Annotated in this window: 45 protein-coding genes and 1 pseudogene (2 of these 46 cut by a window edge); 28 read left to right on the top strand and 18 right to left on the bottom strand. The window is 52.5% G+C overall.

Annotated elements, in window-relative coordinates; genetic code table 11:
- A protein-coding gene (locus DUE52_RS08790; protein WP_114405623.1) for a cation-translocating P-type ATPase crosses the window boundary here: on the bottom strand, positions 1 to 1,248 show its 5' end (the start). Its footprint begins 1,416 nt before the window's first position; the window shows 1,248 of its 2,664 coding nt (coding positions 1-1,248); its start codon is at positions 1,246 to 1,248; its stop codon lies beyond the left edge, outside the window.
- 219 nt (positions 1,249 to 1,467) lie between these two features.
- Here DUE52_RS08790 and DUE52_RS08785 point away from each other — a divergent pair, with 219 nt between their 5' ends.
- The gene (locus DUE52_RS08785; protein ID WP_114405622.1) at positions 1,468 to 3,369 is read left to right on the top strand and encodes a glycoside hydrolase family 88/105 protein; all 1,902 of its coding nucleotides are present in this window, start codon (positions 1,468 to 1,470) and stop codon (positions 3,367 to 3,369) included.
- A 196-nt stretch (positions 3,370 to 3,565) separates the two neighbouring features.
- Here the strand turns inward: DUE52_RS08785 and DUE52_RS08780 are convergent, their stop codons facing one another.
- Positions 3,566 to 7,627 carry a hybrid sensor histidine kinase/response regulator transcription factor gene (locus DUE52_RS08780; RefSeq protein WP_114405621.1) on the bottom strand — a complete coding sequence of 1,354 codons (4,062 nt, stop codon included), beginning with the start codon at positions 7,625 to 7,627 and terminating at the stop codon, positions 3,566 to 3,568.
- Positions 7,628 to 7,884: 257 nt separating this feature from the next.
- Between DUE52_RS08780 and DUE52_RS08775 the strand changes: the two genes are divergently transcribed.
- The 11 genes and pseudogenes from DUE52_RS08775 to DUE52_RS08725 all read left to right on the top strand — a co-directional run bounded on the left by DUE52_RS08775 (position 7,885) and on the right by DUE52_RS08725 (position 21,811).
- A complete protein-coding gene (locus DUE52_RS08775) occupies positions 7,885 to 8,502 on the top strand; it encodes a TetR/AcrR family transcriptional regulator (RefSeq protein ID WP_114405620.1) in 618 nt (205 codons plus the stop codon).
- A gap of 69 nt (positions 8,503 to 8,571) precedes the next feature.
- Complete coding sequence (locus DUE52_RS08770) at positions 8,572 to 9,837, top strand: TolC family protein (RefSeq protein WP_114405619.1); 1,266 nt, start codon at positions 8,572 to 8,574, stop codon at positions 9,835 to 9,837.
- Between the two features lie 20 nt (positions 9,838 to 9,857).
- Complete coding sequence (locus DUE52_RS08765; protein ID WP_114405618.1) at positions 9,858 to 10,787, top strand: HlyD family secretion protein; 930 nt, start codon at positions 9,858 to 9,860, stop codon at positions 10,785 to 10,787.
- 12 nt (positions 10,788 to 10,799) lie between these two features.
- A complete protein-coding gene (locus DUE52_RS08760) occupies positions 10,800 to 11,723 on the top strand; it encodes an ABC transporter ATP-binding protein (RefSeq protein ID WP_114405617.1) in 924 nt (307 codons plus the stop codon).
- Between the two features lie 5 nt (positions 11,724 to 11,728).
- Positions 11,729 to 12,463 (top strand): ABC transporter ATP-binding protein, encoded by a 735-nt coding sequence (locus tag DUE52_RS08755; protein WP_114405616.1) that lies wholly within the window; start codon positions 11,729 to 11,731, stop codon positions 12,461 to 12,463.
- A gap of 135 nt (positions 12,464 to 12,598) precedes the next feature.
- Entirely contained in the window at positions 12,599 to 13,705 is a 1,107-nt protein-coding gene (locus DUE52_RS08750) for an ABC transporter permease (RefSeq protein WP_114405615.1), read from the top strand.
- Positions 13,702 to 14,817, top strand: coding sequence for an ABC transporter permease (locus DUE52_RS08745; RefSeq protein ID WP_114405614.1), 1,116 nt, complete (start codon positions 13,702 to 13,704; stop codon positions 14,815 to 14,817). The genes DUE52_RS08750 and DUE52_RS08745 overlap by 4 nt, the downstream gene beginning before the upstream one ends.
- Positions 14,818 to 14,993: 176 nt before the next feature.
- On the top strand, positions 14,994 to 16,325 hold the full coding sequence (locus DUE52_RS08740) for an MFS transporter (protein ID WP_114405613.1): 1,332 nt from the start codon (positions 14,994 to 14,996) through the stop codon (positions 16,323 to 16,325).
- 132 nt (positions 16,326 to 16,457) lie between these two features.
- Positions 16,458 to 16,910 (top strand): annotated as a pseudogene (locus DUE52_RS32765) (polysaccharide deacetylase family protein); the annotation flags it as partial.
- Positions 16,911 to 17,219: 309 nt separating this feature from the next.
- On the top strand, positions 17,220 to 18,866 hold the full coding sequence (locus DUE52_RS08730; RefSeq protein WP_229312122.1) for a GH39 family glycosyl hydrolase: 1,647 nt from the start codon (positions 17,220 to 17,222) through the stop codon (positions 18,864 to 18,866).
- A gap of 125 nt (positions 18,867 to 18,991) precedes the next feature.
- Positions 18,992 to 21,811 carry a glycosyl hydrolase gene (locus DUE52_RS08725; protein WP_114405612.1) on the top strand — a complete coding sequence of 940 codons (2,820 nt, stop codon included), beginning with the start codon at positions 18,992 to 18,994 and terminating at the stop codon, positions 21,809 to 21,811.
- Between the two features lie 67 nt (positions 21,812 to 21,878).
- On the opposite strand, the gene DUE52_RS08720 is transcribed toward DUE52_RS08725, so the two are convergent.
- The gene (locus DUE52_RS08720; protein ID WP_114405611.1) at positions 21,879 to 23,519 is read right to left on the bottom strand and encodes a glycerol-3-phosphate dehydrogenase/oxidase; all 1,641 of its coding nucleotides are present in this window, start codon (positions 23,517 to 23,519) and stop codon (positions 21,879 to 21,881) included.
- A gap of 192 nt (positions 23,520 to 23,711) precedes the next feature.
- On the opposite strand from DUE52_RS08720, the gene DUE52_RS08715 reads away from it, so the two are divergent.
- The 3 genes from DUE52_RS08715 to DUE52_RS08705 all read left to right on the top strand — a co-directional run bounded on the left by DUE52_RS08715 (position 23,712) and on the right by DUE52_RS08705 (position 26,511).
- A complete protein-coding gene (locus tag DUE52_RS08715) occupies positions 23,712 to 24,605 on the top strand; it encodes a LysR substrate-binding domain-containing protein (RefSeq protein ID WP_114405610.1) in 894 nt (297 codons plus the stop codon).
- Between the two features lie 220 nt (positions 24,606 to 24,825).
- The gene (locus DUE52_RS08710) at positions 24,826 to 25,989 is read left to right on the top strand and encodes an acyltransferase family protein (protein WP_114405609.1); all 1,164 of its coding nucleotides are present in this window, start codon (positions 24,826 to 24,828) and stop codon (positions 25,987 to 25,989) included.
- 99 nt (positions 25,990 to 26,088) lie between these two features.
- On the top strand, positions 26,089 to 26,511 hold the full coding sequence (locus DUE52_RS08705) for a hypothetical protein (RefSeq protein ID WP_114405608.1): 423 nt from the start codon (positions 26,089 to 26,091) through the stop codon (positions 26,509 to 26,511).
- Positions 26,512 to 26,554: 43 nt separating this feature from the next.
- Here the strand turns inward: DUE52_RS08705 and DUE52_RS08700 are convergent, their stop codons facing one another.
- Positions 26,555 to 27,622: a DUF3500 domain-containing protein gene (locus DUE52_RS08700; protein WP_114405607.1), complete on the bottom strand. Its 1,068-nt coding sequence runs from the start codon at positions 27,620 to 27,622 to the stop codon at positions 26,555 to 26,557.
- 346 nt (positions 27,623 to 27,968) lie between these two features.
- Between DUE52_RS08700 and DUE52_RS08695 the strand changes: the two genes are divergently transcribed.
- A complete protein-coding gene (locus DUE52_RS08695) occupies positions 27,969 to 29,255 on the top strand; it encodes a citrate synthase (RefSeq protein WP_114405606.1) in 1,287 nt (428 codons plus the stop codon).
- A 187-nt stretch (positions 29,256 to 29,442) separates the two neighbouring features.
- Here DUE52_RS08695 and recA read toward each other — a convergent pair whose 3' ends face one another.
- Positions 29,443 to 30,513, bottom strand: coding sequence for a recombinase RecA (gene recA / locus DUE52_RS08690; protein ID WP_114405605.1), 1,071 nt, complete (start codon positions 30,511 to 30,513; stop codon positions 29,443 to 29,445).
- A gap of 246 nt (positions 30,514 to 30,759) precedes the next feature.
- Here recA and DUE52_RS08685 point away from each other — a divergent pair, with 246 nt between their 5' ends.
- The 3 genes from DUE52_RS08685 to DUE52_RS08675 all read left to right on the top strand — a co-directional run bounded on the left by DUE52_RS08685 (position 30,760) and on the right by DUE52_RS08675 (position 33,758).
- On the top strand, positions 30,760 to 31,779 hold the full coding sequence (locus DUE52_RS08685; RefSeq protein WP_114405604.1) for a lipid A deacylase: 1,020 nt from the start codon (positions 30,760 to 30,762) through the stop codon (positions 31,777 to 31,779).
- Between the two features lie 29 nt (positions 31,780 to 31,808).
- Positions 31,809 to 32,852, top strand: a complete 1,044-nt coding sequence (locus tag DUE52_RS08680; RefSeq protein WP_114405603.1) for an aminopeptidase — start codon at positions 31,809 to 31,811, stop codon at positions 32,850 to 32,852.
- Between the two features lie 102 nt (positions 32,853 to 32,954).
- Positions 32,955 to 33,758 carry a DUF3108 domain-containing protein gene (locus tag DUE52_RS08675; RefSeq protein ID WP_114405602.1) on the top strand — a complete coding sequence of 268 codons (804 nt, stop codon included), beginning with the start codon at positions 32,955 to 32,957 and terminating at the stop codon, positions 33,756 to 33,758.
- Positions 33,759 to 33,778: 20 nt separating this feature from the next.
- On the opposite strand, the gene DUE52_RS08670 is transcribed toward DUE52_RS08675, so the two are convergent.
- The 3 genes from DUE52_RS08670 to dnaA all read right to left on the bottom strand — a co-directional run bounded on the left by DUE52_RS08670 (position 33,779) and on the right by dnaA (position 37,240).
- Entirely contained in the window at positions 33,779 to 34,816 is a 1,038-nt protein-coding gene (locus DUE52_RS08670; RefSeq protein WP_114405601.1) for a GNAT family N-acetyltransferase, read from the bottom strand.
- Positions 34,786 to 35,745 (bottom strand): GNAT family N-acetyltransferase, encoded by a 960-nt coding sequence (locus DUE52_RS08665; RefSeq protein WP_114405600.1) that lies wholly within the window; start codon positions 35,743 to 35,745, stop codon positions 34,786 to 34,788. The genes DUE52_RS08670 and DUE52_RS08665 overlap by 31 nt, the downstream gene beginning before the upstream one ends.
- Positions 35,746 to 35,830: 85 nt before the next feature.
- Positions 35,831 to 37,240: a chromosomal replication initiator protein DnaA gene (dnaA, locus tag DUE52_RS08660; RefSeq protein WP_114405765.1), complete on the bottom strand. Its 1,410-nt coding sequence runs from the start codon at positions 37,238 to 37,240 to the stop codon at positions 35,831 to 35,833.
- A 415-nt stretch (positions 37,241 to 37,655) separates the two neighbouring features.
- Here dnaA and DUE52_RS08655 point away from each other — a divergent pair, with 415 nt between their 5' ends.
- The 3 genes from DUE52_RS08655 to DUE52_RS08645 are packed head-to-tail and all read left to right on the top strand — an operon-like array spanning position 37,656 to position 41,948.
- The gene (locus tag DUE52_RS08655; protein WP_114405599.1) at positions 37,656 to 39,014 is read left to right on the top strand and encodes a methylmalonyl-CoA mutase family protein; all 1,359 of its coding nucleotides are present in this window, start codon (positions 37,656 to 37,658) and stop codon (positions 39,012 to 39,014) included.
- A 21-nt stretch (positions 39,015 to 39,035) separates the two neighbouring features.
- Positions 39,036 to 41,222: a methylmalonyl-CoA mutase gene (gene scpA / locus DUE52_RS08650; RefSeq protein WP_114405598.1), complete on the top strand. Its 2,187-nt coding sequence runs from the start codon at positions 39,036 to 39,038 to the stop codon at positions 41,220 to 41,222.
- A gap of 45 nt (positions 41,223 to 41,267) precedes the next feature.
- A complete protein-coding gene (locus DUE52_RS08645; RefSeq protein WP_114405597.1) occupies positions 41,268 to 41,948 on the top strand; it encodes a Uma2 family endonuclease in 681 nt (226 codons plus the stop codon).
- 7 nt (positions 41,949 to 41,955) lie between these two features.
- On the opposite strand, the gene DUE52_RS08640 is transcribed toward DUE52_RS08645, so the two are convergent.
- On the bottom strand, positions 41,956 to 42,396 hold the full coding sequence (locus DUE52_RS08640; RefSeq protein ID WP_114405596.1) for a WapI family immunity protein: 441 nt from the start codon (positions 42,394 to 42,396) through the stop codon (positions 41,956 to 41,958).
- Positions 42,397 to 42,788: 392 nt separating this feature from the next.
- Between DUE52_RS08640 and DUE52_RS08635 the strand changes: the two genes are divergently transcribed.
- Positions 42,789 to 43,166 carry a response regulator gene (locus tag DUE52_RS08635; RefSeq protein WP_114405595.1) on the top strand — a complete coding sequence of 126 codons (378 nt, stop codon included), beginning with the start codon at positions 42,789 to 42,791 and terminating at the stop codon, positions 43,164 to 43,166.
- Positions 43,167 to 43,229: 63 nt separating this feature from the next.
- Positions 43,230 to 43,991, top strand: coding sequence for an MBL fold metallo-hydrolase (locus DUE52_RS08630; protein ID WP_114405594.1), 762 nt, complete (start codon positions 43,230 to 43,232; stop codon positions 43,989 to 43,991).
- 91 nt (positions 43,992 to 44,082) lie between these two features.
- On the opposite strand, the gene DUE52_RS08625 is transcribed toward DUE52_RS08630, so the two are convergent.
- Entirely contained in the window at positions 44,083 to 45,267 is a 1,185-nt protein-coding gene (locus DUE52_RS08625) for an AGE family epimerase/isomerase (RefSeq protein WP_114405593.1), read from the bottom strand.
- 131 nt (positions 45,268 to 45,398) lie between these two features.
- A complete protein-coding gene (locus DUE52_RS08620; protein ID WP_114405592.1) occupies positions 45,399 to 45,659 on the bottom strand; it encodes a hypothetical protein in 261 nt (86 codons plus the stop codon).
- A gap of 74 nt (positions 45,660 to 45,733) precedes the next feature.
- Between DUE52_RS08620 and DUE52_RS08615 the strand changes: the two genes are divergently transcribed.
- Together DUE52_RS08615 and DUE52_RS08610 are read left to right on the top strand one after the other, a co-directional pair.
- A complete protein-coding gene (locus DUE52_RS08615) occupies positions 45,734 to 47,338 on the top strand; it encodes an NFACT RNA binding domain-containing protein (protein ID WP_114405591.1) in 1,605 nt (534 codons plus the stop codon).
- Between the two features lie 4 nt (positions 47,339 to 47,342).
- Positions 47,343 to 48,803 carry a BNR-4 repeat-containing protein gene (locus DUE52_RS08610; RefSeq protein WP_222930263.1) on the top strand — a complete coding sequence of 487 codons (1,461 nt, stop codon included), beginning with the start codon at positions 47,343 to 47,345 and terminating at the stop codon, positions 48,801 to 48,803.
- 95 nt (positions 48,804 to 48,898) lie between these two features.
- Here the strand turns inward: DUE52_RS08610 and DUE52_RS08605 are convergent, their stop codons facing one another.
- Complete coding sequence (locus DUE52_RS08605) at positions 48,899 to 50,917, bottom strand: M1 family metallopeptidase (protein WP_229312111.1); 2,019 nt, start codon at positions 50,915 to 50,917, stop codon at positions 48,899 to 48,901.
- A gap of 136 nt (positions 50,918 to 51,053) precedes the next feature.
- Positions 51,054 to 51,737 carry a DUF4230 domain-containing protein gene (locus tag DUE52_RS08600; RefSeq protein WP_114405589.1) on the bottom strand — a complete coding sequence of 228 codons (684 nt, stop codon included), beginning with the start codon at positions 51,735 to 51,737 and terminating at the stop codon, positions 51,054 to 51,056.
- Positions 51,738 to 51,839: 102 nt separating this feature from the next.
- Between DUE52_RS08600 and miaA the strand changes: the two genes are divergently transcribed.
- The gene (miaA, locus tag DUE52_RS08595) at positions 51,840 to 52,772 is read left to right on the top strand and encodes a tRNA (adenosine(37)-N6)-dimethylallyltransferase MiaA (protein WP_114405588.1); all 933 of its coding nucleotides are present in this window, start codon (positions 51,840 to 51,842) and stop codon (positions 52,770 to 52,772) included.
- Positions 52,773 to 52,847: 75 nt separating this feature from the next.
- On the opposite strand, the gene DUE52_RS08590 is transcribed toward miaA, so the two are convergent.
- The 5 genes from DUE52_RS08590 to DUE52_RS08570 all read right to left on the bottom strand — a co-directional run bounded on the left by DUE52_RS08590 (position 52,848) and on the right by DUE52_RS08570 (position 56,981).
- Positions 52,848 to 53,156, bottom strand: a complete 309-nt coding sequence (locus DUE52_RS08590; RefSeq protein WP_114405587.1) for a rhodanese-like domain-containing protein — start codon at positions 53,154 to 53,156, stop codon at positions 52,848 to 52,850.
- A 42-nt stretch (positions 53,157 to 53,198) separates the two neighbouring features.
- The gene (locus tag DUE52_RS08585; RefSeq protein WP_114405586.1) at positions 53,199 to 55,109 is read right to left on the bottom strand and encodes a T9SS type A sorting domain-containing protein; all 1,911 of its coding nucleotides are present in this window, start codon (positions 55,107 to 55,109) and stop codon (positions 53,199 to 53,201) included.
- Complete coding sequence (locus DUE52_RS08580; RefSeq protein WP_114405585.1) at positions 55,106 to 55,894, bottom strand: PASTA domain-containing protein; 789 nt, start codon at positions 55,892 to 55,894, stop codon at positions 55,106 to 55,108. Before DUE52_RS08580 ends, DUE52_RS08585 begins: the two co-directional genes overlap by 4 nt.
- A gap of 55 nt (positions 55,895 to 55,949) precedes the next feature.
- Complete coding sequence (locus DUE52_RS08575; RefSeq protein ID WP_114405584.1) at positions 55,950 to 56,555, bottom strand: riboflavin synthase; 606 nt, start codon at positions 56,553 to 56,555, stop codon at positions 55,950 to 55,952.
- Positions 56,556 to 56,621: 66 nt separating this feature from the next.
- Positions 56,622 to 56,981: a sugar 3,4-ketoisomerase gene (locus DUE52_RS08570; protein ID WP_114405583.1), complete on the bottom strand. Its 360-nt coding sequence runs from the start codon at positions 56,979 to 56,981 to the stop codon at positions 56,622 to 56,624.
- A 100-nt stretch (positions 56,982 to 57,081) separates the two neighbouring features.
- Between DUE52_RS08570 and DUE52_RS08565 the strand changes: the two genes are divergently transcribed.
- A protein-coding gene (locus tag DUE52_RS08565; RefSeq protein WP_114405582.1) for a DUF1684 domain-containing protein crosses the window boundary here: on the top strand, positions 57,082 to 57,671 show its 5' portion. It continues 40 nt past the right edge of the window; only the first 590 of its 630 coding nucleotides appear in the window; the start codon lies at positions 57,082 to 57,084; the stop codon falls past the right edge of the window.

Genomic DNA, 57,671 nt, shown 5'->3' with positions numbered 1-57,671 from the left:
AAATTTCAGCAACGAAACTTCCACCGGATCACCCACTTCCTTGGGCTTTCCCTTCACGATGTCATAATCCGCATTGTTGCACAAAACGCCCACGCGGATGAGTTGCTGGTAGGCATCGGATTCTGTAACGGCCTGATTGCCTTCCACCACTTCCAGTTTTTTGGCTTCGGCATCGGCCCGGATCTCGGCGTGAAAATCCGGCAGTTCGAGCGTGTTGACCTCGATGCGGTTTTGGGTCAGCGTGCCGGTTTTGTCCGTAAAAATAACGTTGGTTCCGCCCAGCGTCTCGACTGCCGACAGCCGCTTGACGATTACTTTCTTCTCCGCCAGCCGCAACATACCGTAGGCCAGCGCAATGGTAGCCACCACCGACATGCCTTCCGGAATGGCCGCAATGGCCAGCGCCAGCGCGGTTTCGATCAGCCGCAGCGGTTCTTCTTTCCGGATCAATCCGACGACCAGAAACAGAGCCGCCAGTCCGACGGTCACCCAGATCAGCACTTTCGCCAGCGAATCCAGCTTCGCTTCCAGCGGTGTGGCCGAGCGTTTGGCATCCTTCACCATCGTGGCAATTTTGCCCAACTCCGTTTGCTGCCCGATGCCTGTCACAATGGCCCGGCCGTTGCCCGCCGTCACGGGTGTTCCTTTGAACAGGCGGTTGTGCTGATCGCCCAGGGGAGATTCGTCCGGCGGGATTTCCGTGTTTTTGTCAACAGGCAGCGATTCGCCCGTGAGAGCCGATTCGTCAATCTGCAACTGACTGACCTCGAATAAGTTGCCGTCAGCAGCGACCAGATCACCAGCTTCAACGACCAGGATGTCGCCGAGCGTAACTTCTTCCGACGAAATTTCCCGGATGCGGCCGTCGCGCAGTACCCGCGCGGGCGTGGTGTCCATTTTTCGCAGCGCATCCATCGACTGCCGGGCGTTCCATTCCAGCAAAAAACCGGTTACGGCGTTGACGAGCAAAACCGCAATGATGGCAAAGCCTTCGACGGTTTCGCCCAGAAAAAACGAAATGCCGGCCGCTGCCGCCAGAATGTAGACGATGACGCCGGTAAACTGCCGCAGCAGAATCGTTATGGCACTTTCGCGTTTGACTTCCTGCAAGGCATTTGGTCCCAATTCATCATAGCGGTTTTTGGCTTCTTCGGCGGTCAGCCCGGTTTTGGGATCGACGTTCAGATCCTTCAGCAACTGGTCGATGGGAAGTTGATGCGGATGTTCGGGGGTTGAAATCGTTGGCATACCGTGGATAGGGAAATGAGGCTTGAGTAATTACTGACTTTCCGGCGAAACCGCCAAATTAACACCGCTTTGAATTGGTAGAAAGTCGTAGAATTTACTTTAAGTTGTATCGCGGAGTTAAGCGGAGAAAGTTAGAGTTAAGCAGAGTTTTATAATTTTCTCCGCTTAACTCTAATTTTCTCCGCTCAACTCTGCGATACAACTCATTTTAAACATGCCATGAAATATCTATTTCTGATCCTGTTCACTACCTGCGCGCTCGCCCAGCAAAAACCGTATTCCCAGCGCATGGCCGATTCGTTCATGACGTGGCACAAAGATTCGATTCTGATTGGAAACCACAAAACCGCCCGTTGGGATTATGAACAGGGACTGGTTTTGAAAGCCTTCGAACGGGTTTGGTACCGCACCGGTGACAGCAAATACTTTATCTATACGTTGAATGACATCAACCAGTTTGTGCGCGAAGATGGCAGCATCCGCACCTACAAAATGGACGAGTTCAACATCGACAACGTCACGACCGGGCGGGTGCTCCTGATGCTGGCTCAGCAGTCGCTGCCGGGGAAGGAGAAATTTCAGAAAGCCGCATTTTTATTACGCGATCAACTGGCGAAACAGCCGCGTACGAAGGAAGGTGGTTTCTGGCATAAAAACCGGTATCCGAACCAGATGTGGCTCGACGGGTTGTTCATGGCCGAGCCATTTTACGCCGAATTCAGCCGGGTTTTTAACCAGCCGGAAAACTTCGACGACATCGCCAAACAGTTTGCGCTGATTGAAAAACATCTGGTGGATTCTAAAACCGGATTGCTTTATCACGGCTACGACGAAAGCCGCGAGCAGAAATGGGCGAATCCAAAAACCGGACAGTCGCCCCATTTCTGGGGCCGGTCGATTGGGTGGTACGGCATGGCGCTGGTCGATGTGCTGGATTATTTCCCGACTAACCACCCCCAACGCGCCAATCTGGTGAAATACCTGCAACGGCTGGCAACCCCGATGGTAAAATATCAGGACTCGAAAACCGGCTGCTGGTACCAGATGACCACGCAGGGAGCCCGGAAAGGCAACTACATCGAGGCTTCGGCGTCGTGCATGTTTGTGTATACGCTGGCGAAAGCCGTGCGGATGGGCTATCTGGACAAGTCGTTTCTGGCTTCGGCGCAGAAAGGCTATCAGGGAATTCTGAAAAATTTCATTGAAGAAGAGCCGAACGGAACCATCAACCTCAACGGCACCGTCAGCGTGGGCGGCTTGGGAGGCACGCCCTACCGCGACGGCAGCTACGCGTATTACCTGAGCGAACCGATCCGCAAAAACGATCTGAAGGGCGTCGGGCCGTTTATAATGGCGAGTCTGGAAATGGAAATCGCGCCGGAACTGGCGGTTGGTGCCGGAAAAACCGTGGCCGTCGATTACCACTTCAACCACGAATTTCGCAAGGATTTGCTGGGCCAAACCGAACAATTTCACTACACCTGGGAGGATCGGATGCACTCAGGTTTCTGGCATTGGGGCAACACCTTCCGTGAACTGGGCGCCAAAACCGTCCCGGTTCGGACCGCGCCGACCGCCGAATCGCTGAAAGGCATCGACGTGTACATCATTGTCGATCCCGATTCTCCGAAAGAAACCGCCAAACCGAATTACATTCAGTCGTCTGATATCAAGGCGATTAACGAATGGGTGAAAGCCGGTGGGGTATTGGTGATGATGGCGAATGATACGGCCAATTGCGAAACGAAACACTTCAACGAACTGGCGCAGACCTTCGGCATCCGGTTTACCGACAAAAACCGCAACATGGTGAAGGGCAAAAACTGGGAGCAGGGCAAGGTGACGATTCCGGCCGGCAACCCGGTTTTCAGGGAAACGAAAGCGGTTTACATCAAGGAACTGGCGACGCTCGATCTGAAAGCGCCGGCCAAAGCCTTGGTTTCGGAAGACGGCGACGTGATTATGGCGGTGGCGAAAGTGGGTAAAGGGACGGTTTTCGCCGTCGGCGACCCCTGGCTCTACAATGAATACACCGATGGGCGGATCATTCCGACGGTTTACGAAAACTACAAAGCGAGTAAAGAATTGGGAGCGTGGCTGCTGGGGCAGGTGCAGCAGTAACATTTGCTTTACGGTCTACCGTTCGCAAGGGCAGCACAGACTAAAAGGGTACGGTGGGTTTTAAAAAAATGGTGTGGATAGCACACATTATCAACAGCACAAAGGTGCTGTTTTACCGGCTGGCAGGCTGTCGGATTGGAGACAGATGCTGTCGAATTGGGGACATTTACCCGGAAAAGGCCGGAAAATTACATCATTAAAGGCTTTTTGAAGGGCTGGTCATGAACTCGGTGGGGGTTTGCTGATACACCTCTTTGAAAACCATCGCGAAATGAGAAGGAGTGCTAAAACCGACCAGGTCGGCCGTCTCCGACACCGTATGCCCCGCCTGGAGCAACCGGGCCGCTTTCCGGATTCGATACTGCCGGATGAGTTCGTTGGGAACCCAGGGCGTCAAACTGACAACTTTCCGGTGAAGCGTACGACGGCTGATGGCGAGTTGATCGGCCAGCCACTCGACACTCAGTTGCGGATCATCGAGTCGCTCATCCATGAGGTCATAAATCCGTTCCAGCAAGGGGTGTATGACCTCCGCTTCCGCCGATGGAGCGTTGGCGGTTGCCAAAAACTGTTGCTGGTAGCGTTCGCGAAGCCGTTGCTGGCGATTGAGCAGATTCTGAAGCCGGAGACGCAGTTCGGCCATGCTGAAGGGCTTGGTCAGGTAATCGTCGGCTCCTTCCTGTAGCCCCCGCAGCCGGCTCGGCTGGGCGGTTTTGGCCGTCAGCATCACCACGGCAATATGATCGGTATCCGCATGGTTCTTAATCAGCCGACTCAATTCGTGGCCATCCAGCCGGGGCATCATCACATCCGTCAGGACAATATCGGGCAGTTCAGCCTGGGTTACCTCCCAGCCCTGCTGCCCGTCGACCGCCTGTAAAACCTGGTAGGAAGCGGTCAATTCGCCCACCAGAAACTCCCTTAACTCCTGATTGTCTTCCACGATCAAAATGCGGGGAGCGGCATTTCCCTCCGGTGACGGGTTCGTAGCGGGAATGAGATCGAGCGGTATCCGTGGGTCGGCAACAGGCAACGGCGCACCGGACACACGGATCCGGGGATGATCGACGTTGGTGACCGGGCTGACAGGCAGGGTCCAGTTGAAGCGGGTTCCCACCCCTACCTCGCTCTCCACGGCAATGTGGCCGCCCAGTAACTGAATCAATTCGTGAACCAGCGACAGCCCGAGGCCGGTGCCCTCATGGGCGCGGGTGGTGGAGGTGTCGGCCTGATAAAACCGGTTAAAAATATGCGGAATATGGTGTTGTGCCATGCCAATGCCCGAATCGACCAGTTGAAATTGAACCCCCGTCATTTCGTCCGCTACCCAAACGGGCGCAACGGTCAGGGTGATGCTTCCACCCGCCCCGGTAAATTTGAGGGCATTGGCGAGCAGATTCGTCAGGATCTTCTCCCACTTATCCGCGTCGAAAAGCTGCGCCTGGGCGGGAAAATGGTCCATCGTACAGGTTAAGGTGATGCCTTTTTGCTCGGCGGCCCGCTGGAAAACCGCGACGATCGGGTGGATGAAGTCGCTGACCTCGCCCTGCATGGGTGAAACCGTCATGTGATTCCCCTCCAGTTTGGCAATATCCAGCAGTTGATTGATCAGCCGCAGGAGTTGTTCGGCATTTTGGTGAATCAGGCGGAGCATCGGCCCATCGAACCGGCCTTCCTGGAGCAACTTTTCTACCGGTGCGATGATCAGCGACAGGGGAGTTCGAAACTCGTGGGTCATGTTGGAAAAAAAACGGGTTTTCAGCTCGTCGACGGCCTTGAGCTGCTCGGCCTGCCGACGATTCAACTCAAGCTCCTGGCGTTGCCGGAACCGGCTGGTAGAAAACCGGATGTACCCCCATATCACTCCGGCAATCGCCAGCCCATACAGGCCATACGCCCACCAGGTGGCCCACCAGGGCGGCTGAACAATCACCTGAATGACGGCTTCATGCGGGCTCCAGAACCCATTGCTGTTGGCGGCTTTTACCCGGAACGTATAATGGCCCGGTGGCAGGCTGGTAAAATTGACCACGGTGCGGTTTCCGTTCTGGACCCAGTCGGGGTTGATCCCGACGAGTTGGTAGGCATACTGGTTTTGCCGGGGCTGATCGTAGGCCAGGGCGGCAAAGGCAATCGACAAAAAATTCTCGTCGTGTTGCAGATGAATAACGTTACCGGTGATTTTCCGGGGTTTGTCCATGACCGTCAGCCCGGTAACATAAACCGGAAAAGGACGGTTGTCATCGCGAATCTGGTCGGGGTCGAACTGAACAATGCCATTCTCGCTGCCGAAAATGAGTTGATTGCCGTGTCGAAAGACAGCATTTTGCTTGAAGTTATTGGTGGGTAAACCATCCGAAACCTGGTAGGTACGAATGGCTTTGGTGCGGGGATCGACCCGGCAAAGACCGTCGTTGGTACTCAGCCAGAGATGCCCCGACGCATCCCCGGTGATGCCGACAATGGTGTTGCCGGGGATGCCATCCTGGTGGGTGATCGTCGAAAACAGGCCGGTCTTCGGGTCGAACCGGTTTAAACCACCCAGGTAGGTGCCGATCCAGATTATTCCGTTCGAATCTTCGTAAATGGTTCGAACGTCGTTGCTGCTCAGGTGTCCTTTGGGGCCGGCCGAATAGCGGGTTATCTGGCCCGTTTTGGGATTCAGCCGACACAGGCCCAACCGGTGGATCAGAATCCATACCTCACCGCTCTGGCTCACCAGAAGCCCATACACAAACCGGTCGGGGATGCCCCCCGGTTTCCCCGGTTGATAGCGGTAATAAGTGTATCGATGCGTGCGGACATTGAAAGAAGCAAAACCGCCATCTCCCCCAATCCAGACGTCGCCCTGCGGTTTCCCCGCCTTTTGCCGAACCGCAATAAACTGGGCCGGCATTTCCGACGGGTATGCGGTAAACCGTCCGGATGTCTGATCGAAGTGGTATAAACCATCGTACGATCCCAGCCAGATGCCGTCTTTCCCGTCGGGCAGGAACGATCTCACCTCGTTGTAGTGGTCTCCCACGGCCCCCAGCTTTTCGGGCGGTATGGGGTCAAGCCGTTGTTGATCAGCGGAGAGTCGGTATATTCCGGGTGAATTGTTGAACCAGAGCTGACCGCGCGTATCCTTGAAGACGGCGTACACTCTGTTTTCGGGTACATGGGCCCTCCGCTCATTGGCCTTTACCTGGTAGGTGGAAAAAGGCTTGGTATTCACGGCCTGCCGGTCGATTCCGTTGTTGGTGCCGATCCAGAACATACCCGACCGATCGTGATAGAGCGCCTGTATACTACTGCTGGCCAGTCCTTTATACCGGCCTGGGTCCGACTGGTACGTAAAAACCTGATCGCTGGCCGGGTTGATTCCCTGCAAACCGTTGGTGGTTCCGATCCAGATAATCCCCGTGGAATCCCGGTGGATGGTGTTCCGCCAAACGAAGGAATGAAGTTCTCCGCGCGGGTTGTAGGGAACCAGGTTCCACGGCTGGCTGCGTAGATCGAGTTTGAACAGACTGTAGCCGGCCAGGGCCGTACCCAGCCAGAGCACATCGTTTTCATCGAGGTAAAACGATTGGAAGGAGGGCTGAGGACCCTTCAATCCCTGAACCATCACCGGGGTGAATTTTCCGGTCGGGCGGTCGAAGCGGTACAATCCCTGGTGGGTGGCGACCCAGAAACGATGCTGTCGGTCTTCAAAAGCCGTGATTACCGGCACATCGGCAACGGGGGACGGATAGAGGGTGAAATGGTGTCTGGCCGGGTCGTAGCGGGCCAGACCCGCATAGGCACTAATCCAGATGATGCGCTGCTGGTCTATGAAGATAGAATGCTGGTTATTCCACCGGTTGGCCTGGTTGGCATGAATAGGATGCGGAATGACGACCCCCGTTTTCCGGTTGATTTCATGCAATCCTCCCCCTCTTGTAACCGCCCAAAGCTGGCTCGAATCGCCTTCGCACAAGCCCATGATGTAGCCATTCTGAAAGCTGCGGGTTGGCCGACTGGGGTCAGGTTTAAAAACCGTGAAGGCAGAACCATCGTATTTATTGAGGCCCTCCCCCGTTCCAAACCACATAAAACCGTCCCGATCCTGGAGAATAGCCGTTATGAAGTCATTGGACAAGCCATCTTCAACCGACAGATGCTCAAATTGATTGGCAATCGGGGATTTTCCAGAAATACGGGGGGGCTGATTCGACTGGGCGTAGGAACGCAGGAGCGGTATGACTAAAAGGATGAGCCAGTACGGACGTATCATACAGAATGCCGACAGTTTTGACATGACTAAATACGACTATGAATGTCGTTTAGCTTACCATATAAGCTCATGGCGTACTACAAATATAGTCCACTTGCCGCAAGCGACAACCGATTGAACCGGTTATTACACAAACGGGGCCGCCCGGCGGTATACAGAAATTTACTCTGATGTCCTCTGATCAACTCTGTGTCATTATTAAAAATATTTATTAAAAAACTTTTTAATAAATCAATTCTACCACTACCTTTGCCCCGATGAAACCGAAACAGACTGAGCAGAACACCGAGCAGAAGATCAAGGAAGCCGCCAAGAAGGTATTTCTGGAGCGCGGATTCGACGGGGCGAAACTGCGTCACATCGCCGAAGAGTCCGGCACGACCATGGCGATGGTGAATTATTACTTTCGGGGCAAGGAGCAGCTTTTTCAGAGCATTTTCATGGAAACGATGGGTTCGTTCTTAGGCAGAGTCGTGTCTATCCTAAATGAAGAAGTGCCCCTGGAAATTAAAATCTGGAAAGTAGTCGATAACTATACGGATTTCCTGTGTGCGAATCCGCACGTACCGGTTTTTATACTGTCTGAATTACAGAAGGATAGCAGCGAAGTATTCGAAAAACTCAAGGCAAAAGATATTATTCAGTCCTCTAGTTTTGTCAGGCAGTTGCAGTTGGAAGGAGAGAAAGGGACCATTCGGAACGTAAAACCACTGCAGTTAATCGTCAGTCTGTTGGGGAGTCTGGTATTTCCGTTTATGGCAAAACCAATTGTTCTCTACATCGGTGGTATGGACGATGTCGCCTACAAAGCTTTTCTGGAAGAACGGAAAGTAATTGTGTTTGAGACGATCATGGCGTATTTGAAACCCGTCTGATTTTTTTTGATAGTTTATTAAAAATATTTTTAGAAAAACAATTTAGAATGAATTTTTAAACGGATTTTTATGAAATCGATCTCCGCACTTTTACTGGGACTACTGCTGATGGGGACGGCCCGGGGGCAGTCGGTGGTGACGCTGGCACAAGGCTATGCCGCTGCCCTGTCCAACGACCCGTTGGGCCGACAACGCGAACTGGTGCAGCAAACCGGTGATCTGAATGTAGTGAATCTGGACAAAAACCGGCGACTCCCGCAAGTGGGTGTCAACGGACAGGCGACGTGGCAATCGGAAGTGACCAAACTACCCATCGAATTGCCGAACATATCGGTTCCGCAACTCAGTAAAGACCAGTACAAGCTGACGGCCGATGTGAGTTACACCTTGTTCGACGGCCAGCAGACGACGCTCCAGAAACAGGTGCAGCGGGCCAGTACGGCGGTGGGGTTGCAACAGGTGGCCGTCGATCAAAACCGGCTCAAAGACCAGGTTAACGCCTATTTTTTAAACAGTTTGTTGACCGACGAAAACACCCGCCTGACCCGAAACCGCCTGGCAGAATTGCAAAACCGCATCATGAAAGCCGAAGCGGGCGTAAAGTTTGGAACCGTTGCTACCGTTACCGTGGATGTTTTAAACGCCGAAGTGCTGAACGCCGAACAGCAACTGGCCCAGTTGGCGGCCACCCGCCGGGGCCTGCGCGATCAACTTGCCATGCTGACCGGCTTAACGATTACCGACAGCACACGGCTGGTGGTGGAAGAGGCCCAAACCACCACGGAAAATCTGTCGCTAAACCGCCCGGAGCAAAAACTTTTTGAGTCACAACGGACGCTGCTCGATGCGCAACTGCGGCTGATGAACAACCGCCTGCAACCCCGGCTGAGCGCGTTTGCCCAGGGCGGGGCGGGCCGACCGGCACTGAACTTTCTCAACAACGACTTTCGGGGCTTTTTTATCGGGGGCATCCGGTTGAGCTGGAACCTGTCGTCGGCCTATACGCTTCGCAACGACCGGACGGTTTTGGCCCTCAACCGGGAGCAGATCGGCGTTCAGCAGAAGGTGTTCGACCGGAACCTGTCGCTGCAACTGCGGCAACAGCAAACCGAGATCGACCGCATCGGCACCCTGCTGGAGAAAGACCGGGAAATCAGTGACTTACGATCTAAAATCCAGCAAGCCGCCAGCGTACAGCTCGACAACGGAACCCTGGCCGCCCGCGATTATGCATCCGAACTCAACGCCGAAAGTCTGGCCCTTTTGAACCAGAAGACCCACGAATTACAACTGCTGTTGGCGAAAATCCAGTACCGAACGCTGACCGGAAATTAACCACACAAACCAGCCATTCCATGAAATCCATTCTGATTACTTCTGCCTTTCTGATCGGTCTGCTGGGTTGCAAAACCGAGCCGCAATCAGACGCGTACGGCAATTTTGAAGCCGTCGAAACCATCGTCTCCGCCGAAGCCACCGGCGCGCTGCAACAATTGTCGGTCGAGGAAGGCCAGACGCTGAAAGCCGGGCAAACCGTCGGGCAAATCGATCCGCTGCAACTCCAGCTTCGGAAAGCGCAGTTGCTGGCCAGTCGGCGGGCGGTTTCCAGCCGCTCCCCGAACATTCCGGCACAACTGTTACCCTATGAACAACAGATTGCCGTTCAGGAACAGCAACTGAAGACACTCCAGCGCGAGAAAGTACGCACCCAAAATCTGATTGCCGCCGGAGCGGCCCCGACGAAACAATTGGATGACATCGTTGCCCAGATCGACGTCATCGAGCGACAGATTGCCTTGATTCGCCAGCAACGGGCGGCCCAGCAGTCGGCCCTGACGACCCAGCGGAGCGGAACGCTGTCGGAGGAAGCCCCTTTGGCAGCGCAAATCCGGCAGATCGACGACCAGATCAAAAAAGCAACGATTGTGAACCCGTCGGCGGGTACGGTCACCGTTAAGTTTGCCGAAACCGGGGAGGTGGCGAGTTACGGAAAACCGCTGTACAAAGTGGCCAATCTGGACCAGATCACGCTTCGGGCCTACATCAGTGGCGACCAACTCGTGCGGGTCAAAACCGGTCAGCCGGTGAAGGTGCTGGTCGATGCGCCGAACGATCAGTTTAAGGAATATGCCGGAACCGTGATCTGGATTTCAAGCAAAGCCGAGTTTACGCCCAAGGTGATCCAGACCAAAGACGAGCGCGTCAACCTGGTGTACGCCCTGAAAGTGAAGGTAAAAAACGACGGCGGATTGAAGATCGGGATGCCGGGGGAAATTCGGTTGTAAACCGTAAAAAACATGGATGCCATCATCATTGAAAACGTCTCTAAATCGTACGGTGAAACGCCGGCGGTTTCCGCTATCTCCCTGTCGATTCGTCCGGGCGAACTGTTCGGGCTGATCGGGCCGGATGGCGCCGGAAAAACCACGCTTTTCAAGATTCTGGTGACGTTGTTGCTGCCCGACCAGGGCCGGGCGACGGTGGCGGGGTATGATGTGGTGAAGGACTACAAAGCGTTGCGACAACTGGTGGGGTATATGCCGGGGCGGTTTTCGTTGTATCCTGACTTAAGCGTACAGGAAAATCTGGCGTTTTTTGCTACGGTTTTCGGAACCACCATCCCGGAAAACTATCCCCTGATTCAGGAGATTTATTCGCAACTGGAACCGTTCAAAGATCGCCGGGCCGGGCAACTGTCCGGGGGCATGAAACAAAAACTGGCCCTCTGTTGCGCGCTGATTCACAAGCCCGAAGTGCTGTTTCTGGACGAACCGACCACCGGCGTCGATGCGGTTTCCCGCAAGGAATTCTGGGATATGCTTCGCAAACTCAACGAACGCGGACTGACCACGCTGGTTTCCACGCCCTACATGGACGAAGCGAGCCGCTGCGACCGGGTGGCCTTTATGCAGACCGGAACCGTGCTGGCGGTCGATACACCGTCGGCGATTACGAACCGGTTTACCAAACCGCTGTACGCCGTTCGGGCAACCGATACGTATCAACTCATTCAGGATTTGCGGCTGGCTCCGTTTACGGAATCCTGTTACGCGTTCGGTGAATTTCTGCACCTGACGGTGAAATCCGCAGCCGTTTCTGACCGGCAAATAGACTCGTATTTGCTGGATAATAACCATCGGAATATTAAAATCCACCCCATTCAACCGGGCATCGAAGACACGTTTATGGCATTGATGACCCAACCGGAGCCAACGGCCTGACGATTATGGAAAACGCAGTTCATACCCACCAGTTGACTAAAAAATTTGGCAGTTTCATTGCCACGAATGCCATCACCTTCGATGTGGCGCAGGGTGAGATTTTTGGCTTTCTGGGGGCAAACGGAGCCGGAAAAACCACGGCAATGCGGATGCTCTGCGGTTTGCTGAAACCGTCGTCGGGCGAAGCGACCGTAGCCGGTTTTGATGTCTATCGGCAGTCTGAAAAGATCAAACAGAACATTGGCTACATGAGTCAGCGGTTTTCACTCTACGAAGATTTGACCGTTCGCGAAAACATCCGGTTTTACGGCGGCATCTACGGTTTGCGCCGGGCGGACATTCCGGTGAAAACTGACCAGATATTGCGGAAACTGGGTATTGAATCCGTTGCCGATTCGCTGGTGGCTTCGCTACCGCTGGGCTGGAAGCAGAAGCTGGCGTTTTCGGTGGCGCTGATTCACGAACCAAAAATTGTGTTCTTGGACGAACCGACCGGTGGGGTCGATCCCATCACCCGCCGACAGTTCTGGGATTTGATCTACGAAGCCGCCCACGGCGGAACGACGGTTTTTGTGACGACGCACTACATGGACGAAGCCGAGTATTGCAACCGCGTGTCGATCATGGTGGACGGGAAAATGAAGGCCCTGGATACGCCTTCGGGTTTGAAAACCGCCTACAACGTGGATTCAATGGATGCAGTTTTTCAGATTTTAGCCAGAGGAACGTCGACGAAATAAGATACCTGCCCTGACAGCAGTCGAAGACCCTGTCAGCGGCATTTTCCGTCGCTGGTTTTGACGTTTATAACCGATTTAATAATGCCGCTGACAGGGTCTTCGACCGCTGTCCGGGCGGTTGTCGAAAAAAGAAATATGAACCGCTTCACTGCTTTTGTCAAAAAAGAATTCTTCCACATCCTGCGCGACCGCCGGACGCTGCTAATCCTGTTCGGGTTGCCGCTGGTGCAGGTGTTGCTGTTTGGATTTGCGCTTACGAACGAAATCAAAAACGCCAACATTGCGATTCTCGACAACGACAAAAGCCCGCATTCGCAGCAGATTACCAACAAGTTACTGGCTTCCGGCTATTTTCAGTTGCGGAAAAACCTGCGCTCGAACGACGACATCGAACGGGCGTTTCGGAAAGGGACAATCAAACTGGCGGTGGTGTTTCCGGCCGGTTTTACGGAAAACTACGAACACGGCCACAGCACCCGGATTCAATTGCTGGCCGACGCCACCGAGCAAAATACCGCCATCAGCCTGACCAATTACGCGACCGCAATCATTCGGGATTATGTTACCGACCTCAACCCGAACGTTCAGCCGCCGTTGACCATCGATGTCCGCAGCCGCATGGTGTTCAACCCCGAACTCAAGGGCGCGTTCGTCTTTGTGCCGGGCGTAATGGCGATGGTTTTGCTTCTGGTGTCGGCCCTGATGACCTCCGTGACCATTGCCCGCGAACGCGAAACCGGCACGCTCGAAGTGCTGATGGTATCGCCGTTGAGTCAGGGACAGATTTTGTTGGGGAAGGTTGTGCCGTATCTGTTGCTGTCATTTCTGAATGGCTGCATCATCATCGCACTCGGCGTTTTTGTCCTGAAAGTGCCGCTGAATGGCAGTCTTTTGCTGTTATTATCCGAAACATTGCTGTTCATCTTTCTGGCGTTATCGATCGGTATTTTTATCTCGTCGATCGTTGACACCCAACTGGTTGCGATGTTTGCGTCGCTGATGGCGATGTTGCTGCCGACCATTTTTCTGTCAGGCTTTATGTTTCCGATCGAAAGTATGCCCAAACCGCTTCAGCTCGTTTCCAACCTCATTCCGGCAAAATATTTCATCAACATTGTCAAAGGCATCATGATCAAAGGCGCCGGTTTGCGGTATCTGTGGCAACCCACGCTGGTGCTGGTCGGGATGTCGGTATTCTTCATGGGATTGAGCTTACGCAACTTAAAAACCCGCCTGTCATGAACCGGATTCGCTACATGGTTGAAAAGGAAATCCGCCAGCTTCGCCGGAATCCGGTGTTGCTCCGGATCATGATTCTGGCGCCGATCATGCAGTTGATTCTGCTGTCGTACGCGGCCAATTATGAGGTAAAAAACCTGAACATTGCCGTGGTCGATGGCGATCATACGACGTATTCGCAACGGCTCGTCGGCAAATTCCGGCACCTCGATAACTTTAACCTAACCGGTTATCTATCATCGGACAAAAAGGCCCGGCAAACGCTGCTGGCGGGTGATGCCGACCTGGTTCTGGTGATTCCGCCCCATTTTGAGCGCGATCTGGAAAAGGCAGGAAGCACCACTGTTCAGTTGCTGCTCAACGCCATCGACGGTTCCAAAGCCGGGATTGCCAACGGCTACGCAACGGCCATCATCCGGGATTTCAGTGCTGATATTCTGGCAGAAACGAAGGTGGTTTCGCCGGGTGTGGTGTCGCAGTTAACGATTGAAAATCAGTACTGGTACAACCCGAAACTGGAATACAAAACGTTCATGGTACCGGGCGTTCTATTCGAACTCCTGTTGCTGGTGGGCGGGTTGGTGTCGGCCCTGAACATCGTGCGGGAAAAGGAAATCGGGACGATGGAGCAGTTGAATGTAACGCCCATCCGCAAGCACGAGTTTATTCTGGGCAAGTCGATTCCGTTTGTGATCGTCGGGCTGGGTTTATTCACGGTCGGTTTGCTGTTGGGGCGGTTTTTATTTCAGATCCGGATTGAAGGCAGCGTTGCGTTGATGTACGTTTTCGCCCTCCTTTTTCTGATTTTGTGCGTGGGGCTGGGCCTCCTGATTTCCACGCTGGCCGAAAACCAGCAACAGGCATTGTTCGTCTCGTTTTTCGTATTGGTCCTCTTCATTCTCCTGAGCGGTTTGTTTGCGTCGACCGAGAATATGCCGGTCTGGGCGCAGTGGCTCAATTGGCTTAACCCGCTGAAATACATCATTGAAGTAGGCCGGAACGTCATGCTGAAAGGCAGCACCTTCGCCGATGTCAGCCGTCAGTTCTTCGTGCTGGGCGGCATGGCCGTCGGGCTGTTGCTGCTGGCGTCGTGGCGGTATCGAAAAACGGTGTGAAAGTTCAGAAGTTGTATCGCGGAGATGAGCGGAGGAAGAAAGAGTTAAGCGGAGATTATGAAAAAAGCTCTGCGGAACTCCTTTTTTCTCCGCTCATCTCCGCGATACAACTTTTAAACTAAGGTAGATAAACTACACCATCTGCTTTCTATAGCTGAATATTACTCTTTTTTCTCATGAATAAAGCCATTGGAAGGTACCGCTGGACGATTTGTGCTCTGGTGTTTTTTGCAACGACGATTAATTACCTGGATCGGGTTGTCATCAGTTTGCTGAAAGGCGACCTGGAAAAAGATTTTAACTGGTCGGAATCGGACTACGCTGATTTGGTGGTGGTTTTCCAGCTCGCTTATGCCTTCGGGATGCTGGGCGCAGGAAGTCTGATTGATAAATTCGGAACCAAAATAGGCTATACCATTTCGCTGACCGCCTGGAGTATTGTGGGTGTGTTAACCGCTTTTGCCAAAACAACCTTCGGCTTTGGCATTGCCCGGGCCGGTTTGGGATTGAGTGAATCCGGCAACTTCCCGGCGGCTGTGAAAACGATTGCCGAGTGGTTTCCCAAAAAAGAACGTGCGCTGGCCACCGGAATTTTCAACTCCGGTACCAACGTCGGGGCCATTCTGGCACCCCTTTCCGTCCCGTTCATCGCCGAATTCTGGGGCTGGCAATGGGCCTTCATCATTACTGGTGCGATTGGGTTTCTGTGGTTGATTCTGTGGATTACCATTTACGACACGCCCGCGAAGCACAAGAAAGTCAGCCCGGAAGAACTGGCCTACATCAACAGCGATCAGGATGAGCAAACAGAAGATCAAACTTCGACAGAAAAAGTCTCCTGGTTTAAACTGCTGACATTCCGCCAAACCTGGGCGTTCGTGATCGGTAAAATGCTCACCGACCCCATCTGGTGGTTTTATCTGTTCTGGTTGCCCGCCTTCCTGAAAGCTGAGTACGGACTGGAAGGCAGTGCGGCTTCGCTGCCGGTGGCCGTGGTCTACACGATTGCCAGCGTTGGCAGTATTTTTGGTGGCTGGTTGCCCCTGAACCTGATGAAAAAAGGGTTTCCGGTGTTCCGGGCGCGGAAAACGTCGATGTTCATTTATGCCCTTTGTGCCATTCCGGCGGTTTTTATCCAGTATTTGGGCAGTATGGGCCTTTGGCTGGCGGTTTTGAGCATCGGGTTTGCTACTTCGGCCCACCAGGCCTGGAGTGCCAACATTTTCACGACGGTTTCGGACATGTTTCCGAAAAAAGCTGTGGCCTCCGTCATCGGAATTGGCGGTATGGCGGGTGGACTTGGTGGGATGGCTTTTTCCAAACTGGCGGGAAAACTGTTCGACCATTACAAGGAACTTGGGCACCTGGAAACGGGCTATTACATCATGTTCCTGATCTGCGGGTTTGGTTACCTGCTGGCCTGGCTGATCATGCACCTGCTGGTTCCGCGCTATAAGCTGATCGAACTTTCCAGTAATAACACCCCCACAGGCACACCGGTTGTTTAGGTTGAAAGGGATGGGAACGCGGATTGAACGGATAAAACGGATTTTCACGGATTTATAAAAATCTGTTTTATCCGTTCAATCCGCGTTCCCATCCAACCGAATTCCACTCTTCCCATCTCTTAAGTTTTCCAGATGAAACGGCGCATCGTTCTAGGCTTTCTGCTGATAACCAGTCTATTGCCGGGTGCCATTGCTCAGGTTGTCCGCAAACCGATTCCGGATAAACTCGTGGTTTTGACGTTTGATGATGCCCCCGTTACCCACGCGACGGTGGTGGCTCCATTGTTGAAGAAATACGGGTTTGGCGGTACGTTCTACGTCTGCGAATTCCCGCCCGATTTTGCCGACAAGCAGAAATACATGAGCTGGGAGCAGATGCGGGAGCTTGATCGCATGGGATTCGAAATTGCCAATCATACGCTGACACACAGCAACGTGACGAAACTGTCGAAAGCGCAGTTTACGGCGCAGCTCGATTCCCTCGAAGCCCGTTGCAAAACGTATGGCATCGACCGGCCACTCACCACGTTTGCGTATCCCGGCTACGGCACCAACCCCGTTGCTTTTGAGGTTCTGAAAGAAAAAAACTACCAGTTTGCGCGGGTTGGCGGGGCGCGGGCCTACGATCCGACGACTGATTATCCGTACCTGATTCCGAGTTTCAGCACCACCGAACCCAATAATTTCGACAAAGAGCGCATTTTCAAGGCCTTTCAGGAAGCTAAAAACGGCAAGGTTGTCGTGCTGACGATCCACGGTGTTCCCGACTACGCGCATGATTGGGTGACCACGCCCCCGGCTATTTTTGAAGCCTACCTAAAATACCTGCACGATAACGATTACAAAGTCATCGCGCTGCGGGATCTGGCGCAATACGTTGACTACAAAGAGGCCCTGCGAACCATTCCGACACCCCCTCCCCCGGTTTCGATTCAGGTGGATCTGAGCAAACCCAAAGGCAAAATGGAGCCGGTTTGGGCGTGGTTTGGCTACGATGAGCCGAATTACACCTACATGAAAGACGGCAAAAAACTGCTGACTGAATTGGCGGAACTGAGTCCGGTTCCGGTGTATGTCCGGGCGCACAGTCTGCTGGTGACCGGCGACGGAAAACCGGCCCTGAAATGGGGTTCGACCAACGCCTACACGGAAGATGCCAAAGGAAAACCGGTGTATGACTGGACGATTGTCGACAAGATTTTCGATACCTACGTCGAGCGGAAGATGAAACCGATGGCGCAGATGGGGTTCATGCCGGAAGCATTATCCTCCAAACCGCAACCGTATGGGCATGACTGGCAACCCGGACAACCGTACGACAAGATTTACACCGGCTGGCGGTATCCACCGAAAGATTACCGGAAATGGGGCGAATTGATCTATCAGTGGGTCAAACATTCGGTGAAGCGTTACGGCAAAAAAGAAGTCGAAAGCTGGTACTGGGAACTCTGGAACGAACCCGACAGCCCGTATTGGGGCGGTACCGTCGATGACTACAACAAACTGTATGACTATTCCGTAGACGCTGTCCGGCGGGCCTTACCGACGGCCAAAGTAGGCGGTCCGCACGTCACGGGGCCGCAGGGGAAGCGGGGTGCTACGTTCCTGAAAGCGTTTCTGGAACACTGCCGAAGCGGGAAAAATTATGTCACCGGCAAAACCGGCACTCCCCTCGATTTTGTAGCTTTCCACGCGAAAGGGTCGCCCAAACTGGTCGATGGACACGTTCGGATGAATCTGGGAACCCAATTGCGCGACATTTCGAGCGGTTTTCAGATTGTGGCCTCGTATCCCGAATTCAGCAAACTGCCCATCATCATTGGCGAGTCAGACCCGGAAGGCTGTGCGGCTTGCGGGATGCAAACCAACCCGGAGAACGCCTACCGCAACGGCACGATGTATTCGAGCTACACGGCGGCCGCGTTTGCCCGGAAGTATGAACTGGCCGATGCGCATCAGGTGAACTTCAAAGGCGCGGTTTCCTGGTCATTTGAATTTGAAGACCAGCCCTGGTTCTACGGTTTTCGCGATCTGGCGACCAACGGCGTCGATAAACCGGTTTTGAACGTGTTTCGGATGTACGGCATGATGCGCGGAAACCGGGTGGAGGTAACGGGTAACATGGCCTACCACACGATGGCAATTCGGGACTCCAGCGTTCGGCGGGCCGAACCGGACGTCAACGCCCTGGCAACCCGCGATACGGCTTCCAATACCGCAGCCGTGATGGTCTGGAACTACCACGACGACAACGTTCCGGCGGCCGCTTCGCTGGTCGATCTGACTATCAAAGGCTTACCGGCCCAACAGGTGACGGTGACGCAGTACCGGATCGACGAAAATCACAGCAATTCCTACGCGGTCTGGCTAAAAATGGGTTCGCCAAAGCAACCGACGGCGGAACAAACTGCGACGCTGGAAAAAGCCGGGAAGCTGGCCCAATTCGAAGCGCCGACGCAGGTGGCGGTTACCAACGGCACCGTCCGGCTGAAAACCGACCTGCCGAGGCAGGGGATTTCGTTGTATACACTGACGTGGTAAAGAGAAATTGAAGTTATTTCGCGGAGTTGAGCGGAGGAAAAAAGAGTTAAGCAGAGATTCTATTATTTCTCTCCGCTTAGCTCCTATTCCTCCGCTCAACTCTGCGAAATAGCCCTTTAAAACACATGAAAAAATTACTTTTTTTACTTCTCCTCAGCAACGCATTACTGGCCCAACCCCGCTGGCCAGCCGTCACGCAGCAGGCCAAACCCTGGACCCGCTGGTGGTGGATGGGGAGCGCGGTGAACCCGAAAGACCTCACGAGCCTGATGGCCCAATACCAGAAAGCCGGTTTGGGCGGGGTCGAAATTACCCCCATTTACGGGGTCAAAGGGGAAGAAAAACAGTTCATCGACTTTCTGTCACCGAAGTGGATGTCGATGCTGGATCATACGCTGAAAGAAGCCAATCGGATTGGTCTGGGGGTCGATCTGGCGCAGGCGTCGGGCTGGCCGTTTGGCGGTCCGTGGGTGACGCCGGAAGATGCCTGTAAGTACGTCGTTCACAAGACGTTCACGCTGAAAAGTGGCGAGACCCTCAACGAGCCCGTTACCTACATCCAGAAGCCGATTATGCGGACGGTGGGCGAGAAGATTGATATCAAAGAGTTAGTCGAACCGATTGCGAAAAATCCGAACCTGCAACTTCACGCGTTCGATCAGGTGCGGTTTGAAAAACCGTTGCCACTGGTTACGATGATGGCGTATTCGGACAATGGCCGGGTCATCAACCTGACTACGAACGTCGACAGTACGGGGAAACTGAACTGGACGGCACCGGACGGCACCTGGATTCTGTATGCGGTTTTTCAGGGCTGGCACGGCAAGATGGTGGAGCGGGCCGGACCGGGGGGCGAGGGTGACGTCATCGATCACTTTTCCAAAACCGCCACGCAGAATTACCTCAAAAGATTCGATACGGCTTTTAAAGGACACGACCTGAAAAACATCCGGGCGTTTTTCAACGATTCGTATGAGGTGGACGACGCCCAGGGCGAAAGCAACTGGACCCCGGCCTTGTTCAATGAGTTTGTGAAACGGCGCGGCTACGACCTGCGGCACCAACTGGTGTCGTTCTTTGCAAAAGGGAAAAATGACCGTTACCAGCGCGTGCTGACCGATTACCGGGAAACCATTTCGGAATTGCTGCTCGAAAATTACACGAAAACCTGGAGCGATTGGGCCAAAGGGAAAGGCAAAATCATCCGGAACCAGGCGCACGGTTCGCCCGCAAACATTCTGGATTTGTATGCCATCACCGACATTCCCGAAATCGAAGGCACGGAGATGCTGCGCATCAAATTTGCGTCGTCGGCGGCTAATGTGACGGGCAAAAAGCTGACCTCGTCGGAGTCGGCGACCTGGGATAACGAACATTTCCTGTCGAAACTGAGCGACATCAAAAAGGATATGGACCGGTTTCTGCTCGGCGGGGTGAACCACACGTTTTACCACGGCACCAACTATTCTCCGCAGGAAGCTGCCTGGCCCGGCTGGCTGTTTTATGCCGCCGTGCATTTCAATCCGAACAATTCCTTCTGGACGGATTTTAGCAAATTGAACCAGTATGTGGCTCGTTGTCAGTCGTTTCTACAAGCCGGAAAGCCGAACAACGACGTGTTGGTCTACCTGCCGATCTACGATGCCTTTGCCCGCCCCGCCCGGGAACTGCTGCAACATTTCGACGGCATCGAACACGGTTTTAAAGGCTTGCCGGTAGAGAAACACGCCGAGTCTCTCCTGAAAAAAGGATACGGTTTCGACTTTATATCGGACAAACAACTGATGAAGGTGACGGCCATCGGCGGGAAATTGCAAACGGGCGGTGTAACCTACCAGACGATTCTGGTACCCGAAGCGCAATTGATTCCACTGGAAACGCTTCAGCAGTTGATGAAACTGGCGCAAAGTGGGGCGAAGGTGGTTTTTGCCAACGAACTGCCGCAGGATGTTCCCGGCTGGGGTAAACTGGCCATTCGCCAGAACGCGTTCAATGCGCTGATTACGTCCATCAATTTTGAAGATGCCGAGGATGGCGTGCAGAAAGCGCGGGTCGGGAAAGGCGCGTTCTGGGTGGCGAGTGATCTGGAGGCTATGCTGACGGCTGCGGGCGTCAAGCGGGAGAAAATGGTCGATACCGGGCTGCAGGTGGTGCGCCGGAGCCACGCCAATGGCAACTATTATTTCATTGCCAACTGGGGCAACAAGGCTGTAGACGGCTGGGTGCCGATCAGTGTGGTTGCGAAGTCGGTGGCGTTGTATAACCCGATGACGGAGAAGCTGGGACTGGCCCGGTTTCGGACAACCGGCGGAGTTGGGGAGGTATATCTGCAACTGGCGCCCGGCGAGTCCTGCATTCTGGAAACGTCGCGAACGGCCGTCAGTGGTCCGGCGTATGCGTATCTGAAACCGTCAGCCGCCGGGACTGAAATCAAGGGAACCTGGGCGATCAACTTCGTCAATGGAGGACCACAATTGCCGACTAAAAAAGAAACCGATCAATTGGCTTCATGGACGGAACTGGATGGCGATGATGTGAAAAAGTTTTCGGGAACGGCCACCTACACGATTTCTTTTCCGAAACCGGAAGGAACCGGTGATGGCTGGCTGCTTGATCTGGGAAAAGTGGCCGAAAGTGCCCGCGTTCAATTGAATGGCAAAGAAATCGGAACATTGATCGGGCCGACGTATCAGGTTTTTATTCCCAAAGACCAGCTAAAACCGACCAATACGCTGACGGTTTTTGTGTCGAACAGCATGGCCAACCGGATTGCCGACATGGACCGGGAACACATCAACTGGAAGAAATTTTACAACATCAACATGTCGGCCCGACTGCGCGAGAACCGGGGTGAAGATGGCAATTTTACCGCTGAAAAATGGAAACCGCTGGCATCCGGCTTGCTCGGTCCGGTGACGTTGACCCCCGTAGTTTCGGGGAAATAGGATTAACCTCTGATCAATCCTATTTCCCCGAGACCACCGGCCAGACCACTCGTTTAATTACTTCATATTAGAGCACCAGCCCCGCCGATTTCCGGAACCAGTCGATCTCGGCGTGGTAGTCGGACACGGCTTTCCGACGCTCGTCCTCGGTCCAGCCCAATTCGGAGGCCATGAGGTCGGCAACGGTTTCGGAAATCTGGTCAGTGGATTCCCAGTCGGTGAGTTCCAGCCCAAACCGCCGGGCCAGCACATCCTTGAGGGTTTGGGCCATTTCGGCCCGTACCACAAAAACCACCTCGGCTTTGGTGTGTGGCAAACGATCCGAAAGCCGCTCGGCCCAGTCGGGCCGGTCGTGCATAAGCTGCGCAATTTCCAGACTTTCTGTGCCATACTGCCGGTTCAGGTGTCTGGCAATGGCTTCCGGAACCGCATATTTATTAACCAGCACTTTCCAGAAATCATCCGCGTAGCCTTCAGCCCCGACCAGTTTGATGTGATCCGTAACGCAGGGTTGTTCGGGCCATTGCTGCAATTCGTAGAACTTGTCGATGGTGTCTTTCGCCATGAGTCGATAGGTTGTCCATTTGCCACCAAGAATGCTGACGAGGCCCGATGCCGGATCCACTTCAACCTCGTGATCGCGCACCAGTTGCTTGGTATCGGCGTTGGGGTCGGCCTGCAACAAAGGGCGCAATCCGGCAAAACCGGCAATGACCTGATCGGCGGTGATCGGTTTTTCAAAATACCGGTTGACGTAACTAATCAGGTAATCGACTTCTGCCCGCTCCACCACCGGCTCCGACTCGCCCAGTTCCGACTCGGTTTCGGTCGTCCCAATCATCAGTTTTCCGTTGTAGGGAATGATGAAAACCACACGTCCGTCGTCGGTTTTCGGCACCAGAATGGCGGCATCCGACGGCATCAACTCGCCCGGCACAATGATGTGAACGCCCTTGCTGACCCGCATCCGGATGCCCATTTCGGGGTTCGCCAGCAGTCGGATGCGGTCGGCAAACGGGCCGGTGGCGTTGATAAACCGTTTGGCCCTCACCCGCAACAACCGCCCCGTTAGCGAATCCCGGACGTACAAAACCACCAGTTGACCGGCCGCGTCCTTCTCAAAGGTGCGGGCTTCGGCGTGGTTGAGGGCCACCGCGCCGTATTGCATGGCGGTTTTGACCAGCGACATGTTGTACCGCGCATCGTTCAACTGACCGTCGTAATACAATACCGCACTATGAATTTTATGGGTGAGCGAGGGGTTGCGTTTCAGGGCCTCTTCCTTGTTCAGCCACTCGCTTTTTCCGATGCTCAGGTCGCCGGAGAGCGTGTCGTACATTTTCAGTCCGGCGGTATAGTAAATGCCTTCCATCCAGCTCATACAGGGCGTCAGCAGCGCCAGCGGATGTGCCAGATGCGGAGCGTTCCGGATGAGCGTCAGGCGTTCGCGCAGGGCTTTTTTCACCATGTGATACTGGTTCAGATCGGCCTGTTTGACCGCCTGTTCCAGATACCGCACCCCGCCGTGAATCAGTTTGGTCGATTTACTGGAGGTTTCGGAAGCAAAATCGTGCTTCTCGATGAGGATGGCCTTCAGACCCCGGCTTTGGGCATCGAGCAGACACCCGGCGCCGGTGGCACCTCCACCAATGATGCAAATGTCAAATTCCTGATTTTCGGCTTCTTTGAGATGGTCGTTGCGCTGCATAATCGAGTTGTTTCGCAGACGGGATCGCCCGTGCGGTTTAGCGGAGAAATGCAAAGGTAAGCAGAGTCTGGTAGTTATTTTCATGCAACTTCACGGCCAATAAGCCCGCAGGGCTTGTTGGCAATTTCCTGGTTTGTTTTCTTCGTAGCTTTATTACCTTTGGTTATAACTATAGCTTTATTGATTGTTCCGATGGAAGATTTCCGGTTGAGAGTATTTTACAGCGTTGCCCGTCACCACAGTTTCACGAAAGCCTCTTCGGAGCTATTCATCACCCAGCCTGCCGTTACCAAACACGTGAAGGCCCTGGAGGATATGCTCGGCCTTCGGCTTTTTGACCGGAAAGGCAACACCATTGTGCTGACGCCCCCCGGTGAGGTGTTGTTCCGGTATGCCGGGCAAATCTTCGATCTGTATCAGGAAGCCCTTTTTGAGCTTAATACTTTTAAAAATGACCTGAAAGGCAGTCTGCGGCTCGGTGCCAGCACCACCATCGCCCAATACCTGATTTCTCCCCTGCTGGCTTCCTATTACGAACGGTATCCAACCATCCAGCTCAGTTTGCAAACCGGCAACACCGAGATGATCGAACACGCGGTTTCGGCCAAAGAGATCGATCTGGGCATTGTGGAAGGCAAAAAACACCATGCCGGCTTGAAATACCACGATTTTCTGGAAGATGAACTGGTCGCCGTCGTGCATAGCAACAGCCGCTACAGCCGTCTGAAAGAAATTACGCTGGCAGAACTGAGTGCCATTCCGATGGTGTTGCGCGAACGCGGTTCCGGCACGCTCGAAGTGCTGGAAACGGCACTCCAGGCGCGGGGCATCCGGCCTTCCACGCTGACCGTGGTCATGCACCTGGGTAGTTCGGAAAGCATCAAATCGTTTCTGGAACACGCCAATTGTCTGTCCATTCTGTCCTCCCGCGCCATTGAAAAAGAAGTAAAGAGCGGAGTGCTCAAAATTGTCACCATCAAGGATTTTCGCCTGCCCCGAACGTTCAGTTTCGTCCATTTACAGGGTTTACCAGAAGGGTTAGCCGCCGGTTTTATGACATTTGCCCGGCGGTATTATACATCCTAAAACAGAAAATACTTCAATAATCTACTGATTTTAAGCCATTTATCAGCCGTGTCGATATTTATTTATGTCTAACATGTTACCATTTAGCCATATCATCATCTTAATAGTAACCTTATGCATTTGACCTGACGGGATCGCTTCGTTTATTCACTGCCTATGCCCGCAAACGGGAAATGTAAGGGCCTTTCAACTCGAAACGTGTAACCAACATTTCCTTTTCATGCAGCTCTGTTCTACCAACACCTTACCAAAATCCTTCGCATCCGTCCAGGCTTTGCGCGCCCTGGCGGCCCTCCTTGTCACGCTCTTCCACGTATCGATGAAAATGGAAGATGTCGCGATTTATTCCCCTCTCTTGCGATGTTTTAAAGCCGGTTTTGGTGGCGTCGATCTGTTTTTTGTGATCAGCGGTTTCATCATTACCCACACCAACGGGTCGAAAATAAACCGACCCGATCAATTGATTCCGTATTTAAAAAAACGTTTCGGACGCATTTATGTCATCTACTGGCTGGTTCTGGTAGCAGCCAGTGTGCTGTTTCTGTGGCTCAATGCCTTTGCCCCTTCATTAAAATGGCTTTCTTACGGCTTCAATCCCGTCGAAATTGCAAAAGCGCTCACGCTTCTTCCCTTTCACGAGAGCCTGCTGCCAGTTACCTGGACCTTGAGCTACGAGCTTTATTTTTATGTACTCTTCGGACTGTTGATTGTCTCGCGGTACTTTCTGATCATCCCCGTTCTGCTCCTGGGCGCAACCCTGCTCAACGGTTTGGCAACCGGGGCCGGACAGCCCCCGCTGTTTGCATTCAGTTACCACCCTTTCCTGTTGAGTCCCTTTACGCTGGAATTTTGCTTTGGCGTGGTTGCCTACCATCTCGCCCGCCGGAATGCCTTTGACATTCATCCTTTGTTGATGGGTCTGGCCGCCGGGCTTTTTTTCCTCACCGGAGAGTGGGCTACCCCCGCCGACTATTGGCTCCGAATTGGCGGATTCGGTCTTCCGGCAATGGTTCTGTTGCTGGGTCTGATCCGCTGGGAGGCATCGAACCGGTTTTCGTATCCGGACTGGCTGACAAAGCTGGGGGATGCTTCCTATCTGCTGTATTTGATTCACGTTCCTGCCATCATGATGCTTACCCAGGCGCTGATGATTCTGGGGCTTGCAAACTACGTGGTCGTAGCGAATGTCCTGCTGGTTGCGTTCCTGGCCTGGTTTAGTTGGCTGGCGCACCGATGGGTCGAAAAACCGCTATTACACTGGATTCACACCAGCCGACCCAAAACCGTTGCTCCTAAAAAAGCACATCTGGAAACGATTCGCTATGAATCGGTAGCGGTTTCCGTTCTTCACACACAAAATGACCAGGCAGCAGCGTTATCCTGAAACGGTCGCGGGATTATTTCTAACCAGAAGCCTCTTTTGAGGCTTTTTTTATTCATAAAAACTCCCGAAGATTGGGTTTTCATCACCTTTTGCTCTCCAATGCGCAACAACCAGTTTTATTACCTCGTCCTGTTTGTTTTAGTTATCGTCGATGCCTGGCTGCTGGCCCATCCGAATTTGATTGGCCAGATCAGTATTTTCTGGTACGACCATGATTACCTTGAAACATTGCCCAAAGCGATGGCCACCGTGGCGGTCACGGTTTTGGTGGCCTTGCTGCTCAGCTTCCTCATCAGCCGGGCCTTGAGCGGTACGCTGGCGGCAGTGCTGGCCGTCACGTTGTTTGTGGTCTGTCTGTTTGCGATTTTCCAAACCTATACCCGGTTTTCGACCGGTACCTACCAATTGATGGGCTCAGGATTCAAAACCGGTGCGGTTTTGCTTCCCGTGATTCTGGCGATTATCTTCGGAAAAACGTCGTATGATGTTTTAACAACGAAAAAGCCCCAAAAACGGCGATAACCGAATCGATTTATCACACCGGTTTTCGATGGGATACTGCCGGTTATTTGTGGCTTTCCAGGTAATGTTGTTTCAACACATCGTCGCCGAAGTCGTTCCCTTTTTCCCGTAAAATGGCGTGGATGTGGTTGCCATCGTTCTGAAAACCAACGTTATCGTATTCGATCAGGAAATCGGGGCCGTTGATAATGTAATAATGCGGTTTGTTGTTTTCGTGGCTACCAATCCAGGCAAAATAAATCTTGTCGATGCCTGATTTCACGATTTTATTGAAAAGCTGGTGGGCTTTCCAGTGTTCGAAATTGTGGGTATATTCCTGAATCAGCAGCGTCAGCAACGCCTTTTGTCCCTCGTCGAATTGCCGGGCGGCAATGCCGTAATACTGCGTAATGCGCTGGCTGCCCTGCGGACTGGTTATGATGTCTTTTGGTACGTCCTGCTTGAGGGTAGCAAGGGCTTTCTGCTTGTCGGTCAGCGCGTTGATGAGCATAAAGCCATAATCTTCCTCCTTGCTCAATACGCGTAGTCCGGCGTATTTGGCGGATTTCACCTCCGATGGATCGGTACCGATAAAATAGGGCGACATCGACACCTTCTCGCCGTCGGCGGTGAGGCTGAGCGCCAGGTGATGTCCGCCAAAATTGAGGCCCCAGGGTTCGGCGGTTTGCGGTTTTCCCCAGACCGAAATGTAGTAATTACCGTGCGACCACTTCAGATTCTGAATCATGGTGAGCGTTTTCTGGTCGATCTTGCCCTGATCGAATGCCTGTTGGTAGAGGGTGTTCAGAATGTCGTCCAACTGCATGATACTCGTCGTTTTCAGGTAGCCCTGCGAGCTCAGCATCGCCGACAGGACCCGGTGAAAAGCCAGGCGGCTTTGGTCGGATAAGGTTCCGTAGGCAATGCCGGGCCGGGGCACCAGTCCAACCGGCAGGTTAGTCCATTTTTTTCGAAGACTGTCGGCAAAGGAAAACTGCGTTTTTTGCAACTCTCCGTCATCGAGCGTACTGAGAAATTGCGAGGTCGTTTCGATCAGCGTTTTGGTCGACTGGGCCGATACAAACGAAGTCAGGAATCCGCAGATTAACAGGAGGATAAGGTTTTTTTTCATCGTCGGTGGTTTGAACCTAAATTTAGAATATCTTCCACGAACTTACTAATCGGATCCCGTCGACCGGGGCCATTCGGAAGGTGCGGCTGGTGGTCAAAAATGATGAATCCATCCATTTATAGTCGCAACTATTGGCATCCATTTCGGGTTAAACAAGTAGATTTTGCATAATCCTTGCGTTTTTACCAAAGTAATCACTTGTCGTTAGTGGTTTTTGGCTAATTTCGCCCGGCGACTCCTCGCCCGGCATTGTCCATTCGTTGCGCAGGGTCGTCACGATGGAGGATAGATAGCCAACCTGAACGATTAAGTTTACCATAACCGATTTACTCTACCCCAAATACGTATGTCAAACACTGCCGAACTGTCTGTCGATGGTAAAACCTACCAATTTCCAATCGTTGTTGGTAGCGAACAAGAAAAAGCCATTGACATTTCCAATCTCCGCGACCAAACGGGTTATGTTACGTTAGACAAAGGATACAAAAATACCGGTGCGACCCAGAGCGCGATCACTTTCCTGGATGGTGAAGAAGGCATTCTGCGGTACCGGGGCTATTCCATTGAAGACCTTGCCGACAAAGCCAGTTTCCTGGAAGTGGCTTACCTCCTGATTTACGGTGACTTGCCGACTCAGCAGCAATACGCCGAGTTTGAAGACAGCATCCGGCGTCATACGATGGTGAATGAGGACATGCGGAAAATTTTTGAGGGTTTCCCCAATAATGCCCACCCGATGGGCGTATTGTCGTCGCTGGTGAGTGCCCTGAGTGCGTTTTATCCGGACTCATACGACGACAAAGCGCCGGATCAGACGCAGATGCACATCATCCGGCTGCTGGCCAAACTGCCGACGATTGCCACTTGGTCGTTCAAGAAATCGCAGGGCCATCCGGTTAATTACCCAAAAAATCAGCTCGACTACTGCTCGAATTTCCTGCACATGATGTTTGCGCTGCCGGTAGAAGACTACCAGATCGATCCGGTGGTTTCCAGCGCGCTGAACAAATTACTGATTCTTCATGCCGACCACGAACAAAACTGCTCGACCTCGACGGTGCGGCTGGTTGGTTCGTCACGCGCCAATATTTATTCTTCGATTTCGGCCGGTATCAACGCGCTGTGGGGGCCGCTCCACGGTGGTGCCAACCAGGAAGTGATCGAGATGCTGGAAGAAATCAAAGCCAATGGCGGTGATGTGGCAAAGTACGTCGACATGGCGAAAAATGCGAAGACCACCGGTTTCCGGCTCTTCGGTTTCGGCCACCGGGTTTATAAAAATTTCGATCCACGGGCGCGTATTATCAAGAAAGCCGCCGATGATGTACTGAGTAAACTCGGCGTGAACGATCCGGTGCTCGAAATTGCCAAAGGACTTGAAGAAGCGGCTCTCCACGATGAGTATTTCGTTTCGCGGAAACTGTATCCAAACGTCGATTTTTATTCCGGAATTATTTACCGCGCCCTCGGCATCCCGACCAATATGTTCACGGTGATGTTCGCCATCGGTCGTTTACCCGGCTGGATCGCCCAGTTCGTCGAAATGCGGGCACAGAAAGAGCCGATTGGTCGTCCACGTCAAATTTATACCGGCCCGACGCTGCGCGAGTTTAAAGCCATCGGTGACCGTTAGTATTTACGAACGTTAATTCTACGACAAGAGCCCCGGATTTATTCGGGGCTCTTTGTTTTTTCGGCAACATAACAAAAAAGAGGTGGTCAGCAACGGCCAACCACCTCTTCATTTGTCAAACAATACTGAAAATTTTTTCGGTATGAAGCCGCAAAACCGGCTCACCACGGTATTTTACGGTATCTTGTTAATCGAGTGTCTCGTCGCCTTCTACGGCAGCGCCAACAGGATCGACCAGCGCATCTTCGTTGGCATTCACCATCGCACGAATTTTAGCTTCCAGTTCGGCCATCAATTCGGGATTGTCGGATAACAGATTTTTCACGGCATCGCGTCCCTGCGACAGCCGGTTGCCATCGTAGGAGAACCAGGAACCGGATTTTTTAACGATTTCCAGCTCAACCGCCAGGTCAAGTACCTCGCCGACTTTCGAAATTCCCTGTCCGTACATGATGTCGAATTCGATCACTTTGAACGGAGCGGCCAATTTATTTTTGACCACCTTCACTTTCGTGCGGTTCCCCATGATTTCATCGCCGTCCTTGATCTGTCCGATCCGGCGAATGTCCAGCCGAACCGACGAGTAGAATTTCAGGGCATTTCCACCCGTGGTCGTTTCGGGATTTCCAAACATGACCCCGATTTTTTCGCGCAACTGGTTGATAAAGATGCAGCAGCAACCGGTTTTGTTGATCACGCCCGTCAGTTTCCGCAACGCCTGCGACATCAACCGGGCTTGTAAGCCCATTTTGCTGTCCCCCATGTCACCTTCCAGTTCGGCTTTCGGAACCAGCGCGGCCACGGAGTCGATGACGATGATGTCGATAGCCCCGGAGCTAATCAGGTGTTCGGCAATTTCGAGTGCCTGTTCACCGTTGTCGGGTTGCGATATGAGTAAGTTTTTGGTATCGATTCCTAATTTTTCAGCATACGAGCGGTCGAACGCGTGCTCGGCATCGATGAACGCAGCCAGACCACCGGCTTTTTGAGCTTCGGCGATGCAATGCAGCGTCAGCGTGGTTTTTCCCGACGACTCCGGCCCGTAGATCTCAACGACCCGGCCCCGTGGAACACCCCCGATTCCCAACGCCAGGTCCAGCCCCAGCGAACCCGTCGAAATGACCGGAATATCAACGACTTTGCTTTCACTCAGCCGCATGACCGTGCCCTTGCCATAGGCTTTGTCCAACTTTTCGATGGTCGTTTGCAGGGCTTTCAGTTTGTTCTCAGTAGCCGTACTAGCGGTTGCTTGTGCCATGTGATGTGTTTTTCCTCAAAAAATGATTTTTAGTATGTTTAGCCTTATAAAATTACGATTTTGCAGTCAGATTTGCAAGCCCTGTTTGTAAAATAATCAAAATATATGAAGCGTAGTATACGCTCGGTAACCCGACAAAAACTAACACAGGTTAAATATTTTCCAGGAATATCCCCGTGTAGCCGGACGATTACTACTATAGTTGTATGGTATTTATGTTTTACAACACACACAATCAGCGCCCAGTTGAACAACCGGACCTTCGATCAGCGCGTTCGACTCGACAGCATTCAAAAACTGAGTTTTCGCTTCACTAGTTTGGGTTTTGTCCGTAATAATGAGTTTTTCGGCCCCATCGCCGACGGGTATACGCTCTTTGGCTACCAGCTCAATCCCCGGATTGCCTACCAGCCTGCGCCGAACGTTGTGCTGGAAGCTGGTGTATTTTTCAAGAGCGATTTTGGCCAGGAACGCATCACGCAAATCGCGCCGACGTTCACCGTAAAGTTTCGTCACCGCAACTGGAATTACCTCTTTGGGACGTTGGAAGGCTCAGTAAGTCACAACCTGATTGAGCCACTCTACAATTTTGAACGGCTGCTGCAACAGCGCATCGAGAACGGCCTGCAAATCAATCACCAAACCGACCGCACCTTCTTCGACGGCTGGATCAGCTACCTCCAGAATACCCGGCCCGGCTACACGCGTCAGGAACAGTTCTGGGGTGGTGTTTCGGCGGAATTTTCGCTGCTGCATACCCCCGGTTTTCGGCTGAGCGTGCCGCTGCAATTCACGGTTTTTCACGCTGGCGGCCAAAACATCAACAGCCCGCTGCCCGTCCGAACGGCCTTGAACGCGGCCGGTAGCCTGAGTTTGACCTGGCAGAATGCAGCGTCTGGTTTTCTGCGCTCGGCCCGGCTGGACACCTATGTGGCCGGTTATTCTGAAAATGCGGAAAAGTCTTATTCCGGTAGCGCTTTTTATCCCAATTTAACGCTCCACCTAAAACCGCTGACAGTTTTGGTTAGCTACTGGCGCGGAAACGCCTATCGGGCCGAATTGGGCGGGGATTTGTACCAGAGCTACACGCGCCGGTATAACAGCACCTATGAGGAGCGCAACCGACAACTGTTGATGCTGCGGTTTTTAAAGGATATTTCGATTGCCAATGGCCTTTCGGTAACCGTCCGTTTAGAGCCCCATTATGACGTAGGAAACGGAAAATTTGAGCATTCGGAGGGGGTTTATATCAACTTCCGGCACTAGAAAACCGGGAGAGTCTGCTACTTTTGTCTATGGTTCGTAAAATCCTGCTGGCCCTTTTGGGCGTATGTATTGTGTTGGGAATCTGGTACCGCGACCTGATCGGCTATGGCTGGATGCAGGCAAAGGGGCAATTCCGGATTTTGTGGAACACGCGGCCGGTCGAGGAGGTGCTGGCCGATGCGTCGTTTCCGGATTCATTGAAGCAGAAAATTGAACTTATTCAGGAAATCAAGCGTTATGCCGTTGATTCTCTGGGTATTAATCCTTCCAAAAACTACACGACATTTTACGACCAGCACGGGCAACCGATTCTGTGGGTCGTGGTAGCTTCGGAAAAATACCGGCTTGTGGCCAAAGAATGGGAGTTCCCGGTCATCGGAACGTTTGCGTATAAAGGATTTTTTGAACGCGACCGCGCCAATCAGGAACAGGACGAACTGAAACAACTGGGCTACGATACGCGTTTAAATGAAGTATCAGCCTGGTCGACGTTAGGATTTTTCCGCGACCCCATTCTGTCGTCGATGTTGAAACGATCGGAAGGGCAGTTGGCCGAGTTGATCATTCACGAACTGACGCATGGCACGCTGTTTGTAAAAGATAATTTGGAATACAACGAAAACCTCGCGGATTTTGTCGGTGAATATGGGGCCTTGAAATTTCTGACCCAGAAATACGGAGCCAGCTCACCGGCGGCTCTTGGCTATCTGGATTCGAAACAATACGGCGAAAAATACGACGAACACATTTTGCGCGGAACCCGGAAACTCGATAGTTTATACGCGACTTACAACCCTCAAACGCCCGAACGGGTCAGGGAAGAAAAGAAGTGGCAGTTGATCGACCAGATTGTCGAAACCGTCGATACCCTGGAAACGAAGCCGCTGACGGGTTCGCCGGTTCCTAAAAAGCGTCGGTTTAACCCGCAGAATTTACCGAATAACGCGTACTTCGTGGGTTATAAAACCTACCGGCAGCAACAAAACCGCTTCCGGCGCGAATTTGAAGAGAAGTTTAAGAGCAATTTTAGTCAGTATTTGGCGTATTTAAAAAAGACCTATCCGTCCTTGTAAGTTTGATGACGGTTGAGCCACTTTTTATGGCGGTTCACCCGTTTCCAGTTGGAAGTACCTATCTCTAATCCTGACATTTGCGGGGCCAAGGGTCAAGCGATCATGAAAAAAGTAGTCCTTATCCTATCCATCCTAACCACAGCGGCTCTGTCGCAGGTGGCGCTGAAACCGGAAAATGCGTACCGTCGCGTACCCAATTCCAGTTTTGGGGCCGGTGAGCACCTGGAATACAAAGTCCATTACGGCATTTTCAACGCTGCGGAAGCGGTTGTCGATGTGGCTCCGACGCTTTATAAAGTCAACGAACGGCCTTGCTATCGCGTCAACGTGTATGGCCGAACCGTCGGTGCCTTCGACCTCATCACTCGCATTCGCAACACCTGGCGGTCGTACATCGATACGACGGCGATTCTGCCACAGAAATTTTTCGCCCACATCGAAGAGGGAAACCACCGCAAGGAAGAGAACGTGACCTTCAATCATTTTGCCAATACCGTTCGGGCCGAAGAAAAAAACCAGAAGGATGTTTTTAAAGTGCCGGATAACGTCCACGACGTCATCAGCGGCTATTATTACTTACGAACCATCGACTTTAGCCGGGTCAACACGAACCAAACCATCGAAGTACCCGCTTTTTTCGACGATCAGGTCTACAACATGAAGGTACGGTATCGGGGCCGGGAGGTGGTTAAAACCCGGTTTGGTCATATCAACGCCATCAAGCTCAACCCGGTTTTGCCGGAGAATAAATTGTTTAAAGGCGAGGATGCGATTCGAATCTGGGTGTCGGACGATGCCAACAAGGTTCCGGTGAAAATCGAAGTGGAGTTGTGGGTAGGTTCGATGGAAATGGACCTGAAAAAGCACTCTGGCTTACGAAACGATCTGAAGTTTTTCAAGCAGTAACAGACCTACAAACCGGTCCGTCAAGTCCGGTTTTTCCATTCAAGAATAGTACGAACGAAAGCTCTGGCGTAGGTAATAAACCACGGCAGACGGTCGTATGAAATTTCGGTATAGGGGCGGCTTTCGGCCCCGAAACTCTGGTAATACGCTTTCACCGACTCCGCTCCCACTGCCGGACTTTCGAAATCAAACTCCAGCGGTTGTCCGGCAAACGCTTCGATGAGTTGATTGATCATCCACAAACGCGCCTGTTGTTTCCGCCCGGTGGGTGACGCGCCGTTGAAAAGATAAGTAATCCGGTCGCGATCCGCCACAAACAAGCCACCCGCTTCGGCGTTTTTTTCGCCTTCTTTCCGAGCCAGCCAGATGCGCGCCATTCCCCGGTTTTTTAGTTGATCGACGGCTTTTACAAACCGGTCGTAGATCGTTAAATCGAGTTGAATACCGCCAACTGCCTTCTCTTCATTGTGCTCCCGATGCAGTTGAATCAACGGCCGTATGTCCGGTTTTTCTTCCACCACCCAGCCCACATTACGCGCCCGATTGAGGTTAATTTTCCGGTCGGTTGCATACTGCCGATAGATTTCTTCATACGGTTTATTGAGCGGCAAAACGTGGTTATACCGCTTGATCACGGAAAATTCGGTTGGAAATTGCAGTTCGTTTTCATTCTTTTCGTTAAACCGGTACGAAACCACCCAGCGAAAAGACCGGTTTAATCGATCGAAAAAGTCGGAAGACAATACCGCTAAATCGATTGCGGCCCGGCTGAAAATTCCCAGTTGCTGGCAATAATCGGGCTGGTAGGCATACCGAATCCCGTATTTTTGTTTGTAAACCACCGGCATCACGGCCACATACTGCCCGGCCTGTTCGGCCACGATGCCGCCCCAATGTGGAGCGCCAACGCCCGTGGTCAGGGCATCCAGGTACCATGAAAATGCATAGAACAGTCGCTGGGTCGATTCGGCAACGCAATCATCCCAGCGAACTGCGTCGAAATCGGCGCGGTCAAGATACCGGACATTTATCGGGGGAAAAGCGTTTGCTGCAGCCATTGCTTCATCCGGTGCAAGAACCGCACCGAATCCGGCAGTTGGTTGCTCACCAGCCGAACATATGGTTCCGGTTCGGCCCCGAAACTACGGTTAAATGCCGCCAGTGTTTCAACTTCGGGGCTTTCAAAATCTAACCAGAGCGGCTGCCCGGCGTATTCCCGAATGAATTGATCCAGAATAACGGTTCGGGCGTTGCCTTTCCGCCCTTCCGGACTGGCCGCACAGAAAAGGTGGATAATCCGGTTGACATCCGTTACCAGCAGACAACCCGCTTCGATCTGCCCGTTTTGCATCGCCACGCGGATGGTTACCTGCTGCCGGTTTTGCAAAACCGCAACCAGTTGCCGGAGTTGATCATAGGCCTGTGGCGCCACGCGACCGATGCCGGCGGTGTTATACTTCTGGAACAAGTCGATCAGCGGAGCAATATCGGTGGTATCATCAAACGCCCATTCGCGCTGCAAACCGCGTTTCAGGTTATTTTTTCGATCTTTCGAATAGCCCGCAGCCAGTTCCGCGTATGGTTTCTGAAGATTCAATACGTGATTTGTCAGGGGAATCGGATGCACTGAATCCGCCACCAACCCGGCTGAATTGAAAGTATTGAACTGATACGAAGGAATATAGCGAATGTGCTGGTGGAGGGCTTCCAAAAACCGGGATAAAACCGAAGAATTCGGCGTTTCACCAGCCGAAAAAACACCAAGCTGGTGGCAGAACAAAGGCTGAATAACGGACTTGACGCCATACCGACGGCGAACAGGCAACGGCATAACGTACTCATAATCACCTTCCACCAGCAACTCCCAACCGGGCGAAACGACGTCCATATACCACGAAAAGGCGTAGACCAGCCGCTGTGGAGAAAGCGCCACGCACCGATCATACGCGGCATCGTCGATCTGTTGTCGGGAGAGCAGGCGAACCAACCGAGTTTCTGGTTTGGAGTGAAGAGTTATGAGTGAAGAGTTATGAGTGAAGAGTTAATGCGTCAGCCAACTCTTCACTCTTAACTTATTTCAAGGCTCCTTTCAGCTTTTCGACGGTTTCGCGGATTTGCGGATGGGTGTTGGTGATGTCGCTGATCGTTTGAATGGCGTGAATAACCGTGCTGTGATCACGTCCTCCGAAGTGATATCCAATCGATTTCAACGACAGTTCCGTCAGATCTTTGGCCAGAAACATGGCAATCTGGCGCGGAAAAACCGCTTCTTTCTTTCGGCTTTTGCTTTTCAGATCGGAAACTGCAATCTTGAAATGATCGGCCACCACGTCCTGAATGGTATCGATGGTCACTTCCTTATCCGAGTCGATGATGAGGTTCCGGAGGGTGTTCCGGGCCAGATCCAGATCGATTTCCCGGCGGTTGAGCGACGCCTGTGCCATCAGCGACACAATGACGCCTTCCAGTTCGCGCACATTCGTATTGATGCTGTGCGCCAGGTACTCGATGACGTTATGCTCGATGAAGATGCCTTCGGCCAGCAGTTTTTTCTGAATGATGGCCGTCCGCGTTTCCAGATCCGGTTGGGTCAGATCAGCCGTCAGGCCCTGCTTGAAGCGCGACTGAAGCCGGTCCTGCATGCCCTGCAAATCGCGGGGGGCGCGGTCGGACGTCATGATGATCTGCTTTTTGGCGCCGTGCAGGTGGTTGAAAATATGGAAAAATGTCTCCTGGGTTTTTTCTTTTCCCGCCCAAAACTGCACATCATCGATGATCAGCACGTCGACCTGCATGTAAAAACCCATGAAATCCCGCAGCGAATCGGTTCGGATGGAGTTGATAAACTGGGTGGTAAACTTTTCGGAAGACACGTACAGGACGAATTTATCCTGATTGTTATTTTTGATGTAATTGCCGACAGCCTGCACCAGGTGGGTTTTGCCCAACCCCACCCCGCCGTAGATCATCAGCGGATTAAAGGCGGTTGTTCCCGGATTCTGGGCGATGGCGAAACCCGCCGAGCGGCCCAGCCGGTTGCAGTCGCCTTCAATAAAATTATCAAATGTATAGGCCGGATTCAGGTACGAATCCAGTTGCAGCGAGTCCAGGTCTTTCATTTCAAATGGACTCTTCAAAATATCGGCGTCGACGTTGTCCGGTTTGGCATTCTGGGGCGACTTTGAAGTCGGTACGTTGACCGTCAACGGCTTACTGCCTTCGTCGCCTTTGTCGACAATGATTGAATATTGCAATTGACCGTGATGACCGATGGCAAAGTCGAGCGCTTTTCGAAGTAAATGAACATAGTTTTCCTCCAGCCATTCGTAGAAGAACTGGCTGGGTACCTGGATGGTCAGTTCGCTCCCATTCAGGCGCAGGGGAACAATCGGCTCGAACCAGGTCCGAAAACTCTGGTCGGGAATGTTCTCCTGGATCACCTGCAGGCAGCGGTTCCAGACCGTCACTGCTTCGCGCTGTATGCCGGGTACGGGTATGTTCACAATTTCATTTTGCCTAATCATAAAGCCAAATTGCCCAAGACAATCAGCCCGGTGGGTGAAAAAAGGGAGACAAAAGTAGGAAAAAAATTAGAGCAGACAAGGTGACTTGCCAAACTCCGGCCGGATAAAAATACGGCCCCATTTTGTATCTATCAATACATTAAAATAGATTATCAAAATAATACAACCCAACGGCGAACGGCGAAGCCTCCGCTGTGGCTTTACTCCGAAAAGACCTAACTTTGGAAAAGAATGGATTTGATGGATTCGATGGTTGAAAATGGTTTGATGGTTAAATGGCTAATGGCTGTTTGTGAAGACCATCCTTTTTACCGTAAAACCATTTAACCATCCCAACCATTCAACCCTTTTTAACCCTCCAGCCCTTGATACTATGTTTTCTATAAAATCGCTCTTTCCCGCCGTTACGAAAGCGGAGTGGACCCGGCAGGTGGTGGCCGACCTGAAAGGAAAACCGCTTGAATCCCTGAAGCGGCCCACACCCGATGGCCTGGAGACGGAGCCATTTTATACGAATGAAGACTTGGCGAAGCTGCCACTTGCCACAATCCAGCAAAGTCAGCGAACGGGCCAGTCGCTGGGCTGGTTGAACGTGCCGCAGGTGCGGTTTTCAACGGAAAGTGAGACTAATACGGGTCTGCGTACGGGTCTTACCAAAGGGGCCGACGGTTTTCTTCTTGATTTGACCGAGGCAAAAATCGAAGAAATTAACTGGAGTCGGCTGCTGAATGGCCTGAAACTGAGCGACACGCCGGTTTGGTTTTGCGTCGATGGACAGTCGGAAAACGTGGCGACGGCGTTGAAGCAGATTCTGCCGTATCAACTGAAAGGCGGTATTCTTGATGAACCAGTGGCCCGTTCCCTCCAGTCTGGCACCCATCCCGACGCGGCTCTGGTGCAAATGGCGGAAGCGACGCGCCTAACGTTGGACTCACCCCACTTTCGGACCATTACGGTCGGCAGCACGGTTTTCCACAACGCCGGGGCCACCGCCACACAGGAACTGGCCTTCACGCTCAACGCCGTGGTGGACGTCTTCGATCACCTGACCAACGCCGGTTTAACGATGGAACAACTGATTCCCAAAACCGGCTTCGTGGTCTCGGTCGGAACCAGTTACTTCACCGAAATCGCGAAACTCCGCGCCCTCCGCATCCTCTGGCAACGCTTGTTAACATTTTATCATTCATCATTCATCATTCATCATTCATCATTCATCCACGCCCAAACCTCCACCTTCTACGACACTACGGCCACGCCTTACAACAATCTGCTCCGGGCCACGACGGAAGCCATGTCCGCCGTCATCGGGGGCTGTGATGCGCTGACCGTTCATCCGTACAACGCGGTTTTCGGCGAACCCGATGAATTTTCTACCCGCATTGCCCGGAATATTTCCATTTTGCTGAAAGAGGAAGCCCATCTGGACAAAACGCTCGACCCCTCGGCGGGTTCGTATTACCTCGAAACCCTGACGAACGAGCTGGTCGAATCGGCCTGGGCGTTGTTTCTGGATGTCGAAAAGCAGGGCGGTTTATTGAAAGCAACCGAAAGCGGTTTTGTTCCCAGCGAACTGGAGAAAGCGTATCAGGCCAAAGTGGAAGCGGTGAAGAACGGCCGGATTTTGGTGGGCGTGACGAAGTTTCGGGTTGATGAGGAAGTGCTGCTGGCCAAACCGGCAAGGGTTCAAAAAACCTTACCGGTTTTACGGTTGTCCCAAGAATTCGAGTAATTTCCAGAAGAGAAAACCGGTATGAGACCTGATTTCAATACGCCACTTCATCAAACGACACCTGACAACCCTCCCTCGTCAGCCACGTCTTCGCGCCCTTTCGTAACCTCCGAAGGCATTAAAATAAAACCGCATTACGAAGCCGCCGACCTTGCCGACGCCCAGCACCTGGGTTCCGTCGCCGGGATTCCGCCTTTTCTGCGCGGCCCCTACAGCAGCATGTACCTGACCCAGCCGTGGACCATCCGCCAGTATGCCGGTTTTTCGACCGCCGAAGCGTCCAATGCGTTCTACCGCCGGAATCTGGCGGCCGGGCAAAAAGGGCTTTCGGTCGCGTTCGATCTGGCGACGCACCGGGGCTACGATTCCGACCATCCGCGTGTGGTGGGTGATGTGGGCAAAGCCGGGGTTGCCATCGACACGGTGGAAGACATGAAGACACTGTTCGACCAGATTCCGCTCGATCAGATGTCGGTATCGATGACCATGAACGGGGCGGTTTTGCCCATTCTGGCGTTTTACATCGTGGCGGCAGAGGAACAGGGCGTCCGGCCGGAGCAATTGTCGGGCACCATTCAGAACGACATTCTGAAGGAGTTCATGGTACGGAACACGTATATCTATCCGCCCGAACCGTCGATGCGGCTGGTCGGCGATATTTTTGCGTATACGAGTCGCTACATGCCCAAGTTCAACTCCATCAGCATCAGCGGCTACCACATGCACGAAGCGGGCGCTCCCGCTCACATCGAACTGGCCTATACGCTGGCCGATGGCCTGGAATACATCCGAACCGGTTTGAAAGCCGGGATGAGTATCGACGATTTTGCGCCCCGTCTGTCGTTTTTCTGGGGAATCGGCATGAACCATTTCATGGAAATTGCCAAAATGCGGGCGGCCCGGGTGCTTTGGGCGACGCTGGTCCGGCAATTTGAGCCGAAAAACCCGAAATCGCTGGCGTTGCGAACCCATTGCCAGACCAGCGGTTACAGCCTGACGGAACAGGACCCGTTCAACAATGTAGCCCGGACGTGTGTCGAAGCGCTGGCGGCTGTGCTGGGGCATACGCAATCGCTGCACACCAATTCGCTGGACGAAGCCATTGCCTTGCCCACCGATTTTTCGGCGCGGATTGCCCGAAATACGCAGCTTTATCTGCAATATGAAACAGATATTACCGCCGTTGTCGATCCGTGGGGCGGTTCGTATTATGTCGAATCGTTAACCGATCAATTGATTCAGAAAGCCTGGGCGTTGATTCAGGAAGTGGAAACGCTGGGTGGCATGACCAAAGCGATTGAAACCGGTTTGCCCAAACTGCGCATCGAGGAAGCGGCCGCCCGAAAACAGGCCCGGATCGATTCCGGGAAAGATGTGATTGTCGGTGTTAACCAATACCGCCCTGATTCGGAAAAGGAACTTGAATTGCTGGAAGTCGATAACCAGGCCGTTCGGGAAGGACAGATCCGGCGGATTAACGAGGTAAAAGCCAGGCGGAATGAGGCAAAAGTGGAAGCCGCGCTGGAAGCGATTACCGAAGCCGCTCAAATGCCCCCCAGCCCCCTAAAGGGGGAGACTCCCCCTTTAGGGGGCTGGGGGGCAACCAACCTCCTTGCTCTCGCCATCGAAGCCGCCCGCCAACGGGCTACGTTAGGAGAAATTTCGTACGCTATGGAAAAGGCATTTGGCCGTCATAAGGCCACGATTCGTTCCGTGTCGGGCATCTATTCCGCCGAGGTGTCGGATGATGAAAATTTCCGGCTCGCCCGGCAGCTCACCGACCGGTTTGCCGAGCGGGAAGGCCGCCGTCCGCGGATTCTGGTGGCCAAAATGGGTCAGGATGGCCACGACCGGGGAGCCAAGGTCATTGCCACCAGCTTTGCCGACCTGGGCTTCGACGTCGACATGGGGCCGTTGTTTCAGACGCCGGAAGAAGTGGCCCGGCAAGCTGCCGAAAACGACGTTCACCTCGTGGGCGTGTCGAGCCTGGCCGCCGGACACAAAACGCTGGTGCCGCAACTGATCGAAGAATTGAAAACCATCGGCCGCGACGACATCATGGTCATTGCCGGGGGCGTCATTCCCGCGCAGGACTACCAGTTTCTGTATGATGCGGGTGTCAAAGGCGTTTTCGGGCCGGGAACGGTTATTTCAATAGCGGCTCAGAAAATCCTGAAAGAACTGATGCCCGAGTTGGGCCAGCCCTAGATCGTAAACCGTTTTTTCGTATTTTTATAAAAATAGATTTTCACTATGATCACAAGCCGCGTTGCTGATTTACTGGAAGCGCCGGATGCCAGACTGGTTATCGAACGGGCACAGGCTATTTTGAACGACGAAGCACAACGGCGTAAAGAATTCCGGGAGTGGCTGCGCGATGATGTAAAAGCGGAATTTATCAATGGTGTGGTTGTGATGCACTCGCCGGTTAAGCGACAACATCTAAATGCCAGTGAAAACCTCCTGATGCTGTTAAAAGTATATGTTAACAAACAGGATTTAGGTGAAGTAAATACTGAAAAAGCGCTGGTTGCGTTGTCCCGAAACGATTACGAACCCGACATTTGCTACTGGAACAAAGAAATAGCGGCATCGTTCCACGACGATCAGATGGAACATCCCGCCCCGGATCTTATTGTTGAAATTCTTTCCCGAACCACCACCGGGCGCGATCGCGCAACGTCCGTTGGGGGAATTAAATTCGAAGACTATGCCGCGCACGGCGTTCGGGAATACTGGATGATCGATCCGGTTCGGCAGTCACTGGAGCAATATAAACTGGACGAAGATTTGATGGCTTTTGAAGAAAATGCGGTTCTCTTTGTGGATGACACCCTCGAAAGTCTGACGATCCCCGGATTCCGGATTCCGGTGCGGGCCATTTTCGATAAAACCGTCAATATGCACACCTTACAGGAATTGATCAGGAAGTAATAGGTTCTTAATCCCGCACCGGAAAACGCCCCAATTGCCCTTCCAGGTCCGAAATAGCCCGCTCCAGTTCGTCGTTGTTGGGACTGACCGACAACCAGAACGGTTTGTAGGGGTCGCTGTACCAATCCGGGGCCGCTTCCTGATCCAGTTTAATCCCGAATGAATACCCACTCAAGCCTTTCGACGAATTGCTGAAGCCCAGGCACGGTTCTACGAACGAAAGCCGGGGCGAAAGCTCCCGCTGAGAAGCCACCGAACGCATCCAGTTGATCAGCAACTCAATTTCCCAGGTCGATAACAGGGGCGCCGTTGTCGTATACTCTTTGTTCCGATAGCGGGTTTTCAAACTGATCAACAGCCAGTTACGATCCATGAAGTACTGCGAATCGCTGTATTCATAGTCCAGAATATCCAATTCAAAAGAAGCTTCGGGGCCAGTCAGTTTCATGGGTTAGACAATCAGGCGGTCTGTTCAAGGCAGGCCGAAGTACAATCAACACAATCTCGCAGCGCAGTTCAGGCACGGGGCAGCCAAAGCGAATCGGGGAACAGAACCAGGGAAAACCGGGTCTCAACCGAAAGCCAATAGCCATTCAAACACAACCAACACGTAGGTATAAACGTAAAGTAAAAATACAAAAGGGATAGAATTTTATAGCATTTTCCGTTTAAAAAATTTAACTAGGCAAGAAATAATTCAAAGTCACCTCTTTATCGTCTGATAAACGAAATTAAGTAGGGACTGTACACGAACATTTTTTTTGTGTTATTGGAATAGTCGTTAATTTCACCTGTCCAAACTTCCTGTGAAGATACAGTTCACCACAAGCCATTGACTTTATGTCTACCAAACGAGTACTGATTGCCGAAGACAGCTCCGTTATCCAGAACCTTGCCCGTAAAATTCTTGAATTCCAGAATTACGACATCACCTCCGTTAAAAACGGGGAGCAGGTATTGCAAATTCTGGAAAAGGAAGATTTCAGCATCATCCTGCTGGATATTAACATGCCCGTGATGGATGGCATGGAGTGCGTACGCCGGGTGCGGGCGCTCGACGACAAGGAGAAAGCCGCGGTTCCCGTTGTAGCCATCACCGGAAACGCGAAAAATTATACGGAGGAAGAATTTAAAACCGCCGGCTTCAACGATGTGCTGGTGAAACCGCTGAACTTCGACCGGCTGGTCGAAGTCGTGAATCAGCTAACGGATAAATAAGGTGTGAAGAGATGGAGGAGTGTCCGTTAAATCACTCCTCCACTTTTCCTTCCTTCAATCCTTATGATTGTTACGCTCCTCGGAACAGGAACATCCTCCGGTGTGCCGCTGATTGGTTGTGCGTGTGACGTATGCCGCTCGATTGACTTCCGGGACAAACGGTTACGGACCTCCGTTCATCTTGACATTGATGGAAAAAGCTTCGTTGTCGATACCGGCCCGGATTTTCGACAACAGATGTTGCGCACCGGCATCCAACGACTCGATGCGGTGCTGTTTACGCACGAACACAAAGACCACACCGCCGGGCTGGACGAAGTTCGGGCTTACAACTTTCTACAGGGGCAGGATGTTCCTGTCTATGCCCACCAGCGCGTCCTGAACCAGCTTCAGACCGAATACGCCTACATCTTCGCCGAAAAAAAATACCCCGGCATTCCGCGTCTCCAGTTGAATGAGATCAGGAACGAACCATTTGAAATTGAAGGGGTTCTATTCACACCGATCGACGTATTGCACCATCGGTTACCGGTTTTTGGCTACCGCATTCACAACTTCACCTACCTGACCGACCTCAATTACATTTCTGACGAAGAGCTGGAAAAGGTGTACGGAACGCAGATTCTGGTGCTGGATGCCCTGCAAATCGAACCCCATATTTCCCATTTTACCCTCGAACAGGCCCTCGCTCTGGTGGAACGAATTCGGCCGGAACAAACCTTTTTTGTCCACATGAGCCACAAAATTGGTCTTCACCGGGAAATAGAAAAACGACTGCCGCCGTCGATCCGACTGGGTTACGATGGACTGAAAATTGAAATGTAAAGAGAAGGAAGAAAGGAGGAGTGGAGAAAGGGAAAAAAGGAAAACCGCCTACTTCTTCCCTTACTCCCCTCCTCCTTTCTTCCCCTCTTTTTTACCCCAACCGGTCCACCATTTCGATGCACGCCCGGCCGTTGTGATACGGGCATTTCCACATACTAATTTTGGTATTTCCCAGTATTTTGTGGTTTTCATCGATGCCGCTATACCACTCGCCGTTCTTCTTGTCGAGCATATAGGTTTTAATAAACTCCCAGTTTTTCAGCGACTTATCCAGAAACTGCTGCTCCTTGGTTAGCTGATACGCATTCATAAAACCGACCATCGCTTCGGCCATGACCCACCACGAGCGTTCGCGGTTCACATGGTTTTCTTTGGGATCATATTCGTAGTTCATCCCGCCGTCGGCTTCCAGGCCGGTGGCAGCCGCCCGCGCCATTTTCACGGAAAGCGCCTTGATGCGTTTGATTAACGCTTCGTCGTGTAGGGCTTCGGCCGATTCGACCAGCAGCCAGGATGCTTCGATGTCGTGGCCGTAGGAAATGGCGGTTTTCCGGACCTTCCAGTCATCGTCCATGAACAGATTCATCCGGTACGTTTTCGGATCGACGATGTATTTCTCAAAATTGCCGATCAATCCGTGAATGTGCTGGTTCAGACCCTTGTCCGGCCAGGCGCGGTAGAGGTTGGTGAATGCCTCCAGAATGTGGAGGTGCGTATTCATGGTTTTGCTTTCGTGATTGTCTTTTTTGCTGATTACGTAGTCGTCGGCCATGCCCGACCAGTCGCGGGTCATCGACTCGTAAAAACCGCCCCGTTTGGGATCGTAGGCGTGTTTGATCATGCGTCCGTAAATATCTTTGGCAAAATCCAGGGCGGACTGGTGTTTGGTGGCCCGGTAGTATTCGCTCAATCCGTAGATCGCAAACGCCTGACCATATTGTTGCTTGAAGGTTTGCAGCGGCTCGCCTTTGTAGTCGACGGCCCAGTATACCCCGCCGTGTTCCTTATCCCGAAAATATTTTTCGATGTAGTTGTAGGCTCGTTCGGCGTAGGGCAGGTATTCGTCATGCTGCATGTGCCGGGCGGCAGCGGCAAACGTCCACATGATGCGGCTGTTCAGCACAATGCCTTTGGCGGCATCGGTTTTCGGCACGTTCTGGTAATTGACCTGGCCATAATACCCCGCAATCGGATCAGGGCCGTATTTCTGCCAATAGGCCAGAATGTCTTTTAATTCCTGATTGAGTTCCTGACGGATCGCTCGAAGGTCAACCATAACAAGGTTAGGAAAGTATAAAGAAATATCGAATACTGAACATTGAATAACGAATATCGAAATAATGAAGTGAATTATCCTACTTCGCTATTCAATATTCGTTATTCAGTGTTCGTTATTCGATATTTCTTTTAATTTCCTGAATCACTTCCGCTCCGGGACTTACTATGACCGCTGTGTCCATGTCCTCCACGCTCCTCCTGCAATTCGGCTTTCGTTTTGCCAGTGTGGTCTTCTTCAGGCTCCTGCTTGGTTTTGTCCCGATTTGACCGGGATTTCTCCATGTTCGGCGTTTGGCCCGATGTATCGCGGGCGTTGTAATTCCGGTTATTATCGGAACCGGGCTGCTTGTCGTTCGAACCGGGGAGGTTCGTGGTTTTGTTGTGTGCCATGAGTACAGATAATTTGGTAATAAGAATTGAACAGGTAGTAGGGAAAATTGTTTGGAGCGGTACTTTTGCATCCTATGCACACCAATTACTATTTTCTCCGTCAGCTTGCTCCTGCCCTGAAACCGCAGTTGATCGGACTGAAACTCATGGAATGTTTCAGTCAGGATCGGGACGAACTGGTGCTGGTGTTTGCTCACGCCCGGGGGAAAGTCAATTTTTACCGCCCGTTTTTCATCAAAGCCACCCTCCGACCCGATTTTTCGGGCCTGCTGTTTCCCGAAACCATTCAGCGCGCCCGCATCAACAGCGTCGATCTGTTCGAGAATTTGTATGACCAGCCGGTGATCGATGTCCGCTCGTTTCTGAACGAACGCTGTCTGGCTATTACGCTGGAAGGCGGTTTTACGCTGCTGTTCAAATTCTTCGGAAACCGCCCCAATCTGCTGATCTTTTCGGACGATGCGGTGATCGACCTGTTCAACAACAAACTGGCGGCCGACACCCAACTCGTTCTGTCGGCTCTCGACCGACCGCTCAATCAATCGTGGGAAGCTTACGAACAAAGCGGTTTCGACCACCGGAAGTTGTTTCCGACCTTCGGGAAACTTGTCAATGCGTATCTGGAGGAAAAAGGCATTAAAGAGAAAGACGAAAGCGGGAAGTGGGCGTTGATTCAGGAAACCGTTCGGCAACTGGAACAACCGCGCTTTTACCTCACGACCTTCCAACACAAACCGGCGCTTTCACTGATGCTGTACGGCGAACCGATCCGGCAGGAATTTACCGATCCGCTCGAAGCCAGCAACCGGTTTTTCGCCAGCTTCATGGGTCAAAATACGCTGGAACGCGAGAAAGGCGAAGCCCTCCGGTTATTGGAAAAGCGACTGAAACGCACCAAAGCGTCCATCGACGCCAACCTGCAACGACTCATTAGCCTGGACGAATCGGTTAAGAATGAGGAAGTTGCGAACATCTTGATGGCCAATCTGCACCAGATTCCTGAAAGTCCGGGGGCGCGTTCGCCGGAGGTGGTAGAACTGGAAGATTTTTACCGGAACAAACCGATTAAGATCAAGCTCAAAACCGACCTAAGTCCGCAGAAAAATGCCGAACACTATTACCGGAAAGCGAAAAACGAGAAAATTGAAACCGGTATTCTTCAGGAACAAATCGAAAACCGGGAGTTGGAAGTTCAGCAACTTCAGAAACAAATCGAACTGATTCAGCCGGTGGAATCGCTGCGGGAGTTGCGGAAATACCTGAAAAAGAATCCGATCAAAGAAGAAAAAGCCGCCGATGGAACCGCCCCTCTGTTCAAACAGGTGATGCACGAAGGGTATGTCATTCTGATTGGCCGCAATTCGAAAAACAATGATCTGCTGACGCAGCAATACGCCTACAAAGACGATTTGTGGCTGCACGCCCGCGACGTGTCGGGTTCGCACGTCGTCATTAAATACAAAGCCGGAAAGACTTTTCCGAAAACCGTCATCGAACGGGCGGCTGAACTGGCAGCCTGGTATTCCAAACGCCGGACGGATTCGCTTTGCCCGGTTATTTACACACCCAAAAAATTCGTCCGAAAACCCAAAGGGCTGGCGGCCGGTCAGGTGAAAGTAGAAAAAGAAGAAGTAATTCTGGTGGTACCGAAAGATGAAGGACTGCTCAAAACCGCTTAACCCCATGATGTTCCGTAGTATATTGATTATCACCAGTTTTCTGGCTTCCATTTCCGTTTACGCTCAGGTCGAAACCCTCAACCGGAAGGCATCCGGCTACCGGGGCATCTGGTATTTTATCGGCGACACCAAAAACGACTATGTGTACAAATACAGTGGCGGTTTGGGAACCTATCCGGCCAATCATTACCCGTTTTCGGTCTATGCCCCGGCGGTCGGGCGGACGTTTTTCTGTTACGGGGGCGTCACCGACTCCAGTTCGCGGGAGTTATGCCACATGGTCGGTTTCTTCGATCACAAAACCGGCATGGTGTCGCGCCCCACGCTGGTGCTGAACAAACAAACCGGCGATGCACACGACAACCCGGTTATTCAATTGGATAGTCAGGGGTATATCTGGCTTTTCTCCACCTCGCACGGCACCGAACGCCCGTCGTTTATTCACCGGAGCCGGAAACCGTATGACATCAGCGCCTTCGACCGGATGGAAGCCACGCGTCGCGATGAAAATGGCCAAACCATTCCGTTCAACAACTTCTCCTATCTGCAAACGTATTACCAGCCCGGTAGCGGTTTTTTCAACCTGATGACCCATTACGACCGGGGCGTTTTGCCCTACGGCGCCAAGAAACCCCGCCGAACGATTTCCTACATCACCAGCCCGGACGGCATCACCTGGTCGGCCTGGCAGGATATTGCGACCATCGAGGAAGGCCATTACCAAAGCAGCGGGCAGCGGGGCCGCAAGATTGGCAGTGCGTTTAATTACCACCCCAACACCAAAGTCGGTGCCGGACTCGACTACCGCACCAATGTCTATTACGTGGAAACCGACGATTTTGGCAAAAGCTGGCATACCGCCGACGGAAAACCGGTTCAGTTGCCCCTCAAAGACACGCTTAATGCCGCCCTGGTGAAAGACTACCGGAAGTTGGGCCGGAATGTATACATCAGCGATGTCAACTACGATGCCGCCAACCGACCGATCATTCTGTATGTCAGCAGCAAAGGCCCGGAACCGGGACCTCAAAACGGCCCGTATGAATGGCACGTAGCCCACTGGACCGGCAAGCAGTGGGCAATCCACACCGTGGCGCAATCGGATCACAACTACGACATGGCGTCGCTGGTGGTGGAAGGAAAAACGTGGCGCATCATCGGCTCCTTCGATGCCGGGCCACAGCCGTTCGGCACGGGCGGTGAACTCTCGCTGCTGGAAAGCCGGAATGCCGGAAAGTCCTGGAAAACCGTGAAAGCCGTCACGCAAAACAGCGTACGAAACCACGCCTATCCCCGTCGACCCGTGGTAGCCCATCCCGGTTTTTACGCTTTCTGGGCCGATGGCAACGCCCGAAAACCGTCGGCCTCTTTTCTCTATTTCTGCAACCGGGAAGGCCAGGTGTTTCAATTACCGGCGGAAATGAAAGCGGAGATGGAAAAACCGGTGTTGGTGGGAGGGAATTAATTTCAAATATCAAATGATGAATGCTAAATATAAAAGTAGCCTGATGCTATTCACTTTTATATTTAGCATTCATCATTTGATATTTGAAATTCCTTTTATTTAGCGATTAAAACCGCTTTCGTCAGTCGCCGGTCGCCGGTGGTCAGCGTCAGGTTATAGCGTCCGGCCGGCAGGTGGAGCACCGGCCAGGTAACCGTATGCCGTCCGCTGGTAAAAGGCCGGTCGGATAAGGTAATTACTTCCTGCCCCGCCAAATTGGTCAACACCAGCCGCCCCGTAAACGCCCCGGCCACATCGATTTGGGCCGTTAACTGATCGCGGGCGGGATTGGGCAAAACCGTCAGTTGCGTCGCCGGAACCGGGTCGTTCAAAGCCGTAATAACTTCCGTTACTTCAACCTGCTTCAAAATCCAGTTGTTCGGATCAATTTGAATTTCAGTCGGTTGCCCTTTTACGGTAAGCTCGAACGTCTGATCGGCACTGTTGTTCACGACGGTAATCAGCGTATCGCCCACCGATGTTTTCACCAAAACCGGCACCGGCATCGTGAAAAAAGCCGGGTTGGCCGTGCCGGTGGTTTGCTCCAGCCGCAGGTTCACCCGGTATTGATTGGCTTGTCCCGCCAGGGCTCCGCTGCTCCATTTCACGCGGTAGGTCGGGTAATTCTCGCCGTAAATCCACTGCTTGAAAAAATAGTCGAGCGGTTTTCCGTAGACCTGCGACGAAATGGCGGCAAAATCCTCCGTGGTAGCGGCTTTGTAGGCAAACTCCGAAGCGGCATATTTCTGCAAAATCTCCCGGAATTTCTGATCGCCCACGATGCCCCGAAGCATATGCAGGACGGTAGCGCCCTTGTAATAGGTCCGGTTGGAATCAAAGATGTTGTTCACATTGGCCAGATCCTGCACAAACAGCGTCCCGCGTGCCCGACGGGCCAGCAGCATATACGAATTCATGTAGGAACGAAGCAAGGGTGTTCCCCCGACGGATTCCCGGTACAGCACTTCCGCGTAGGACGCAAAGCCTTCATTGAGCCAGATGTGTTCCCAGGTTTTGCAGGTGATCTTGTTGCCAAACCACTGATGAGCCAGTTCGTGCGCAATCAGATCGGTGTTGAAGGCCCCCATCGAGCTGATGGTCTGGTGCTCCATGCCTCCGCCCCACCCAAACTGGGCGTGGCCGTATTTTTCCTTGAGAAACGGATACGGCCCAAAGTAATTCGTAAACACCTCCAGCATGGCCGTGGTCTGGTCCAGCGTTCTTCGCACGTTGTCGGTGAGGGCTTCGGGGTACAGATAGTGCGTCACCGGCATCGAGTCCGTGGGCGATGAACGGAAGGTTTGTTCGTAGAGCGCATAATTCGACATCGCTACCGAAATCAGGTAGTTGGCAATCGGATAGCGGTTTCGCCAGCGGTACGTACGCGTGCTGTCGGCGTTGTCGATGACCCGTTCCAGCCGCCCGTTGGAAACCGAAACAAATTGCTTCGGAGCGGTAATCCAGACATCCGACGAATCGGCTTTGTCGGCCGGGGAATCTTTACAGGGAAACCAGTCGCGGGCACCATACGGCTCACTCAGACTCCAGATAGCGGGTTGATTTTGAGAACCATGCGTACCAAACGTAAAGCTTCCTAATCCCGTTGCACCCGGTTTTCCCTGGTAATAAACCGTTACGGTCAGCCTCTGATTTTTGCCCAGTGGCTGGGTGGGCGTAATGGAAAGCTGGTTGTTTTCCTGCGAAAACGCGAGTTTCTGCGCACCGGTTTTCACCGAATCAGCTTTCATTTCATTGGCCAGATCCAGGAAAAACCGGCTCAGGTTGTCGCCCGTGCTGGTGAGGCCAATCGTGGCGGCCCCGCGCAGGTAATTGGGCGTATAGGTGATGTTCAGGTCGAGTTTGTAATAGGTCACGTCGATGCTCGCATCGCCAGGGTATTGAATGCGCGCCGACCGGCTGGTTTTTGCCAGCGACCCAAAGTAATTCAGGCGCGTGTGCTGGCACGTTGCAACGCCATCGTCGGGTAATTGAGCGGACGCGGTGAGGCAAACAAAAAGCAGGCCCAGCGTGTGAACCTGCTTCCGGATCATTTTTTCAGCGAAATGTGTCTTCATACTAATAGGACTTTCGCTTTTACCCCTAAATTCCCTAAAGGGGACTTGGACACCGCTTCAACCGGATGCAAAAAGTCCCCTTTAGGAGAACGGGGCAAAAGCGAAAGTATAAAGAATTATCAGATGTAAGTCCTAACTAGTTTTCTTCATCCAGGATATCCCCCGGCAACGCTTTGGGCTCAGCTTTCAGTTGGTCGTATTGCTGCGTCAGTTCCGTCAGTTTGCGATGTTCCGCTTCGGGTAATTCGAGCTGCCAGCCCATCGTTTCGGCCAACTGGTACATCATAAACTGAATCTGGTTGTTGGCAATCCGGGGCAAATCGCTCTCCATCGCGCGGTCGAGCATCGTTTGTTTGGATTCGTCCAGCAGCCGGGTGTAATCCTCGCTCCGGAAGTGATTCAGATAGCCCGGATCGATGTCGTAAAATTTATAGTCGGTATCGATCGACAGCACCTGCGGTTCAGGAAACGATTCGATGATGAGCTTTTTCTCGCCCGACTCCGGCTGCCGAAACCGGATCTTTGCAAAATCGAACCCGACCAGCACTTTGGCCTTCGCAATGATTAACGCTTTTTTGGGATCATTTATGAAATACAGAAACTTTTTATCATCCTGATAACTCAGAATTTCTGTAAAATACCCTTCGGCCATCACCACCTTAAAGACTTTCTCGATCCGGTCCAGCAAAATCGTGGACTCTTTGCGAACGTCGGTGATCGGATTGTCCTTTTTTTTGCGCCACCAGTTGGAGAGCGCGACACCGCCAAAACCGCCCAACAGCAGCGTAATGAGAATGAATAACGTATTCGAAGACTCCATAGAAGAGTTGGATAGTTGACGAAAGGTACAGACTTTTGCAGTTCTACCAAACAGGGCCTGCTTTCCTTTAAGACGCTAAAAAAGGGAATTGGTTTCTACTCCATGACGAATAAATTATTGATTGTCATTGCCGGCCCCACCGCCGTCGGAAAAACCAGCCTGTGCGTCCGGTTGGCGAAGGTACTGCAAACCGACGTCGTCTCGGCGGATTCGCGGCAGTTGTACCAGGAACTCAACATCGGAACCGCCAAACCGACCGCCGGAGAAATGCAGGGCGTCCGGCACCATTTCATTGACTCCCACAGCATTATGAGCCCGGTCAGTGCCGGGCAATACGAGCGGGAAGCGCTGGCGGTGCTGGATGAACTGTTTCAGAAAAAGGACGTGGTGATTTTGTCGGGCGGAACGGGACTGTACATCAACGCGGTCTGCTTTGGCCTCGACGATGTTCCGCAAGCCGATCCGGCCCTGCGTGCCGAACTCATGAATCGGTTCGAAACCGAAGGGCTGGAGCCGTTGCAGCAGCAACTCCGGCTGCTGGACCCGACGTATGCCGAAACCGCCGATCTGCAAAATTCGCAGCGCGTGATCCGGGCGCTGGAGGTCAGTTTAAGTTCAGGCCAACCCTATTCGTCTTTCCGAAAACAGGAAGTTGCGGGTCCGTCATCGCCCCGGCCGTTTCAGATGGTCTTCATCGCCCTGGATCGTCCGCGGGCGGAGCTTTACGACCGCATCGACCGCCGGATGGATGCCATGCTCGCCAGCGGTTTAATCGAAGAAGTGCGCTCGCTCCTGCCCTACCGGCATTTGACGGCTTTGCAAACTGTTGGTTATAAGGAAGTTTTCGGGTATCTGGATGGTGCGTATGACATGGCCGAAATGGAGCGATTGCTCAAACGCAACTCCCGGCGCTACGCCAAACGCCAGTTGACGTGGTTCCGAAATCAGGGAAATTACCAGTGGTTTGGGGCGGAGGAAGAAGAAGAAATCTTATTTTTTGCTAATGAAAAATGTAAAATATCGAATGATGAATGATAAAGTAAAAAGCCCAACTGGCCGTCCTTTATAATTTATCATTCAATATTTTACATTTATAATTTCCTTTTGGGCTTATTGCGCTTTCCGCTCATTTTCCCGATACGCCAGAATGCCCCCGATCAGGTTGCGGACGTTGGAAAAACCGTTCTGCTCCAGGAACTGCTGCGCGCGGGCGCTGCGGGCTCCCGACCGGCAGTGGATAATAATTTCTTCGTCTTGCAGGTCTTCCAGTTCGTCGATCTGGCTGGGAAGACTACCGAGCGGATACAGTCTCCCGCCCAAGTTATCTTCATCAAATTCGTATTCTTCGCGAACGTCGATCAGGTTGATTTTTTCGCCTTTGTCTAATCGTTCTTTCAGTTCCTGTACGGTAATGTCCATGTCAATCGTGTTTTGTCATTCATCAGAAAGGCAAAAGTAGGGTTACTTTCTGACAATTAATTTCTGGACCACGGTCTTTTTACCGTCTGACAGCCGAACGAGGTAAAAACCGTCCGCTAACTGACTGACGTTTAGCTGATTTTGCCCAAGTGCCGGACGGGCATTGACCAACAGCCGACCGTTCAGATCGAGGATTTCAATCTGCTGAATGGCCGGGTTTTTCCAGATCAAAATACCGGAACTGGGATTCGGAAACACCAGCAGTTGGGTTATGGCTTCCACGTCGTCGTCGATTCCGGTGATGGGAGCATCTTTTCCGGTTCCCATCACGGGCCGGATCATCGGCACCCCGCCCGGATTGTTGGGGTCCCAGGACGATCCCCGACCTTCAAAAACCTGATTGCCGAACGGGCTATTTTTGTCGAAACCGATGGCCACAATATAGTCTTCACTCACCTGTGTCCAGCCGACGTAAAAAGTGTCGGTAACAGCTACGCTATACTCGAACGGAATTTCAACAAAACCGCTGCGGGAATTGGCGTAACTGATGACGGCGGCCTTCTGATACAGTACCCGACCCGGTCTTCCCCGGTCGTCGGCATACAGGCTAAAAACCGCCACCTGCCCGGTGAGGTTCGTTTTCACCGGCGCAAAACAGACCTGAAGGGCAGACACCGCATCCGGTTTGTTCAGCAAAAACCGCATGGCCACCCGCCCTTGCCGTTGCGTATTCTGAATCGCGGCTTCGGCGGTGCCGTCGTCGTAGGCATAATAATTGTCCAAAACCGTTGCCGACGCGATCGTGTCGTTCCGGCGGAGGTTGACGCCGGGAATCGTGTCTGTGGTCTGAACCGCAAACTGGGTTTGTAACTGCGCTTTTTCTCCCGCGAAACTACCGGGCAGTGGTTGCGGTTTCATGGTTTTGGGCTGCGAACTCAGCGACGCAATTCCTTCCGACGGTGACTGGTACTGCTGAAAAACCGTACCCGTTAGCTGGTCTTTGACAACCGTGCGGAAGGTCGTAAAGTTGAAGTTATTGAACAGATTGACGATGTCTGTTCGGATCGTATCGGCGGTTTCACCCACGGGGTTTAGCCGGTATTGCTTCATCGGCATGGCCGAATACCGTTTCAGAAACGACGAAACCGGTTGCCGGGTCGCAATGTCTTTGATATACAGATTGGTGGCCGACCGGCCCTTGTCCATATAAATGTAATCGAGGTGCCAGGTATCGAACGCGCCCGAAGTCCGGCCAAAAGCCTCGAACCGGAACTGAAAAGCCGCGTGAAGAAACCGGGCCTGGTTGACGGCGACGAACGACTGCGTAAAATTATTGTTGGCCGTGTCGCCTTCCTGTCTCCAGACGGTTTCCCAGGTGCCGGCATTGTTCAGAAACTGAAGCCGCAGCGAATCCTCGGCATCGGGCAGTTCGCCCAGCCCTTTTCGTTGCCAGTAAAAACTGAGAAAAATCGCATCCGCAGCCGACATTCCCGCCAGATCGATCGGGTTGGCCGTCAGCGTATCGGTTGGCCCGTTCGCGTCCTGATCCAGAAAATCGTAGGGCATCCCGTTGGCTTTTAGTCCGTCGAAGGTCGCGACGTTCAGCGAAGGGTGGTTGATGGGGAGTGTGTTGTTGATGTAAACGCTGCTGGGTTGCCACAGTGCCGGGTCAGGCCGGTCGACCGACGTAGCAAAATCGTCGAAAAAAGGCAGTTTCAGCGCCTGAATCCGGGCTCCGGCGGTTGCCGGTTTGGCGGGTGTGAGGGCATTTGGAAAGGATTCAATCGGGACAAGCCGGATCTGCGCGGAAGCGGTCGGCAGGCCGACAAAAGCCGCAAAAACCAGACTATAGAAAACCGCCGGACTACATGCATGACTAACCAACCGTAACCAGCCGGCAACAGCCGATGGATGACAAAAAACCCGCCTGTTGCTTGCTATAAGGTGCTTCATTCTTCCTGCGTATCATCATTTTCGACCGGCCCAACCACCCAGAGGTCAATCACATCGCCCACGCGAATGGTCGCACCGGGTCGGGCAGCCGGGTTTTGGCGAACCACCGTGCCGACTTCTTTTTCAGGATCTTCTACAGGAAGAATCGTGCCAACCTGCAAATTAGACCCCCGGATTAACATTTCGGCTTCGTCGCGTGGTTTACCTACAACGTCAGGAACGGCAAACATAGTATTGCCCAGGCCGTCGCCCACCACAATGTCGATTTTTGATCCTTTGGCAATCCGCGTACCCGGCAAAATTTCCTTTCCTTCGTAGAGTTGCTGCAAAACCGTACCCTGCGCCAAGTCGGGAACGTATTTCAGTTTTCCCATCTGTAACCCGTTGCTGGACAGCGCATACTGCGCGCTAACGTACGTCTGATCCACCAGCTTGGGCATGGGAATCATCGGCGGATTTTCGGTTGTAATGGTGATGTAGATTTTCCGTCCTTCTTTGACTTTAAAACCGGCTTTGGGATACTGCGAAACCACCGTCAGCGGCTCGGCACCGGCTATATAAGTAGAATCCTCCACTTCAAACCGGAGGTCGTGATCACTTAAAAAATCCTCCAGCTCCGACGTATTCATCCGGCTCAGATCCGGAACCGTGATCGTCTGGCCGTGGTGGGTGGTAAACGGGAGATACAGGAAGAAAAAGCCTAAAAACAGAACGGCCACCAATCCGATCATAATCCCGATATGGGTGAGCAGGTCGGTCGTCGTACGGGTGCTAATTTTCGTCATGAAATCAAGGTATGAACGCTGGGATAAACCACAATATTAGCGGTTTGCCGGGCGGTTATTGATACAGGCCCAGCATTTTTTTTATGTATTTCCCCACCACATCGAACTCCAGATTGACCACATCGCCCACCTTCAGGTCGCGAAAGGTCGTGTGTTCGTAGGTGTAGGGAATGATGGCTACCCGAAACGAATCCGGTGCCGAATTAAAAACGGTCAAACTCACGCCATTGATACAAATGGAGCCTTTCTCAACGGTAATATTGTTCTCTTTGGGATCATTAGAGAAGTTACGGTATTGAAAATCGAACAGCCAGCTTCCATTTTGGTCGGCAATGCCGGTAACAATTCCCGTTTGGTCGACGTGGCCCTGAACAATGTGGCCGTCGAACCGGCCGTTGGCGGGCATACACCGCTCCAGATTGACCCGGTCGCCGGTTTTGACCTGCCCCAGATTGGTTTTCTTCAGCGTTTCTTCCACCGCCGTCACGGTATAGGCGTCCCCACTCACCGATGTCACCGTCAGGCAAACGCCGTTGTGGCTCAAACTCTGGTCAACTTTCAATTCGGGGGCAATTCGGGATTGCAGATGGAAAGTGAGGTTGGTACCCTCGGCGGTGATGTCGGTCACCTCGCCGGTCGCTTCAATGATTCCGGTAAACATAGTACGCTTAATCTTGGATAATGCACTCAATACGGCTAACAGGATGTGGAGGAGAAGAATTCCTTTTCACCTACCGGTGTCAAAGTCGGCGGGGTCTTCATATTCATTGGAGATCACCAGCAGGAAAGCACCGCTCGTCAGTTCCTCAATCTGATGCCAGTCTTCCGGCTCCAGGAGCAGGCATTTCCGGGGATCATCCAGCACAAACCGGGTCGACTGCGCCCCGCTCTGCGTTTGAATCCGGCAGTTCCCATTCAGGCACAGAATGGCGTGCCAGGCCTGGTGATACCGCCGACCAATCCGCAGCGTTTCTTCAGTTTCGTAGATATAAAAAACGCGTTTGATCGATCCCGGCATAATTTTTTCAATCACGGTCAGATTTCCGGAATCGGATTCAAACGTATCCAAAAACAAAAGTTGAGCCATATTTTCCCTTTACTCGCGTCAATTTGGCGGTAAACTACTGCAATTTTCCTGCAAAAACACGCTATGAATCTGTAATTTCACGGTTCAAAACTATCCTGTTATGCTTCGGAATCGTTTTTTGCTGGTGGGTCTGTTTCTGATTGTGCTGGCGATCATCTACTATTCTTTTTTCGACGCGGGGAATACCGACACGCCGTCGGTGACCAATCCGGAATCCTATCGTCTGGAAGTCCTCCAGAAGCGGAAAGACAAAGAGGAATTCTTCCGAACGAGCAGCGAGTCGCCGTTTACCGACAAAACCAAATTCAAAAGTCTGGTCTATTTCAACCCCGATCCAGCCTACCGCGTTGCGGCCCGGCTGGAGCCTTTCGCCGACAAAAAGAAGCTGGTGGTTCCCCTGACCGATGGCAGTGAGGAAGTCTACGAAAAATACGCCCATGCGGTTTTTACGATCAACGACGAGTTGTGCCGTTTGCTGGTGCTCAAACACGACAACACGCTGTCGGTTCTCTTCAAAGACCAAACGAGTGGGAAAGAAACCTACGGCGGTGGTCGCTACCTGGATTTCAGCCCCGACGACGTGAAGGAAAACCGCCTGGTGATCGATTTTAATGAAGCCTATAATCCGTATTGCGCCTACAACCACGAGTATGCCTGTCCACTGCCTCCAGCCGAAAACAGCCTTCCGGT

Origin of the sequence: Larkinella punicea (assembly GCF_003334855.1) — a bacterium.
Lineage (GTDB): Bacteria > Bacteroidota > Bacteroidia > Cytophagales > Spirosomataceae > Larkinella > Larkinella punicea.
The sequence above is the reverse complement of the archived record's forward strand: the minus strand, read 5'-3'. Positions and strand labels throughout refer to the sequence as shown.

What these genes read in the sequence shown, in the direction of transcription:
- DUE52_RS08765 (WP_114405618.1), top strand. Translation starts at nt 9,858, where the DNA reads ATGAAATCCATTCTGATTACTTCTGCCTTTCTGATCGGTCTGCTGGGT.
- DUE52_RS08580 (WP_114405585.1), bottom strand. Translation starts at nt 55,894, where the DNA reads ATGACGAAAATTAGCACCCGTACGACGACCGACCTGCTCACCCATATC.
- DUE52_RS08610 (WP_222930263.1), top strand. Translation starts at nt 47,343, where the DNA reads ATGATGTTCCGTAGTATATTGATTATCACCAGTTTTCTGGCTTCCATT.
- DUE52_RS08605 (WP_229312111.1), bottom strand. Translation starts at nt 50,917, where the DNA reads ATGAAGACACATTTCGCTGAAAAAATGATCCGGAAGCAGGTTCACACG.
- DUE52_RS08680 (WP_114405603.1), top strand. Translation starts at nt 31,809, where the DNA reads ATGGTTCGTAAAATCCTGCTGGCCCTTTTGGGCGTATGTATTGTGTTG.
- DUE52_RS08635 (WP_114405595.1), top strand. Translation starts at nt 42,789, where the DNA reads ATGTCTACCAAACGAGTACTGATTGCCGAAGACAGCTCCGTTATCCAG.
- DUE52_RS08710 (WP_114405609.1), top strand. Translation starts at nt 24,826, where the DNA reads ATGCAGCTCTGTTCTACCAACACCTTACCAAAATCCTTCGCATCCGTC.
- DUE52_RS08670 (WP_114405601.1), bottom strand. Translation starts at nt 34,816, where the DNA reads ATGGCTGCAGCAAACGCTTTTCCCCCGATAAATGTCCGGTATCTTGAC.
- DUE52_RS08630 (WP_114405594.1), top strand. Translation starts at nt 43,230, where the DNA reads ATGATTGTTACGCTCCTCGGAACAGGAACATCCTCCGGTGTGCCGCTG.
- DUE52_RS08785 (WP_114405622.1), top strand. Translation starts at nt 1,468, where the DNA reads ATGAAATATCTATTTCTGATCCTGTTCACTACCTGCGCGCTCGCCCAG.
- DUE52_RS08695 (WP_114405606.1), top strand. Translation starts at nt 27,969, where the DNA reads ATGTCAAACACTGCCGAACTGTCTGTCGATGGTAAAACCTACCAATTT.
- DUE52_RS08780 (WP_114405621.1), bottom strand. Translation starts at nt 7,627, where the DNA reads ATGATACGTCCGTACTGGCTCATCCTTTTAGTCATACCGCTCCTGCGT.
- DUE52_RS08715 (WP_114405610.1), top strand. Translation starts at nt 23,712, where the DNA reads ATGGAAGATTTCCGGTTGAGAGTATTTTACAGCGTTGCCCGTCACCAC.
- DUE52_RS08705 (WP_114405608.1), top strand. Translation starts at nt 26,089, where the DNA reads ATGCGCAACAACCAGTTTTATTACCTCGTCCTGTTTGTTTTAGTTATC.
- DUE52_RS08775 (WP_114405620.1), top strand. Translation starts at nt 7,885, where the DNA reads ATGAAACCGAAACAGACTGAGCAGAACACCGAGCAGAAGATCAAGGAA.
- DUE52_RS08640 (WP_114405596.1), bottom strand. Translation starts at nt 42,396, where the DNA reads ATGAAACTGACTGGCCCCGAAGCTTCTTTTGAATTGGATATTCTGGAC.
- DUE52_RS08645 (WP_114405597.1), top strand. Translation starts at nt 41,268, where the DNA reads ATGATCACAAGCCGCGTTGCTGATTTACTGGAAGCGCCGGATGCCAGA.
- scpA (WP_114405598.1), top strand. Translation starts at nt 39,036, where the DNA reads ATGAGACCTGATTTCAATACGCCACTTCATCAAACGACACCTGACAAC.
- DUE52_RS08570 (WP_114405583.1), bottom strand. Translation starts at nt 56,981, where the DNA reads ATGGCTCAACTTTTGTTTTTGGATACGTTTGAATCCGATTCCGGAAAT.
- DUE52_RS08600 (WP_114405589.1), bottom strand. Translation starts at nt 51,737, where the DNA reads ATGGAGTCTTCGAATACGTTATTCATTCTCATTACGCTGCTGTTGGGC.
- DUE52_RS08740 (WP_114405613.1), top strand. Translation starts at nt 14,994, where the DNA reads ATGAATAAAGCCATTGGAAGGTACCGCTGGACGATTTGTGCTCTGGTG.
- DUE52_RS08750 (WP_114405615.1), top strand. Translation starts at nt 12,599, where the DNA reads ATGAACCGCTTCACTGCTTTTGTCAAAAAAGAATTCTTCCACATCCTG.
- DUE52_RS08720 (WP_114405611.1), bottom strand. Translation starts at nt 23,519, where the DNA reads ATGCAGCGCAACGACCATCTCAAAGAAGCCGAAAATCAGGAATTTGAC.
- DUE52_RS08700 (WP_114405607.1), bottom strand. Translation starts at nt 27,622, where the DNA reads ATGAAAAAAAACCTTATCCTCCTGTTAATCTGCGGATTCCTGACTTCG.
- DUE52_RS08755 (WP_114405616.1), top strand. Translation starts at nt 11,729, where the DNA reads ATGGAAAACGCAGTTCATACCCACCAGTTGACTAAAAAATTTGGCAGT.
- DUE52_RS08620 (WP_114405592.1), bottom strand. Translation starts at nt 45,659, where the DNA reads ATGGCACACAACAAAACCACGAACCTCCCCGGTTCGAACGACAAGCAG.
- DUE52_RS08585 (WP_114405586.1), bottom strand. Translation starts at nt 55,109, where the DNA reads ATGAAGCACCTTATAGCAAGCAACAGGCGGGTTTTTTGTCATCCATCG.
- DUE52_RS08655 (WP_114405599.1), top strand. Translation starts at nt 37,656, where the DNA reads ATGTTTTCTATAAAATCGCTCTTTCCCGCCGTTACGAAAGCGGAGTGG.
- recA (WP_114405605.1), bottom strand. Translation starts at nt 30,513, where the DNA reads ATGGCACAAGCAACCGCTAGTACGGCTACTGAGAACAAACTGAAAGCC.
- DUE52_RS08625 (WP_114405593.1), bottom strand. Translation starts at nt 45,267, where the DNA reads ATGGTTGACCTTCGAGCGATCCGTCAGGAACTCAATCAGGAATTAAAA.
- DUE52_RS08725 (WP_114405612.1), top strand. Translation starts at nt 18,992, where the DNA reads ATGAAAAAATTACTTTTTTTACTTCTCCTCAGCAACGCATTACTGGCC.
- DUE52_RS08615 (WP_114405591.1), top strand. Translation starts at nt 45,734, where the DNA reads ATGCACACCAATTACTATTTTCTCCGTCAGCTTGCTCCTGCCCTGAAA.
- miaA (WP_114405588.1), top strand. Translation starts at nt 51,840, where the DNA reads ATGACGAATAAATTATTGATTGTCATTGCCGGCCCCACCGCCGTCGGA.
- DUE52_RS08590 (WP_114405587.1), bottom strand. Translation starts at nt 53,156, where the DNA reads ATGGACATTACCGTACAGGAACTGAAAGAACGATTAGACAAAGGCGAA.
- DUE52_RS08770 (WP_114405619.1), top strand. Translation starts at nt 8,572, where the DNA reads ATGAAATCGATCTCCGCACTTTTACTGGGACTACTGCTGATGGGGACG.
- DUE52_RS08745 (WP_114405614.1), top strand. Translation starts at nt 13,702, where the DNA reads ATGAACCGGATTCGCTACATGGTTGAAAAGGAAATCCGCCAGCTTCGC.
- DUE52_RS08760 (WP_114405617.1), top strand. Translation starts at nt 10,800, where the DNA reads ATGGATGCCATCATCATTGAAAACGTCTCTAAATCGTACGGTGAAACG.
- DUE52_RS08575 (WP_114405584.1), bottom strand. Translation starts at nt 56,555, where the DNA reads ATGTTTACCGGAATCATTGAAGCGACCGGCGAGGTGACCGACATCACC.
- DUE52_RS08675 (WP_114405602.1), top strand. Translation starts at nt 32,955, where the DNA reads ATGAAAAAAGTAGTCCTTATCCTATCCATCCTAACCACAGCGGCTCTG.